The sequence below is a fragment of the Candidatus Manganitrophaceae bacterium genome (assembly GCA_012960925.1).
Taxonomy (GTDB): Bacteria; Nitrospirota; Nitrospiria; order SBBL01; family JAADHI01; genus DUAG01.
In genome coordinates this window covers 1-41,022 of record DUAG01000012.1, presented here as the reverse complement: position 1 = coordinate 41,022, position 41,022 = coordinate 1, and the positions used below count along the sequence as shown (strand labels likewise).

Here is a 41,022-nt window from a genome sequence, read left to right as displayed (position 1 = left end):
TCCATTTAAAGATGGGATTGAGATCAATAAATCAGATCAGGTCGCCGCTTAATGAAGATCTCATACACCAGATTTGACAATAACTCTTTCTTCCGTCTACACTACGCCTACGTTTATAATTTTTGAGGCGGGAATGATCCCGTTGCGGTGATGGAAAATAGGCCTATTCGCCTCAAATCACCCCAAAACTTGCCTCTATTTCCCATTCACCTCGTTACGATCCTATTTCTCCGACAGACTCCTAGCCTTATTTCCGATCGTTCTGCTGTCTTGCAATAAACTCTTTCATTTTTTTGAAATAGGGACGCCCGCCGACAAGATAAGTGTTGTTATGTCCGGCCCCGGGAATAGGATAAAAAGTTTTTGGTTCATTCCCCGCTTCGTACAGTTTCCGGCCTTGAGAAAAAGGGATGACCTCATCCCGGTCGCCATGCATGACGAGTAGAGGGGCGCGAATCTGCTTGATTTTTGATAGGGAATCATATTTTGTCGAAAGAAACCGGCCGAAGGGAAGCCAGGGAGAGATGGCGCGTGCCATCTCTCTGATCGAGGTGAACGGGGCCTCCAGAATGATTCCCTGAAGATCACGGTTTGTTGCGAGTTCAACCGCAACCGCCGCCCCGAGGGATTGACCGAAGACGATGATCTTTGCCGGATCGATGTCAGAACGGGTCAAGAGGTAATCATAGGATGACAGCGCATCCTGTCGGGTCCCTTCCTCGGAGACGAGCCCTTCACTCCGTCCATATTCTCTAAAATCAACCATGAAGATGTTTATTTTTAGTTCATGGTGGAATAAACGAAGCGGGTCTACCCGATGGCTCAGGTTTCCCGCATTTCCATGAAACCAGAGAAGAGTGATTCGGCTCTCCGTATCGGGAACAAACCAGCCATTGATCCGAACTCCATCTTTGGTTTGGAAGTAGATATCTTCAAAGACCAATGCAACATCGGCAGGGGTCTGAACAATATTTTTATCTGGGAAAAAAATAAATCCCTTTTCCATAGAGCATCCGCTCCCCAGGACGTTTAAGAAAAAGAGGAACAGGGCGACAAGGACTTGATGAAACCGTTTGAGGTCTTTTGATCTTAGGATACTGACGACAGGGATCTCGAGGATCAAGGGTTGGAATTCCCCGCGCTATTTTTTTGACAAACTCCTGGGAGCGGGAAGGGTGCAGGAAATGTCATACTCGAGGAGTTGCGTAATCTTTGGGTTCGGCCCGCAAAGCGGACAGTTCGGGTCTTTCGGGACCCTTACATTTCTGAAGGACATTTCCAGGGCGTCATAAATAAGGAGCCGTCCGGCCAGGGTCGTCCCGATCCCCAGAATTTCTTTGAGGGCCTCAGAGGCCTGCATGACGCCAATTGTTCCGGCAAGGACACCGAGAACCCCGGCCTCCTGACAGCTTGGAACGAGTCCTGCGGGAGGCGGTTCCGGATAGAGGCAGCGATAACAGGGTTTCGGGACCCCGTTTGAATCGTGCGGCTTGATGGTTGTCAGTTGTCCTTCGAAGCGGAAGATGCTTCCGGAGACGAGGGTTTTTTTCTGAAAGTAGGCCGCGTCATTTACCAAAAATCGTGTGGCGAAATTATCGGAGCCGTCAAGAATGATGTCATAATCTTTGAACAGGTTGAGGATATTTTCTGATGACAGCTTTTCAGCATAGGGGACCACTTGAATATCGGGGTTCATTTTTGTAAGGGTCGCCTGGGCGGAGGCCACCTTTTGATGTCCCAGTGTAAGCGTGCTATGGAGTATCTGGCGTTGCAGATTGGAGAGATCCACAGCATCATCGTCGATGATGCCGAGGGTTCCGACCCCTGCTGCGGCAAGATAAAGGGCCGCCGGCGAGCCGAGCCCCCCCGCGCCGATTAAAAAGATTCTGGCTGCCGAGATTTTCCGCTGCCCCTTCCCTCCCACTCCCGGGAGGAGAATCTGTCGGCTGTAACGCTCAAGCTGTTCTTCAGTAAAGTCCATTTTTCTTTCTAACTATTGTGATTACCTTGTGACGTTTCAGGTTGCCTGAATTAAGTTTCAGGGCAAGGCGCGAGGAGCGCAGAACCGGAACGTAATATTAATACGTGAGGATTCGAGCACCACAGCAACGCCACCATGGAGATTAAGGCGGGTGACCTGAATCGTCACGCTACTCGATGATGTTTTTTTCTATGGGATCTACACGTACCCCTTTTTCCTTCAGGGCTTCGATGGCATGTTCAATCTCAGCCGTTTCTCCGGTTAATTCGAGATCGACCCAACCGGTCTTTTCGGTCACATCAGCACGGCGAATATTTGTAATAATATTAAATCTCTTCCCGATCTCAAAAATAATCGGATTCCGAATCTTGTCTTCCGGAAAGGTGATGTGTACTTTAAAACTCGCCAATTTTTCCTCCTCTCCTCAGGTGCTTTACCCGCGATCCACGCACTCGTGTGCTGGTTTGCGAACACAGAGTCTAACAACCACCGCCTGCAATGGCAGGGACGATTGAGACTTCATCCCCCGTTTTCAGGGGCGTAAGTACCCCCTGCTGAAAGCGGATGTCTTCCTCATTGATGTAGATATTGACGAAACGGCGAAGCACGCCCTCTTCGTCGTAGAGCCGTTCTTTTAGTCCAGGATAAGACTGCTCTAGTGAATCGATGAGTGTGGCGATGTCTACGCCTTCGCCGCCGACCTCTCCCAAGCCTCCTGTCAGTTTACGTAAGGGTGTTGGAATGCGAACCTTAATCATCTTTTCTCTTTCTTCATGACTGAACCTTTTTCAATGTGTCCTGAAAACTCTTCAGATTCGGTTGAATGTGCCATGGTTTGCCGACTTCCTGAGAAACGGCCTCCTGCGTCTTCAGGCCGTTGCCGGTGATATAGGCCACGGTCGATTCACCTTTCTTCAGGACGCCTCGCTTTGCCAGCTTCTTTAAGACGGCAACCGTGACCCCACCGGCCGTCTCGGTAAAAATCCCCTGAGTTTCCGCCAGCAACTTCATTCCGTCAATGATTTCATCATCCGTGACATCGTCAATGATCCCCCCGCTCTCCCGAACAACACGCAAGGCGTAAAAACCATCGGCCGGGTTTCCGATCGCCAGTGATTTTGCAATGGTCTTCGGTTTGACCGGCTTGATGAAATCCCGCTTTTCCTTGAATGCCGTTGCGACCGGCCCGCAGCCTTCTGCCTGCGCCCCGTGGATGAGCGTCTTGCATCCTGAGATCAGCCCCAGGTTTACGAATTCACCAAAGCCCTTTGAAATCTTGGTCAACAAAGATCCGGATGCGATGGGAACGACGACATGGTCTGGTGTACTCCAGTCGAAATATTCCATTGTTTCATAGGCAAGGGTCTTGGAGCCTTCTGAATAATAGGGTCGGATATTAATATTAACGAAGGCCCAGGGGTACTCCCCCGCGATTTCACTGCAAAGGCGGTTCACATCATCATACGTTCCTTGTACACCCACAACATTCGGTTTGTAGATCAGATTTCCCAGTATCTTTCCGGACTCCAGATCAGAGGGAATAAAAACAAAACAGCGAAATCCCGCCTCGGCGGCATGGGCGGCGACGGAGTTGGCCAGGTTGCCAGTTGAGGCACATGCGACGGTGTCAAATCCGAGTTCCTTTGCGCGGGTCAGGGCCACTGCGACGACGCGGTCCTTGAACGAAAGGGTCAGGCAGTTGACCGTATCATTTTTAAGATAAAGATAGTCAAGTCCCAGGGCCGTTCCCAGATTCTTCGCATGGATCATCGGGGTATAACCGGCATTCAACCCTGCCGTCGGATCGCCTTCAACCGGGAGGAGGTCGATGTAACGCCAGAGGCTCTTCGGTCCCCTTGAGATCTTTTCCCGGGAGATTTCCGACTTGATCAGGTCATAATTGTAGGCCACTTCCAGGGGGCCAAAACAGAACTCACAGACATGCAGCGCCTCTGCGGGATATTCTTTTTTACACTCTTTGCAAAACAGGCCTTTTATCTTTTTCGTCATTTTTCCCGGAGGGCGGTATCCGCTGGTTTGAGATCGCAGACCGCCTGTTCCTCCATTTCTAATTTTGTAATCGTCGCCTGTGACCCGCAAAGTGGGCAACCGGGGTTTTTCCGAATCGGTATCTCGCGAAACACCGTCCGAAGGGCATCATAGGAGAGGATGCGATTGGTCAAGGGTAAGCCGATTCCGAGGATCAGCTTAAGCACTTCGGTTGCCTGAAGGGTTCCGATCAGACCGGCAAGCGCCCCGAGAACCCCTCCTTCCTGACATGTGGGGACGATTCCAGTCGGAGGCGGTTCAGGAAAGATGCAACGGTAGCAGGCACTTTCAGCTGGGAGAATTGTAAAAAGCTGTCCCTCAAACCGAAGGATTCCCCCATGGATAAATGGTTTTTTGGCGAAGAATGCGGCATCGTTAATCAGAAACTTTACCGGAAGATTATCTGTGCCGTCAATGATGTAATCGTAGTCGCCGAAGAGATCCAGTGCATTTTTCGCATTGAGATATTCTACGTGGGGGATGACCTTCACGTCCGGATTGAGGGCCGCAATCTTCTCCTGGGCGGATGTGACCTTGGGCCTGTCGAGGTCCGCAGTGTGATGGATAACCTGTCGGTGGAGATTGGAGAGGTCCACCACATCGGGATCGATGATTCCAATGGTGCCGACACCGGCCGCCGCCAGATAGAGGGCGATGGGTGAACCCAGACCCCCGGCACCGACGATCAGAACTCTGGCCGCGCCGATTTTTTTCTGACCTAAGCCACCGACCTCTGAGAGGATGATATGTCTGCTGTAGCGAACGAGTTGTTCTTCTGTAAAAGTCATGTTTCCCAAAACGGATTCAGCTCACCCGTCTTTTACTCCATTGCGGCGTTGCTGCGGTACTCAAATCCTCGCGTATAACCCATACGCTGTGGTTCTGCGTTCCTCTCGCCTTGCCTTGAAGTAAAATCCAGGCAACCTGAATCCATTTATCCTTATTATGATGTTAATTTAGATATTGAAATACTTTTCGATGCTGATGTATCGTTCTCCAGTGTCGGGGAGGACGGTCACAACCCTTTTTCCTTTTCCCAATTCTTCTGCGATCTTGCCGGCAGCGAGGACATTGGCTCCGGATGAGATTCCAACCAAGAGTCCTTCCTGCCGGGCCAGTTGCTTCGCTGTTTGGTAAGATTCATCATCTGTGACTGTAATGACCCGATCAATAATATCTCTATTCAGAATTTCAGGGATAAATCCCGCGCCGATGCCCTGTATCTTATGAGGACCGGCTTCTCCTCCCGATAAGACGGGCGAGGAGGCAGGTTCTACCGCAACAATCAATGTATTCGGATTTTTTTCCTTGAGAATCTCCCCGACGCCGGTGATCGTTCCTCCGGTTCCAACCCCAACGACAAAGGCATCGACCTTGCCCTCCATGGCCTCCAATATTTCCGGTCCCGTCGTCTTCCGATGGGTCTCCGGATTGGCCGGATTCGAGAATTGTCCCGGCATAAAATAGCCCTTGTTTTGATCCAGAATACTTTCAGCTTCTTTAATGGCACCCCGCATCCCTTCCCAGGCCGGGGTCAGGACCAGTTGCGCCCCATAGGAGGAGAGGAGGCTGGCCCGCTCCATGCTCATTGATTCGGGCATCACCAGGATTAATTTGTATCCGCGGACGGCGGCCACCATCGCGAGACCGATGCCGGTGTTTCCGCTGGTCGGTTCAACCAGTGTGGCCCCCGGTTTTAGGCTTCCCTCTTTTTCGGCTGCCAGGATCATGCTCAGGCAGATCCGGTCCTTGACGCTCCCGCCCGGATTAAAGTATTCGACCTTTGCAAAAATATAGGCCCCTTCGTCATCTGAAAAGGTCTTCAGTTGAACCATGGGCGTCTTTCCGATTAGATCGGTGATGATTGTTTTCATAATATTCCCAGGTTAGTTGTCTTAAAAACGGGTTGATCCCCCTCCCATGAAGTAGAGGAATTCGATTTCATCTCCTTCCTGAATGGGGGTTTGTTCCAGGCTGGAGCGGTCGAGCATTTTTGAATTCAACTCGACGGACACCATGCGTGGTTCAATATCTTTTGATTTAAGGAGGCCCAGAAGGGTGGTCTCCTGAGTCTCTTCCGGTTTTCCATTGATCTTGATCTGCATCCAGCACTTATCCCTTTATTAAGAACCCCAAAACCTACCAAAAAAAGGCCTTGATTGTCAAGGCCTTTGGCGGGTTCCAACCCCGAAAGGGGGGTGTATTTTAAACCATTCATCTAATCCGTGATTGCTTATATGGTCTTTTTGGTCAAAGGGATTTTCGCGGATGTTCACTGAGGAGTTTCATCAGAACCGGTCCCCTGAGGGGGGAATAGGTCTGCCTCTCCGGGGAGGCGGTCAAGTTCTCTTTTGTCCAGGAAGAGGACCGGGGCGTGTTGAGAGCTGCGGACGTAGATTTTGTCTCCTTCGATTTTTCCAAAGTCGACATGGCCCAGGGAGATTCCGCTTTGTCCTTTGAGGCGCAGGGTTACAGACGGAGGGTTCAGGCCGGTCCGAGGCGATTTATGATCGATTTCATCGAGGAATTTGTCAATGCGCAGGTTGTAAAGATCGGTGAGGAGGCGGGAGATTATTCCAGGGGCTTCCACCTTTTTTGAGGAAGGGGCCTCCAGCCACCATGCCCCGTCCTTCCTCTGAAGGTGGAGCAATTTACCTTGCCGGTCGATTGTGATTTCTTCGATCTCTTCCGGTGTGGTGAGGGCAAGGACACTTTTATCGCGGAAGATGGAAAAAGCCTGGTCGATTTCCTGAAAACGCTTCTCGGAAATTTGATAGATCGGGGCAAAGTCCTTCGTGACAACGTAAACCACACCGGGATCATTTTCCGTCCGGTAAAAGGCGCTGTCCCGTTCCACCGCGCTGACTCCCAGCTTCAGGCTCAGAATGGGGCTTCCCAGGGCCTGCTTCACGGCCTCTTTTTGTTTGTCGATAAAATTATCCCCGCGTAAATTGATAAGGCTTCCCAGGAGGTTTGAGATCTCCCCGGAGTCTCCTCGGCCCAAGATCGGTTTGCGCGGGCTCTCCCGGGGCGGCTCGATCTCCAGAGACCAGCCTTCCCCCTGTCGTGTGACCAGAAGTCGGCCGCGAGAGGATTGAATCTGGATCTTTTTGATGTCATAGGAGGCAGCGGGGAAAACCTCTTGCAGTCTCCAATCGCTCAAATCTTTGTCGAGAAAAGGCTTGATTCCGACCGGGACGAGATAGACCGCGGTCCCCAAACCCTGTTTCACATAAACATCGCTGCCGGTCAGATTTTCTACGCCGACTTCCAGTACTTCGGTATTTGTCTGGTTGTAGGTGATAATGACGGTGTAGGCTGGAGGATCGAGACCGAAGTCCTTTAAGTCGCTGGGATCTTCCGCAATGAGACGGCTGGACCCCATGCGGACCAGTTCAGAGGCCAGCCTTGACGCAATATCCTGGTTTGCAATCGTCGGGACCGGCATGAAGATTCTCCAGGGAAATACCGGGTGTTCGGGGAAGTACTCCAGTTCAAAGATGCCTTTTTGGCTCTCAATTCGTATCCTTGTGATCTCAAGGTTTGAAAAGGAAAAGAGCCGTTCTGAGGCCCGTTTGGCCGCGCTTTGTTTTTCTTCCCGGGGGAGTTCGATGGCCAGGAGGTATATTCCAAGAAGGATAAGAACAGAGGAGAGGACCACGGTTGCCTTGAACCTCACAACCGGCGCCTCCCCCGCCAGACGAAGAGACCGATCATGAGGATCCCCGACGGGATAATCAGGACGGACACATAGAGGATAATGTTGATCTGATCGGGGCGCAAGAGGAGGGTGCTCGTTACAATCTCCTGTGGACGGATCGATATCAGGTCGCCTTCTTCGGCGAGCCAACTGACAACATTCTGGAAGATATCGCCGTTCCCCATGGCCCGAACGTGGTTGTTTGTCCCGAAACCGGCATCGCCGATGATCACCAGGCGGAAATCTTTTTTCTCCGGGCGGTCCGGTTCGAGGAGGGCCTCCAGAGGACTTGTTTCCCTATCCGAGATCACCCCACCGATGATGATGGGTCCTTTCCGGTCTCGGCCCGGTTCAATAGAGAGATCCCCTTCCAGGTTTTTTGTGGCCCAGCTGTCCGGTCCGGTTTGAAGGAAGGGTTCAAAAAGAAAGTGCTCGCTTTTAGAGGGATCGAATGAGATGGAGCGCGTCAGGGGGTAGAAGGTCGCCAGGTTGAATTGATTGGTCATGGGGTGTGGTGGATATCCTCCCGGGTTGACAATCGGGATCGCAGCACCGAACCCGGAGGTGGCATCGAGGATGATATCCTCTTCAAGAATGATCCCCCATTTAGAGAGGAAGGGGCCGAGGTCAGACTTTACCATCGGATCGACCAGGACGAAGAGCCGTCCCTCTTTTTCAAGGTAATCGCTGAGGGCCTTCTTTTCTTCTTCGGCCAAGGGACGCTGCGGTCCGGGAAGGATGACCACGTCCGCGTCTTGTGGAACCGCTTGCTCAGACAGAAGCAGAAGTTTTTTCACGGCAAATCCCTGTTTCTCCAGGGTTTCCTTCAAGAAGGAGTATCCGTCTCGCTCTGTGTCATCGATAGAATGTTCTCCATGTCCTTCGACAAAGTAGAGGTTTTTTTGAGACCCTCTGCTGACCCGGATTAAGGCCGATGTGAGGGCCTCCTCGGTAATAGCCCGCGCCGTGGCGGATTGGTCCCCGGACTCGAGTACGACCGTATCATAGTCGGTGATGCCGTAGCGTTTTGCAATCGCCGGTTTTTTGTCCGGATCAATAATTTCGATCTTTATTTTGTTGGTTCCCTTCCGGTAATTATCAAAAAGATCCTTGGCCCGATCCTTTGCCTTGCTCTGTTCCGCAAAAAAGGCCGTAATTTTAACCTCTTTCTCCAGGTTCTTTAAGATGCTTTCTGTTTGAGGGGAGAGAGAAAAGACCCCCATGTCGGAGAGGTCGATACGGACTTCATGACGGGCAACGATAAAGTTAATGATCGTCAAGATGGCGATAAAAAGAGTCACCATGAGCGCAGAATTTGTCCCGAACTTTGTTGAGCGGCGGGTTGAGAAATCCTTGAGCATTTCGAAATGGGTGACCAGAAAGATGGAGAGATGGAGTACGGCCAGGATTTCGAGGGTGGTATAGAGCCAGACCGGTTTCCCCCAGATGAGGAAGACAAACAAACCGGCCAGGCCAAAAAGGACTCCTGCAAAGCCGATGACAGCGGTAATGGTTTTCCTTAGGTCCAACGTTGTGACTCCACGACACGGTGGGTTAAAAAGAGACCGAAGACGGTCATCGAGATAAAGTAGCACAGGTCTTTTGTTCCAATGAGCCCCTTTACAAAATTATCGAGGTGCCCCATCAGGGAGAGGTAGTTTGCGACCTGGCCCAAAGGGGTTTCTCCGGTATTATGCGCGGAGACGCCGACCAGCCAAAGCCCGATGAGGATGCCGAAGGAGATGACCGCTGCAATAATCTGGTTTTCTGTTAGGGCAGAGGCAAAGAGTCCCATTGCAAGGAAGACACCTCCCATCAGGAAGAGACCCAGGTAGCTTGCGAAGAGCGGTTTCCACGAAATATCCGTCACGATTGAGAGGATTAATGGCATGTGCAGGGTCAGGACCAAGAGAAGGAGATAGACGCCCCAGACCGCGAAAAACTTTCCCAGAACAATTTCCGAAATCCGGAGGGGAGAGGTCATCAGGAGCTCTGAGGTATGCCCTTTTTTCTCTTCGGCAAAGAGGCGCATCGTGAGGAGCGGCATAATCAGGAGGAGGATGACACTCATGTTGAGAAAAGTCGGGCGAAAGATTGCATCATGGATGTTCAACTGGGGAAGATTCCCCTGCATCTGCCTCGCCTGTAACGAAAAGCCGGAATAGAACCGCACCTGACTGTAGAAGATGTAATCCGAGACAGCCAGAAAGACCGTTGCCACGACATAAGCAATTGGAGAGATGAAATAAAGTCTTAGCTCTTTCCCGGCCAGGGTCAGGATATTTCTCATTTATTTTCCTTCACGATTTTCCTCAAGGGCGCGATTGGAAGTTGATAACAAACCGGCGGCTTCCACCTCTTTTTCTTGTGTCGTCAACTCGAGGAAAACCTCTTCCAGGCTCATGACAAGCGGTTTCATCTCCAGGAGGCCCCATCCGTTTGTGACGATTGTTTTGGAAAGATCTTCTCGAATGTCACGGCCAATTTCGGATTCGACGATGAATGCCCCCTCTCCTTCATCTGCGTCCTGGGGAATAAGATGATACACACCGGCAATGGCCAGGATCTTTTCGGGGTCAAGGGCTTCCTTTCTGCGGACCCGGAAGGAAACCTTCTCTGATTTCCGAACCTGCGCGGAGAGCCGTTCCTGTGAATCGACCGCCACGATTTTTCCGCGATTGATGATGACAATCTTCTGAGCCACGGCGGTCGCCTCAGGCAGAATATGGGTGGACAGGATAATGGTGTGTTCCCCGGCCAGTTCCTTGATCAATTCGCGAATCTCAATGATCTGTTTCGGATCAAGGCCGACGGTGGGCTCATCCAGAATGAGGACATCGGGATTATGGATCAAGGCCTGGGCCAGGCCGACCCGTTGGCGATAACCCCGGGAGAGATTTCCGATGAGCCGGCCCGAAACATGGCCCAGGGCGCATTTTTCCAGGGCTGAATCGAGCCCGGTCTTTATATTCCCTCCGGAAAGCCCCTTTATTTTTGCGACAAAGCAGAGATATTCAACAACTGTCATTTCCAGATAAACAGGGGGGTTCTCCGGCAGATAGCCGATGCGCCGTTTGATCTCCATCGGCGCTTCGAAGATATCAAAGCCGGCCACGGTTGCTGTCCCGCTCGTTGCAGGCATAAAACAGGTGAGAATTCGCATTGTTGTGGTTTTTCCGGCCCCGTTCGGACCCAGAAAAGCCAGAATCTCGCCGCGATCGACCGAAAAAGTGACATCATCGATGGCGACGATATCCCCATAACGTTTGCTCAGATGTGAAACTTTGATCATCTCTTTTGTTGGACTTTTCAAGTTCTTGATGCCCTATGTCTCATTGATTGCGGAGGGAAATTTATATAAATTTCATCTCTTTGTCAAGGGGGGGCAGCGCCCTGATTCCGCGATTTCGGAATGAGGAACCGCCGGTTCTTCTGACATGACCGCGTTATCGGCCAACGACCTCCTCACCGTACAGATGAGTACGCCTCGATCGCCTCGTGGTCTCTGGCCTTGTCTTTCAGGAGACTTATGCGGTTTTTCCCAAGATCCAACCGCGGATCTTAGGAGAAGGGACGAGCGCCTTCGGGGAGCGGAAAATAGTTACAACATCACAATGTCGTATTGTTCGAGATGAAGATTTGAATCGGCCTTTATGATAATCTTCTTTCTGTATTCCCGTTCCAAGACCTCGACCCCGTGACGTTCTTCGTCGTACAGGAGGTTGGCCACAGCAGGATGGACGCCGATAATGATCTTTTTGTCCCGCGGTGAAGAACCGATCCGACGAATTTCCCGAAAGAGTTCATGGCACATGGTGATTGGTGCCTTGGTGTAGCCCCGTCCCTCGCAGTAAGAACAGGGCTCGCAGAGTACCCGGATCAGGTCCTCCCGTGTCCTTTCTCTGGATATTTGAACCAGGCCGAGGTCAGAAATCTTCAGCAGATGCATTCGGGCTTTATCGTTCGAGACGGCATCCTGCAAGGCACCGAAAACTTTATCCCGATTTCTTTCCTTTTCCATGTCGATCAGGTCGATAATAATGATGCCCCCGATGTTGCGGAGACGCATTTGATACGCGATTTCTTTCACCGCTTCGAGATTGGTCTTGAAGATCGTTTCCTCAAGATCCCTTTTCCCAACGTAGCGCCCGGTGTTCACGTCGATGACCGTGAGGGCCTCGGTTCGGTCAATGACAATGTAGCCTCCGGACTTCAGCCAGACGCGCCGGTTTTTCGCCTTGGAGATCTCCATCTCCAATCCATAGGCATCAAAAATCGCCTCGTCTTTATCCCATAACTCAACACGAGAGAGATGGCTGGGGAGATAGGTCCCTACAAATTCCCGGATATGTTCGTAATCACGTTTGGAGTCGATGACCAGGCGGCTGACTTTTTTTGTGAAGAGATCTCGGACCGTTCTAAAAATAAGATCAAGGTCTGTATGCAGCAATGCCGGGGCAGATAATTTCTCTTTCTTCTTGAGAATATTTTGCCACACAACTTCCAGAAAGCCGATATCCTGTTTAAATTCTTCCTCTGTAATCCCTTCGCTCACGGTCCGCGCAATATAGCCTGAGCCGGGTTTTCGGAGGCGCAGGACCATATCCTTCAAGCGCTGCCGTTCTTCTTCTTTTGGGATACGTCTTGAAATGCCGATATGATTCACAGTCGGCATGTAGACCAGATAGCGGCCCGGGAGAGAAACGTAGGTCGTGACCCGTGGACCTTTTGTTCCGATAGGCTCTTTCGAGACCTGGACCATAATCTCTTGTCCTTCTTTAAGGAGTTCTTCTATGGATCGTGTGGTCCCTCTCTTCGAACGCTTTACAACAGGGATGGGTTCCTCCGCCCCTTCTTCGAGTTCGAGGCTGTCATCATCATCCAGTTCAGTCTGATCCGCTGGCCCTGCTGTGTTTGCCTTAACATCCATCACGTCGGAGACATAGAGGAAAGCGGCCTTTTCGGTTGAGATATCGACAAAGGCGGCCTGCATTCCGGGAAGGACTTTGACCACCTTTCCCTTATAAACATTTCCCATGATGCGCCGGTCCCGCTTCCGATCAAAATAGACCTCCGTTAGGACCTTGTTTTCGAGTAAGGCGACCCGCGTTTCTTCGCGGGCAGCGCTTATAATAATTTCAAGAGACATCGAACCCTTTCCGCACTCCAACCGCCGATAGCTGGCGCGAGACCCATCCGCCTGGAATACTGCGTTATCGGCCAAAGGTCTCCTCAGCGTACAGGGGTACGCCTCGATCGACCTTTGGCATCTGGCCTTGTCTTTCAGGGGACTTGACAGTTGGCACTATTAGTAGATGCAAATCCCAATGCTGGAAATAAAAAAATAAGGAGCCTCAGAGCGTATTTAGAGGTTCCATCTGTCAGTAAAATAACATAAACCGTCTTAATTTAACATTTAAAAGGAGCCCTAGCAAAGCCATGGTGGAAACCATGGCTGTTCCTCCGTAGCTAAAGAGAGGAAGCGGTACACCCACAACAGGCATAACGCCGAGTGTCATGCCTATGTTGACCAGGACATAAAAAGAGATCAGGCCGATGACCCCGACCACAATCAGGGAACCCAGAATATCTCTGGATCTTGTTGCGATCTCAATGGTCCAGGAAAAAAGGAAGAGGAATAAGAGGAATAAAAATAAAATCCCCAGGAAGCCCCACTGTTCCGCAAACACGGAAAAGATAAAATCGGTGTGTCTTTCCGGAAGAAACTGCAACTGGCTCTGTGTACCGCCAAAAAGGCCTTTTCCCGAAAGGCCTCCGGAACCGATTGCAATCTTAGATTGAATGATCTGGTATCCGGTCCCCGTCGGGTCATTTGCCGGGTTGATAAAGGTCAAGAGTCGCTTCTTTTGATAGTCTTTCAGGTGATTCCAGATCAGTTGCCCGATAAAGGGAGACAACATTGCCGACAACAATGAAAAATTGATCAAAAATTTTGATTTGAGTCCGACAACAAAGAGCATGCTGAAAAAGATTGAGGAAATGGAGAGCGCGGTCCCGAGATCCGGCTGCTTTAAGATAAGGACCATCGGGAGAAGGAGGAGGGCTGCCGGGACCATAAGCTCTTTGAGGTTGAGTCCCTTTTTGGGATAATAGTCGGAAAAGTATTTTGCCAGGGCAAGCAGGATGCTGATTTTAGCGACTTCTGATGGCTGAAAAGAGAGGGATCCGATCTGAATCCAGCGTTGTGCACCCATTCCGACGCGTCCAATAAACGGCACCAAGGCCAGCATGACAATGGTTCCGGCATAGATCGGGTAGGCAAAACGTATGATTTCGTGATAATCGATCCAGGCCATGATCAGAAAGGCAACCCAGCCAAGAATAATCCAATAGATTTGTTTCATGTACAGGGGCGTTCTACCTGTCGAGGTCGTTTCATGCAGGGTGGTTACGCTGTAGATGGACAAAACGCCCAATCCAAGGATAATAAAAAGAACAATCAAAAAAAGCCAGTCATAGCCCGCAATCATTCTGCGATCGCTCACGATTGTGTTCCTTGTTGATTCATCCCTTCCTTTCGAACAAGATCAAGCGCGTCTTCTTCCCCTAATTCCGCGATTGCGGAATTAGAAACTGCCGATTCGTCCGATAATACTGCGTTATCGGTCAACAGACTCCTCACCGTACGGGTGAGTACGCTTCGGTCGTCCTTATGGCCTCTGGCCTTGTCTTTCAGACGACTTGGCGGTTTATCCCAAGATCCAATCGCCGATCTTGGGTCTTCTGTCGTGATCGGCTCTTCGGGTTCCCCAAAATAGGCCTCAATGATCTTTCGGGCAAGAGGGGCGGCCGTGGAACCACCATGCCCGCCATTCTCTACCAGGACGACTACCGCGATTTCGGGATCGTCCACAGGGGCGTACGCCACGAACCAGGCATGATCATTGAGGTGGGCAGGCAGTTCGCTGTCGTCCTCCGGTCTTGCAACCACCTGGGCGGTTCCTGTTTTCCCTCCCATCGAAACCAGCTTCGACCGGGATGTCTTGGCGGTTCCTTTTGGGTCGGAGACGACCCCGGCGAGCGCACTCTGGATCGCCCGAATGGTTTCTGAAGAAATTGGCAGACGTCTTCCCTTACTTGATGGAACGGCCTCGAATGATTGCGTGGTATGTCTTCTGATTTTCTTCAATAACTGCGGGGAATGCATGACGCCATCTGCGGCGATTGCGCTGATCATAGCGGCGAGCTGAATGGGTGTTGTCAGAACGAAGCCTTGTCCGATAGAAATAGAGAGGGTTTCCCCGGGGAACCAGCGTTCTTTATAGACACGTTTCTTCCACTCAGAGGTTGGGATCAAGCCCCCCTTTTCGTAGGCAAGTTCGATGCCGGTGGGTCTCCCCAGCCCAAAGGTGTAAGAAAACTGGGAAATGGTGTCGACCCCGAGTTTTGCCCCCATCTCATAATAATAGACGTCACAAGACTCAACGAGGGAGCGATGAAGGTCGACCTGTCCGTGACCATTCCACTTCCAGTCTCTGTATGTGCGTCCTGCAAAACGAATAAAACCTTTGCAGGTGATCTTGTCCATCGTGGATGCTATCTTCGATTCCAGAATTGCCGCTCCCATCACAATTTTATAGGTGGATGCCGGGGGATATTGACCATGGATGACTCGATTGGTTAATGGGCGTTTGGTATCTTCAAGGAGGGCTTTCCATGCCTTCGATGAGATCCCTCTGGAGATCATGTTTGGATTAAAGGTTGGATGACTGACCATGGCCAGGATCTCTCCATTACGTGGGTCCATGGCCACGATAGCCCCCGGACGTTGTGCGAGTGCTTCTTCGGCCACCCTCTGAACATCGAGGTCCAGGGTTAAAAAAATGTCGTCCCCCTGGACAGGGGGGGTGACCTCGACAACACTTCTTTCGTATCCAAGGGCATCGACTTCGATTCTTTTCCGTCCCCGGGTCCCCCGAAGGATGGCATCATAAGTCTGCTCCACTCCGTATTGACCTATAATGCTTCCCCCCCTTGCATCCTCGTATTTTCCGGAGGCAAGTTGTTTCTGCGTCACTTCTCCGACATAACCAATAAGATGTGCGGCCAGAGCCCCATAAACGGCATCCCGCTTGAATTCTGACTGGATATTGACCCCGGGAAGGTCCAGGCGGTGTCCTTCGATTTGTGCGACCTCCCTCATTGTCAAATCCTCTTTGATTTTGACCGGGAGGAAGAGATCTCTTTTGTTCTTCTTCAATCGGTCCGATATCTCATCAGGAGGCATTCCAATGAGTTTGGCGAGCCGAGGGATGATCTCTTCCGGTGCGGGCATGTCGCCCAGGACCACATAGAGGTTGTTGCTGGGGGGATTGTTTACAAGGACAGATCCGTTCCGGTCATAAATTCGCCCACGGGGAGGCGGTGTTTCAATAACACGAAGGCGGTTATTCTCAGACAGCTCCAGGTAGTATTCTCCTTGAACGATCTGAAGATACCAGGCCCTCAGAAGAAGGAGGAAAAGGGCGAAGGCGATGAGGCCAAAGAATAGACTGATCCGGATCTGAAAGCCCCGGTTATCAACCTGGGGGAGATGAGGTGCTTGCATATTTCGACATCCCTCCACGGTTTTTAAATTTCAAAAAAGCGTAGAACAGCGCAGTGGCCAGAAAGCCATTGTAAAGCGCCCTCAAAAATATCTGGCTCAGGATCCCCATCGTAAACCCATCCTCCCCGACACCGCGCAGGAAGAGGGTGCCGATCAAGTCGTGGAGGTGCGAAAGGATGAAAATGATCAGGCCGTTCCCCCAGATGGGGAGATTGATGAGGGTTTTTCCGAACAAGCCCGCGAAAAGACCGATGATCCCCTTCAGGACAAGATTGACGCCGAGGAAGCCGACCGAGAAAAGGTCCATAAGCCCTCCCAGCGCCAGACCCCAGAAAAGACCATTCATTTCTCCAAAGGCCCATCCATGCATGAATGCGAGCAAGAGGGCAAGATCAGGCTTCACGCCTCCCATTTTGAGTGGTTCCAGGAGGAGGGTCTGAACCGGGATAAAAAATAAGAAGACCATGATACGGGTAAACCACTTCAACCAAATACCTGCATTGCTTAGGGGAGCTCTGAATAAGTCATGAATTTTTTTTCAGGGCACTTATGTCCCGCTTCTGCGTTTCAAATCTTAACAATCGTTGGCTATGGCTTCGCGAGAACCATCCTCTTCGATTTGTGCCTTGAATCGAAACATATAGATCTCCTGAAAAACTCAACCCAGACTTAATCAGAGGTTCCTAGACCTTCAATAGCCTTTGCTCAAGTCTTTAAAGGAGACTTGTACCCCTGCCATCATACCATTTTATCATATGGAGTGATTCCGTGAAGTAGGAGCTTTGGTCTCACTCGTGATTCGTATTCAGCGAGGTTCATCGGAGGAGAAGGGTGTTGTGTCCTGCCTGATGATGAAAACCTCTTCCAGGCGGTCCAGGTTGACTTCAGGCAGGACTTTGATCTGGAGAAAAATTTGTTGCTCTTTTTTTTTAGTGACACTTTCGATCACTCCGATCTTAAGCCCTTTTATAAAACTTCCATCGAGACCGGAAGTGAGCAGCACATCTCCGACCTTTGCTTCAGAAAACTGGGGAAGATAGCTCAACCGGACCCCTCCTTCTGCAGTCCCCTGGACAATGCCCTCATCCCGCGTACGCTGGATGAGGGCTGCAATCCCACTGTTGCGGTCGGTCATCAGGAGAACCTGGGCATAAGCGGGCCATGCCTTAATCACCTTTCCGACAACGCCTTGTGGTGTTACAACGCCCATGTCCTTATTGACACCCGCATTTGTTCCTTTATCGATGATGATTGTTTCATCCCAGTGGCTCGGCTTCCGGCCGATGACGGTTGATAAAATGAGTGCCACCTGCGATTCGTCTTTGTATTCTAGGAAAGCCTGAAGTCGTTCTGCCAAGACCGCTTGTTCTCTGAGCATGTGCATTTCGCCTTTGAGTTGTTCAATGGTTTTATGGAGTTGCCCATTCTCTTTTTCGACATCAATAAGATTAAAATACCCATTCCAGATACCGCTGACTCCAGTGGTGACGGCATGTGTTCCTTCCTGAAGAGCATAGACCGCATTGCCAATGGTCGCGCCAAGCCAGGCGACCGGTTTTCTTTGAAAATCGGGTAAAAGCAGTGCGATGACAACACTGAGGAGGAGAAAGAGATAGAGAAAGCGTTTATAAATATTGACCCGACGGACCATCTGCTGCCCTTATATTCAAATCACGTGGCACCGCGTTTTTCCCAAGAGGTTCAGATCTTAAGCCCTGGGTGGGTGAGGTCGGTGACAGGTCATAAGTGCGATTGAGACGCGAGAGAGATCTTACGAAGCAGACTGAGTTGATCCAGGGCCTTTCCCGTTCCAAGGACGACCGTGGTCAAGGGATTATCGACGGTAATAATGGGAAGGTTTGTCTCTTCACGGATTCGGATGTCCAGTCCTCTTAAAAGCGATCCGCCGCCGGCAAGTACAATGCCCCGGTCGATAATGTCTCCGGCCAATTCCGGAGGCGTATTCTCCAGGGCGACCTTAATGGCGTTAATAATCGTCGAGATTGGGTCTGCAAGTGCTTCCCGCATCTCACTGTCATCGATGACCATTGTTTTGGGTATCCCGGATATCAGGTCTCTCCCTTTGATCATAAAAGTTTTCTTTTCATCCAGCGGGTAGGCGGAGCCGATTTCAAACTTGATCATTTCCGCCATATGTTCTCCGATCAGGAGGTTGTATTTTCGTTTGATATAGCTGACAATGGACTCATCCATTTTATCGCCGGCGGTTTTGACCGATTCGGAATAGACAATTCCGGCCAGGGAGATGACGGCGATATCGGTTGTCCCTCCTCCGATATCCACAACCATGTTGCCGGAAGGTTCCGCAATGGGGAGTCCCGCCCCGATGGCGGCAGCAATGGGCTGTTCAATCAGGTAGATTTCTCTGGCACCCGCCAACTCGGCTGAGTCACGGACTGCTCTCTGTTCAACCTGTGTAATCTTGGAAGGGACACCGATAATAACGCGAGGGCGAACAAAGGTGCTGCGATTATGGGCTCTTTTTATGAAATGGCTCAACATTTTTTCGGCAATCTCAAAATCGGCGATGACCCCATCCTTCATCGGGCGAATTGCAACGATATTCCCGGGGGTTCGCCCCAGCATTCTTTTTGCTTCAGTCCCGATCGCGACCACCTTCCCGGATTTTCGTTCGATGGCCACAACGGAGGGTTCATTAATTGCGATCCCTTTCCCGCGAAGATAAACCAGGGTATTGGCTGTTCCCAGATCAATCGCCAGGTCGGTTGAGAACCATCCCAAAATGCTGTCTGTCAGACCCATTCCCTCTCCATATAGTTGTCGTAACGATTCAGCATGCCATTACCTTTCCAGTGGCTCAGGAACCATCTGGTCTAATACCTGCGTCTTTGCCAATTCATCCCCAATACGATGTCCTTTTGTGTTCCCAATGATGAGTAAGGATTCGAAGCCGACTATAAATAATACCAGAAGCCAGCCGATGAGGGGGATATGGAAAAAAAAGAAGCCGACTCCCAAAGGAAAATTACGAATAATTGATTCTTTGAATGACGCGCCTCGGAGCGGATTGGGTAGAACCACCTGAAGGCCAATCACCTGTTTCCCGATACTCCTTCCACTTGCGAACCCGTCCGCAATCAATAGATAGACCAGAGAGGCCAGAAAACTCATTTGAAGCGGGATCTGGAATATTGCTGCGACAACGAGAAAGTCAATAAATTTTGCGATGAAGCGATTTAAGATATTTGCTTTCGGGTGACCCCACGAGGACCCGGTTTCCTCATCCTGCTTTGACAACACGGAAGCCTTTCTCAACATAAAACGGACTACATTATGTCAAAAAAAACAATTGGTTTCAATCAAAATGTCAAATTCCTGGAATATTGAAATCTTGCCCAGTTTGAACAACCCCGCCCATAAGGGCGAGGATTCTCCTGGCTGAGAGGAAGTAAAGCTCTAATCTTATTCACTCGCTACGTGTGCTCAAGTCATGGCTTGACATGGAGGTCCTTGTTCGGCTATAAAGCATGAATCATATAATTCCTATCGGAATAGTAGGTTTATGTTTAGTTTCTCGGTAAAGGGTGAATACGCTGTAAGGGCCATACTGGCCCTTTCTCTCCATCCGGGGAAAGACCCCCTTCAGGTAAAATCAATTGCTCAGAAGGAAGAGATATCGTTTCGCTTTCTGGAGCAGGTCATGAGCCTTCTCAAAAAACGGGCACTGGTTGAGAGTGTACGGGGACCTCACGGAGGCTATCGCCTTACAAAATCCCCTGATCAGATCCTGCTTGGAGACGTGCTTCAGGCCGTTGAAGGCTCCCTGACTCCGATGGAGTCCTCAGAGAAACGCCAGAGTAAGCGTTCCGGATTTGAAAGAAAAAGGGTAGAAGAGATTGTCCTTCAGGAGGTCTGGGCAGAGGTCAATGCCTCGTTGAAGGACCATCTTGACTCGATCACCTTTGAAGATCTTTGTGAGAGAAAAAGAGAGCGGGAAGAGAAACAGGTCCTGATGTTTCATATTTAAGGTATAGAAAAGGGCGAAGATGGAACGAAAAATAATTCATACGGATTTTTTGATTATCGGGGGCGGAACGGCGGGATGCATGGCCGCGGTGGAGATGAAGGAACGCTACCCTCAATGCTCGGTGACGATCATGGAGAAGGCCCATATCGACCGGAGCGGATGCCTCGCGGGGGGGATGAACGCGATTAATGCCTACCTGAACAAAGGAGAAACTCCAGAAAGCTTTGTTCGTTATGTCCGGGCCGATTCCTGCGGATTGGTGCGGGAAGACCTCGTCAAATCCATGTCGGAACTTTTTGAATACGGTGTCAAGAAAGTGGAGAAATGGGGGCTTCCGATCTTATGCGATGATGACGGAAATTATATCCCGCGCGGCCGTTGGAATATAAAAATAAACGGGGAATCACTCAAGCCGATTCTCGCAAAGGCGGCGCGATCCGCCGGGGCCAAGGTCTACAACTGGGTGACCGTCACGAATCTTTTGACGAAAGAGGCTCGGGTTGTGGGCGCGGTCGGCTTTTCGCTTCGGAATGGTACCTTTTATGTTGTTCAGGCGAAGGCGACACTGATTGCCACCGGAGGCGCCGCAGGGATCTATCGTCCAAATAATACGGGGGATGCCTCCCACAAGACCTGGTATTCCCCCTACAATACGGGGGCCGGGTATGCCATGGGGATCCGGGCCGGGGCAGAAATGACCTCCTATGAAATGCGCTATGTCGCGATTCGGACAAAAGATGCAATTGCGCCGACCGGGACGATTGCGCTCGGGGCTAAGGCACCGCTGGTCAACTCCGATGGAGAGCGCTTTATGGTGACGCGCTATGCCGATCTGGGAGGAGATGGCGCCCCGACCCCGTACCGGGCACATGGTCCGGTTCAGGAGATCAAGGAAGGACGCGGTCCGATCTACCTGGATACCCGGGGCCTCAGTGCGGAGAAAGTCCGGGACCTGAAGTCGGCCTACCTGGATATGTATCCTTCACAGGTCCTTTACTGGCTGGCCAATGATATCGACCCTGCGAGAGAGCCGGTTGAGGTTCAGACAACAGAGCCCTACGTGGTCGGAGGACATTGTCAGGCCGGATACTGGGTGGACAAAGACCGGAGAACCACATTAAAAGGTCTATACGCTGCCGGGGATGTTGCGGGAGGGGCTCCCTTCAAGTTTGTCTCAGGGTGCTGGGCGGAAGGGATCATCGCCGCGCGGGCCATGGGGAGCGACATAGAGAAGATGGCTCCGGCTGAGGTTGAGGCTGAACAGGTTGATGCCGAGGAGGAGCGTGCTTTTAAGCCTCTGAAGGGTCATGCAAAGTTACGGCACGGGATCAGCGCGGTGGACTTTGAGGCAAGGCTTCAAAAGATCATGGAGGAATATGCAGGCGGGGTTTCGACCCATTACGAGATGAATGAAAAGATGTTAACCATCGCCCGAGATCGCCTGGCGAAACTTCCGGGAGAGGTAGGCCAGCTGGTGGCCAGTGACCTCCATCACCTGATGAAGGTACATGAGGTCATCGATCGTATTGATGTGGCCCAGGTTTTGGTCGAACATCTCCTTTTTCGGAAGGAGACCCGGTGGCCGACCTATCAGTCCAGGACCGATTTTCCGAACCGGGACGATGCGCACTGGCTGAAGTTTGTCAATTCGATAAGAGATCCGCTTACGGGCGAAATAGAAATGATTACTCGTCCTTATGAGCAGATTGTGCCGGGAGACCGGTATCAGGCAAAATGATGCGTAATGCTTGGGCAAGAGACCGTTAATTAATATTTTAAGTAACGGTTCAGCATGCCACTACTTTTCTTCAGGGCAAGGCGCGGAGCGCGCAGAACCCGGAGCGTATGGTTTATACGTGAGGATTCGAGCACCACAGCAACGCCGCCATGGAGGGAAAGAGGGGTGTGCTGAACCGTTACATTTAGGAGGAGCAGATGCCTGTTTGGGTTGACCCGGAAAAATGTAACGGCTGTAATGGATCGAGCCAGCCTCCCTGTTTGAGGATGTGTCCCGGTGATTTGATTGTGAAGGACCATGCGGAGAACAAGGCTTACCTGAAATATCCGGAGGATTGCTGGGATTGTCTCCCCTGCGTCAAGGTCTGCCCTGAGGAAGCGATTGAATTTCACCTTTCCTTCCAGTTTGGGTCGAAGGGGGCAAGGCTGATCCCGCATGTTCCCAAAAAAGGGAACCAGATTACCTGGGAAGCCATTGATCTGAAAGGGAATAAAGAGGTTTTCACCATCCGGACAAAAATCATGCAGGTTGCGCTGGATGAAAAGGTGGAAGGGGGAGCCGAGGCCATCGACTTCTCAATATAAATATCGGTAGATATGGCGTCGTTATCTTTATCATACGAAATCACACGAATACTTTCACAGGAGAATAGCATGAGTATTTCAATCCCCCATGGGGGAAAATTAATCAGCCGCTTTGTCGATTCCAACGAAGTGGAGCCCTTGACCCGCAAGGCTGAAGGCCTGGAAAAAATTGTCCTGACCCCGCGAGAGGTCTCTGACCTTGAACTGATTGCAACCGGCGCATTCTCCCCTCTCGAAGGGTTCATGGGGAGCGACGATTACCACCATGTTCTCCAAGAAATGCGTCTGAAAAACGGTCTGCCCTGGAGCCTTCCGATTACACTTTCAGTGACGACAGAGGAAGCGGCCTCTCTCAAAGAAGGCGCGGAGGTCGCACTTTCTCAGGAAACAGGTTCCTCGCTCGCTATTTTAAAGATCGCAGAGATCTTTCCTTTCGATAAGGAAATGGAAGCCTTGGCCGCCTACGGAACCAACGACCTGTCTCACCCGGGCGTGGCCTACACGCATTCCCTGGGTGATCTTCTCCTTGGGGGCAGGATTACCATGCTGCGGCGTCCGTCGGGTCAGCCTTTTCAGGAGCACCGGCTTGAGCCGGTTCAAACCAGGAAGCTTTTTGAAGAGAGAGGTTGGAAAAGGATTGTGGCATTTCAGACACGCAACCCGGTCCATCGCGCGCATGAATATATCCAGAAGTGTGCCCTGGAGATTACCGACGGGCTTCTTCTCCATCCAATCGTGGGTGAGACGAAAGAGGGGGATATCCCGGCTGATGTCCGGATGGATTGCTACAAGGTCCTGCTCGAAAACTACTACCCGAAAGACCGAACGGTCCTCAGCGTTTTTCCTGCCGCGATGCGCTACGCCGGCCCGAGGGAGGCGATCTTTCACGCCATCTGCCGGAAAAATTACGGGGTGACTCACTTTATTGTCGGTCGGGACCATGCCGGGGTTGGCAACTTTTACGGAACCTACGAAGCACAACAAATCTTTAAAGAATATGATGAGGGAGAACTCGGTATCCGAACCCTCTTTTTCGAGCATACTTTTTTCTGCAAGCCCTGTCTCGGGATGATCTCGGCGAAAACCTGTCCGCATGATCCGAGTGAGCGCATCACCCTTTCCGGGACAAAGGTGAGGGAAATGCTTAAGGACGGGATTCGGCCTCCGCTGGAGTTTACCCGGCCCGAGGTGGCCGACATCTTGATCAAGGCCATGTGTAGATAGGTTTTTTGTAACTGTTTGTATCTACTTGAGCTTTTTCAGGTCTGTCTCCTGGAGTTTCCTTGTCATCTCCATGCGCAATTCTGCTCCCCACTGACGACCCGCGTTCATGGTTTCACGCGTAATCTGGGGCAGTTTGTCCAATAGCCTTTCCCCTGCAGGGCTTTTGTAAAAATCAATGATCGCCTGCATCTCTTCGACACTCAGGTGTTTCACGTAAATGGGGATGATCAGAAGGACAAGGTCGTCAGGATTTGTTCCCGCCTTAAAGTTTTCCCAGAATTGATCCGGAATGTCGGGCATTCTCTTTTGCTGCAATCCGACCATCTGTTCAATCACCCGTGAACCGAATTGGTCCGCTCCAGAGCTCTCAATCAACTGACGGGCCACCGCTTCGGCCTTTCCTCCTCCTTCATCGGCCTTAGCCGGTCCGTGACTGATGAACAATAAAGCGAGTGCCATCAAAAGAAGAGACCCTGTTTTTCTCATTCGATACTCCTTGATTCAAGTGTTGCTTCCCTTACCAGTTTACTTCGACTTGTCTTGACTGGCCCGCTTTATCAGTGCAGTATATGAACTTGTTTTTACATCCGAAGAGATGTAAATCCCGTGTGATGCGTACATCTTCTTTACAATAGATCGCGATATCTGCAAAACGGCCTTCCTGATACCAGCGAACGGCCTGGAGCCCTTCGGCCATTTTTCCCGATCCCAGGGTCGCTTGTGCCAGGTTTTCAAGTTTGGGGCGAAAGCCCAATATTAAATGGAGGTCGGCCATGAGGTCCAGCGTGGGAAGTAAGGATAAATCGCGATCGGTATAGGCCGACATGACCGTATAATCAAATCCAAGAAGATTATACCCGATGACGCAATCGGCACTGGAAAGTTCAGAGAGGAGTGCCGGCATGTCTTCCTCTTCAAATCCCCTGAAGCAGGCCTCCTTTGTGGAGTAGGTCACTGCAAAAGAAACACGCATCAGATGCTTGTTCCCCCATCCGCCCACATCCGCAGCACTCTTCTGCGTTTCCAGATCAAAATAAACACTGTTCATGGTCATCTCAGCCTATTCAGGTCCTTACTCCCAGATCGACACTCTAGGAAATAAGACTTCATCCTGTCAAGTGAAATGGGGGGCAGGGTCAAGTCGAGTACGACCAGTCGAATCCGCCCTCGTTCCTTACTAAAGATTTCCAGTGCCTGATCCCCATCCTCAGCAAGTAGTGCCGTATATCTGCGTCTCCAGGATTACTTTGCTCAATTCACGAATGGGTTCATCGTCATCGACAATCATGATTGTTTCAGTCTCGGTGGCGGGCGGTTTACCGGACTCACTTGTGACCTTTGTGACAACAGGATCTTTTGTCCGAGGGAGATAGATCAAAGAAGTCGTTCCTTTGTCTTGGGCGGTCTCCAGCCCGATCCACCCTCCATGTTTTTTTATGGTCCCGTAAGCGGAGGTCAGGCCGAGACCAGTTCCACGGCCGATCTCCTTGGTCGTGGAAAAAGGCTCAATTCCCGTTTTGATTGCTAATGTCCCATTGTGTATCATGGCGATGGAGGCACGAGCGACTCCAAGAGGATCGGCAACGGGATAGGAAAACTAATCGATGTCAGCCGCAGCGGAATGAGGATAGAAACAACGAGAGAAATAGCCGTTAAAGAGGAGTTCCGGGTGTACATCCCGATGGAAAGACTCCCTAGCGCCTTTAGGCACATCTGATCCCTGTGTGGCCTTACCCGACGAGCCCCAAAATGTCATCTTCCCGCACGATCAACAGTTCCTCCCCGTCGTCCTCAACTTTGTTTCCGGCGTATTTATCGTAGTAGACACGATCACCGGGTTTCACCACGGTCGGCTCAAATTTCTTCTCAATGACTTTTCCTTTTTTGTCCTTCTCTTCTTTTATGCGTCCCGGTCCGATGGACAGCACTTCTCCGATTTGTGGTTTATCCTTGGCGGCATCGGGGATAAAGATTCCTCCGCCCGATTGTTCCTTTTCCTGATCGGGGCGGATTACCGCCCAGTTGTTCAATGCTCGAATCTTCATGGTCTCCTCCATTTTAAATTTTTGGTGCCCCCGGGGTGATTCGAACACCCGACACACGATTTAGGAAAGCACCCCACCCTCCCTACTCCAGCCTACTCCAACCAACTAAAACCAACTCCAGCAAAGAGTTACGAAAAAGGCCTAAATTGGCTGGAGTAGGCTAGAATAGGCCTGAGGGTGTTTGAGTTGAGCACAAAATGAGCACAAAATCAAATTGTAAGAGTTCTTTGTGGACGGATTCGATTGAATGCTTGGTTATGGGTTTTTTGGGGGGAATTAAAGGTCTGTCCTCCTAATTCGCGTAGTTTACTCTGGAGAACTCTATTTTTAAATGCCCCAATTATATGGGAGGGTTACAATATAATCTGCATTGACAACCGTACATGAACAGTGCACACTATTATAAATGATAAAGAGCATTAAACATCGAGGTTTGAAGCGGTGGTTTTACAAGGAGGACCCATCCGGTCTGACCCCGCACCTTGTCCCGGTTATTGATGATATTTTGGCCCGCTTAAATGTGGCCGGAGATATAAAAGCAATGAACCTTCCTGGATGGAACCTGCACCCGTTAAAGGGAGACCTCAAAGGGTTTTGGAGCGTAAAGGTAACAGGGAACTGGAGAATTGTGTTTCGTTTTGAAGGTGGTAGCGCTTTGGATGTCAATATGATTGATTACCATTAAAAAGGAGAACACTATGGGACTGCATAATCCTCCTCATCCGGGTCGTTCGATCAGACGGGATTGTCTTGAGGCTCTTGGCCTCACGGTCACCGATGGGGCAAAAGCATTAGGAATTACTCGGCATATGCTGTCGAGGATCATTAATGGCCAGGCGGGTATTTCCCCGGAAATGGCTGTGAGACTAGAGAAAGCTTTTGGCGGGACCGCCCAAAGCTGGTTAGCTCTTCAGCAGGCATATGACCTTGCGCAGGTGGAACGGGGTAAGATCAAAGTCACTCCTGCAGGGAAGTCTATGGTTGAGGTGTGAGTGTAGGTGACTAAATCTTATAAGAGGTATTATGCGCAACACTAGACCTTCGCCCAACAATTTTATTCCTTGGTTGCATAGGCAATACCGTTTCAGACACTTTTATATCGCTCGACAATATTTGCGACAGAACCGAATTGTTCATTCTTTTGAAATGTCCCGCCCTTTCCCGACTATAATCGTCACAAGCAATTGAAATAATTAGGAAATTAGCTTTGAGGGGGTGCACGCTCTGCGGTGAAGTACATCGGATAGCCATGCGGAAAAACCGCATGCACAGTTTGATGAGGGAAGCCTGAGGAAACGGATCAGGGCAGGGCCGCTCCAGCACTGGTTACGGCACCTCTGAACCGTTTGATGTCCCGCCGGACCTGGCCGATTACGGCGTGGGCCCGTCCCTTCGCCAATTGGTTCTTCGCATCCGTGATCAGGAATTGACTGGTTCTGTCGCAAAAAACAAATAACCGGTATTTTATGTCGTGCAGAGGCATCCTAAGCCATTGATATAACTGCGTATGCTTTATCAGTATTAGGTCTTAAATCGACATTTGCGACAGAACCGGATTACCAGATCACCCGGGAGACACTTGAAAAAAAGTTTTAAAGTCATCTCGACGGAAGGAGATGGCGGAAGTTGCGGTTAGAGTAGGCAAGGGATCGATTCGAGTAGTCTGCAAAGCCTTGGGGATTAGTGAAGCCTGTTCCCGCTATCAGACAAAAAATGATGGGGAGAATGGGTTTATCGCAGACTGGCTATTGCGGTTGATCACCACCCACCGGACCCGGGGACTTGGGCTGGGTTTTCTCTGCCTGCGTAATGTGAAAGGGTATGGATACAACCACAAGCGCGTATACCGTATTTACGGAGAGTTAGAGTTGATCCTCAGGATAAACCAGAAGCCCTGGCGGTTCCTCGTCAGATGAACGAAACCTGGTCAATGGATTTTATGCATGATCGACTTAATGATGGGCGAAGTTTTAGGATATTCAACGTAATTGATGACTATAATCGGGTGGCGGGAAAAACCCAGAACGGTCCGTCATGAATGGCTGAATCAGCTACGACTTTCCATGATGATTGTATTCACGATGTGACATAATTCTGAGGCTTTATAGGGTTTTGTCACCACGCCGCTGAACCCATATTTCCGATAATGAGCCACGATGGGTGTATTGGTATACCCACTAGACACAATGGCTTTGACAGCCGGATCAATTTTAAGCAGCTTCTGAAGGGTTTCTTCGGTTCTGTCGCAAAAAACAAATAATCGGTATTTTATGTCGTGCAGAGGCATCCTAAGTAATTGACATAACTTCGTATGCTTTATCGGTATTAGGTCGTAAATCGAACTTTGCGACAGAACCGAAATTAAAGATCTGTCCTCCTTCTTCGCGTAGTTTACGCTGGAGGACTCTATTTCAAGGACCCCTAGATATAAGGGAGCTTTACAATACCAGTGAGCAGGAAAAACGTTGGCCAATGAACTTCAGTCAGTGACATTCAGCCAATACTGGATTTTGTTGCGATCAGGCCAGAGACCAATCCCGATTAATATTCACCCAGGCGTGTCCGCGAGGATACGTTTCTTGTGTAGGCGATTTTTAGTAAAAGAAGGGGATATGGGTTATCTCAATGTTTTTTTTCTTTTTGGTAAATGATAGAAGGATCATCGGCTTCATCTAATTCAGAGATGCCTTTCTTAAACCCTCGAATGGCCTTTCCAAGCCCTGTCCCAATCTCTGGTAATTTGCCTGCTCCAAAGAAGACAAGAACGATCATAAAGATAATTAAAAGCTCCGGAAACCCAAGTCCAAACATACGATCCCTCCCGATCAGAACGATATTGCGTATTATTAAAGATCAAACAAAAGCACGCTGTTTAATCTCAGCCAATAAGTTATAAGGGGAATAACCAGCAATGTCAAATTATTCTCATAATCCGGAACGGCCCAAAAATATGTTGTCCATGTGGCTCTCATATTAGAAGGTATGGTGATGACGCCCGCAACCCATAGCGTGGTCTTTTTATGAGGTCATCTGATCTTGCACCATAATTGCTATCACATATTTAGAAAGGAGAAAAAAACTTGACAATTATTACAGAGCATCGTATATAAGGCTCACAAAAGGTGACTTAATGAATTTGGGGTCTTTTGAGTTCAGACGGTAACCAATCGGCGGTGATTACAATGGAGTAGTTGCCCGTGACCGGCGATGATGCCACGTCTTTTCTTTAATGAGAAATGTGGCATTTTTTTGTTCTATATAGATCATGATAGAAATTGCAGCAGGTTACGTCGGTGTAATCGAAGCTGTATGGCAAAGATGCCATGTCTCACCCTATGGGGAGGATATGGCATTTTTTTGGCGTACCTGATCTATGAACCTTACAAAAACATTCGAGGAGGAAGTAAGCAGACACAGAATCAGACTGTTGCTGGCATGTATCGTTTAAAATCACGAAAAATTTAACTCAGGCAGGAGGAAGAACATAATGGAGATCGGAAAGAAGGTTTTGATGTTGGTAAGCGTTATCATCATTGGTTTCGCAATGAGCACAACCTCTATTTATGCAGGCGACGTATCGGTTAGCGGATTTGCCGACCTAGTCTATACGATTACGGATGAGAAAATCCCAGTCGACCCAAACAATGAAAGAGCATTCACGATCGATGGAGAGGTCGATTTTATGGCAGATCGCGGTCCCGTTTCGGTACGCTTGGACCTCGATATTAATAAGGGCGCACCCACAGCCGAGACCCCTCTAACAGTAGAACAGGTCTTCTTTAGCTTGCCCGTTGGGATGGTTACGGTCACAGGTGGAAAGTTCAATACCTTGATCGGATTTGAAGGTCCCGACGCGCCCGGCCTCCTTCAGACCAGCTATGGGCAATTGGGTGGACCTTTGGGTACTGCAGGCGCCTTGGGCTTGACGGGCGTCATGGTCACAGGGAAAATGGGGATGGCTGAAGTCGATGTATTCGTAAAACAGACCAAGGGCGATTTCGGCGCACAAGTTCGCTTGGCTCCGTTTGAAGGGGTGGGTCTATCCGTCGGATATGTTCAGACAGCCGACGTTGTCGGGGTTGATGCACTCGATATCCTGGATGTCATTGCAACTTGGAAAGGCGACACGGCGGTCGGAGCCCTTCTTGTGGCTGGGGAATATGTGGATGATGACGAATTGAGCGGCTGGGGAATATGGGTCAACACGACCCAGGGGCCTTACGGGCTGACCTTGCGGTATGATTCCCTCGACTGTGATCTCGCGGGGCCAAACTGTTTAGTGGTTCCCGTGACCTCGACCACGATGACGGTTGCTGGATCCTATGCCGTGAATGACAATCTCAGTACCATACTAGAATGGTATACATTGGACCCTAATGACAGTGTGGCTGGCGATGATACGGATTTGGTCACCTTGGAGGCCATCGTCACATTCTAAAAGAGGAGCAGACTGAACAAGATGCATGGCCTTCTGGATGTCACATTTGAGCGAAAGGGAGAGAAGACCGTCGCACGGGTGATGCGTCAGCGGGCACCCCTCAAGGTGCTCAGACCCTTCTATCCTGAAGGGGCCTCTCCCGCCCATCTCTATATTCTCAATGTAGCGGGAGGAGTCCTGGCGGGAGATCAGATGGAGGTGTCCCTCCATCTTGAGAGCGGGGCGGAGGGTTTAGTGGCCGTGCCTTCAGCGACGAAGGTTTATTCTATGCCCTCCGGGGAGGGAAGACAGAAAGTCTGTTTCAGGATCGGGGCTGGGGCGGTTCTCGAGTATCTTCCGGAACCGCTTCTTCCTTTTTCGGAATCGGCATTCCTCCAGGAGACAAATATCTTTCTCGAAGAGGGGGCCACACTCTTTTGGTCCGACATTCTGGGACCCGGGAGATCAGGAAGCGGCGAATCATTCGGGTATCGTCTTTACGATAACCGAGTGAAAATAAAGGACAATGAAGGCTTGATCTCGCAAGAGTCTTTTTGTCTGATGCCTAGGGACAGACCTCTTAATGTAGGGGGGGTGATGGGGGAGTACAGCCATTTGGGATCAATCTATATTTTTTGCAAGGATGAATTGCTTGAAGGTCTTCTGAACAGAATTCGATCTCTTGAAGAAGACCTGTCTTGGGGTGTCAGTTTATTAACGCGTCGTGGACTTGTTGTGCGGGCTCTTGCCCACGATACGCCCGTTCTCCAGGATTTTTTCGTAAAGATTTGGAGCCTGTTCCGAAGAAGGGTTCTGGGACGTTCACTCCCGCCAGTCCGTAAGTATTGACGGAAGAGTGTTAATGCTCAGGTCAAACACAATGGTGACATAAAAAACAGGAGACGCAAATGTCAGAAAAAAAGGACAAAGATATAATCCAGGGGATAGGAGAAATAATCAATAAGAAGGTTGATCGGCGGAAGTTTCTAAAGCAGTCCGCAATGGCTGCAGCAGGACTCGCCGCAACGGGCTTGTTTGGAGGGCTTAGTTTTCCTCACCTTGTTCGGGCTGCGAAGGGATCCGGGCCGATCAAGATTGGTATCCTTCATTCTCTGAGTGGAACGATGGCGATCAGTGAGGTTTCATTGCGGGATGTGGTTTTGATGGCCGTGGAGGAAATCAATGCCAAAGGCGGGGTGATGGGGCGAAAACTCGAGCCCGTGGTTGTCGATCCGGCCTCCGACTGGGATCTCTTTGCTGAAAAAGCGAAGGGACTTCTTTTGCAGGATAAGGTTTCCGTCGTATTTGGTTGTTGGACCTCCGTGAGCCGGAAGTCAGTTCTTCCGGTCTTTGAAAAGAACAACGGGCTCCTCTTTTACCCGGTTCAGTATGAAGGGGAAGAGTGTTCGCGAAATGTATTCTACACGGGTGCCGCAGTGAACCAGCAGGCCATTCCGGCGGTGGAGTACCTCATGAGCCGGGATGGAGGCGGATACAAGAAGTTCTACCTCCTGGGGACCGACTATGTCTATCCCCGAACGACCAATAAGATCCTTCGTGCGATGCTGTTGGCGAAAAAGGTCCCTGCGGCCAATATCAAGGAGGAGTACACGCCTTTCCATCACCAGGACTACCAAACCATCGTTCAGAAGATCAAGGCGTTTTCAAGAGGGGGCGGTGCCTGCGTGATCAGTACCATTAACGGAGACAGCAATGTCCCCTTTTACAAGGAGTTCGCAAATAAGGGGCTCACATCGGGTGATGTTCCGATTATGGCCTTTAGCGTGGCCGAAGATGAACTTCGGGGAATGGATACAAGTTCTCTGGTGGGTCACTTGGCCGCCTGGAATTACTATCAATCGGTCAAGACACCTCAAAACAAAAAGTTCGTCGCTGCCTTTAAGTCCTATTGTAAGAGAAAAGGCCTCCCGGGTGGGAGCAGTCGGGTCACCGATGATCCGATTGAGGCTGCATATTTTGGCGTCTACCTCTGGAAGCAGGCCGTGGAAAAAGCGCAGACCACTGAAGTCAATGCCGTTCGCAAGGCCGCCTATGGTCAGAAATTCCTGGCCCCTGGCGGCATGGTGAAGTTGGATGAGCGAAACCATCACACCCACAAGCCGGTATTGATTGGAGAGATCCGAAAAGACGGTCAGTTCCGGGTGATCTGGAAAACAAAAGGGCTGGTTAAACCGGAACCCTGGAGTGAATATACCAATCCGGATAAAGGTTGTGATTGGGTTGACCATGAAGGGACCTTTAAAAAAGTATAATCATGTGACTGGAAGTTCTGAAAAAACAGGCGCTTTGGTCAAGTCCGTAATAAGATGGGTCAGCATGTCCCCCCGATTCATGCTGATCTTCCTTCTGCCAGTTTTTATTCAGGCGGGCAGAGGAGGTGTTTCCCCTTCGGCTTTTGCAAGCGAAGCCGGGGTGGGAACACCCGTTACGGTGTCTTCCTTGATATTCGATCTGGGAAACCCGGATGATATACTGCGGGAAGAAGCCCTTTTTGCCTTGGGAAGATCGGGTGACCCGAATGTGCTTCCTGTACTGGAGGCCTTGCGGGCGGGGAACCTATACACTTGGATTGATCCCGGGGGTGAACGCCGCACGGTCATCACACGAGACCTGGTGGATCAGGATGGACAACAACTTTATCTCTTGATTGACCCCTACCGCTTCAATTCCATTCTTGATGAACAAGGCCGCGCGATTCATGTGGCGGAAGAAGCCTTGGAAGAGATTTATCTGGGTCGGCGGTTGCGGATCCAAATAAATCCTTTGCTGGATCGACTTCGGCTTTTTAGCCCTGATGCGCCGATCCGGGAATCTGCTGCGATCCGCTTGGGTCTTTCTGGTGATCCGGAAATACTGGGTCTGCTGGACCAGGTCTTAGAAAAGGAGAGTGACCGCTGGGTCCAGTTTGCATTAAACGAAGCAAGAGGGCTGGTTTTACTCCAGGACGATAATGCGTCTGTCCGTAAACAGGCGGCTGTGCGCCTTGGGGAAATACACGCTGTGAATGCTGTTCCTGCAATGAAGGAGCGTATCCTAGGATATGACGAGGGGGAATCTGAAGAAAAAGAGTTCGCGGTAGTGAAGGCCATCAAAGAATCGATCCAGAAGATTACAAAGTGGGACCGTTTTGCCAGACTTATGGAGACGATTTTTAGCGGCGTAAGTTTGAGTTCCATCCTCCTGCTTGTCGCGCTTGGATTGGCGATTAATTTTGGTTTGATGGGTGTGATCAATATGGCGCATGGCGAACTGATGATGCTGGGGGCCTATACCACGTATGTGATTCAGGAATTATTTACCGCTTATCTTCCCGTAGAGACCCAGGACTTCTATTTTCTGATGGCGATTCCGCTCGCCTTTATTGTCTCGGCCCTTTTTGGCCTGGTCTTGGAGAAGTCGATTATTCGTCACCTTTATGGTCGTCCCTTGGAAACCCTCCTTGCGACGTGGGGGATCAGCCTGATCCTGCAGCAGGGGGTCCGCCAAATTTTCGGGGCGGCCAATGTCGATGTGGCGAGCCCCAGCTGGCTGAGCGGAGGCCTTCGGTTGGCGGTCGGCATTCAATTTCCCTACAATCGCCTTTTTATTATTTTTTTAAGTCTTGTCTCCGTGATCGGGATATACGGCCTGGTCTTGCGTTCGTCCGTCGGGCTTAAGATTCGGGCGGTCACACAAAATCGCCGTATGAGTGCATGCATGGGGATTTCGACAGAAAAGGTGGATGCGTGGACATTTGCCCTCGGTGCCGGGTTGGCCGGGATGGCTGGTTCTGCCTTGACGCTGATCGGGAACGTCGGACCCGATCTCGGTCAGAATTATATCGTCGATTCATTTTTGATTGTGGTTGCCGGAGGAGTGGGTAAACTGGTCGGTACCGTCGGTGCTGCATTTGGCATCGGAGGTCTTAATAAATTACTTGAACCCGGATTCGGGGCAATCTATGCCAAGGTGATTATCCTTATAATCGTCATCCTTTTCCTCCAGGTCAGACCCTCAGGTCTCTTCCCGGCAAAAGGTCGTAGTGTTGATCTTTAGCGGGAAATTGCTTTAAGATAGGCGCCATGTCGAATCGATTTTCCGGTCGAACATTTCAATGGGCTTTCATCCTCTGCATGCTTTGGGGCGGACTCTTGCTCTTGAACATCCTTCCCAACAAAGAGTCATTCTTTTATCTCTCGTTTTTTAAGCTCAACATTTTTGGAAAGTATATGGCCTACGCCATCTTGGCCTTGGGGATTGATCTCCTGTGGGGATACACAGGAATCTTGAGCCTCGGGCATGGCGTTTTTTTTGGCCTGGGTGCGTATTGCATGGGCATGCATCTGATGCTTTCTATTGGTGCAGATGGGGTCTATCAGAGTAGTCTCCCTGATTTTATGGTCTGGAACCAGGTTGAGTCCCTTCCCTTTTTTTGGCAGCCTTTCTCCAGTTTTTGGTTCTCAATGATTGCGGTCGTGATGGTTCCTGCCTTTTTTGCGCTTATATTCGGTTTTTTGACCTTTCGGAGCCGGATTCGTGGTGTCTATTTTGCCATTATCACGCAAGCCCTTGCGATGACCGTATGGCTGTTGTTCAACCAGAACTCCTTGAATCTCGGGGGAACCAATGGCTTAACCGACTTTAAAACGATTCTGGGGCACCCTCTCAGCGAGACGACAACGCAGCGGGCACTCTTTGCGGCCACGGGGATTGCCCTGGTTTTTGCCTTTCTTCTTTGCCGATGGATCACCCGATCCCGTTTGGGAAAGGTGCTCGTGGCCATTCGGGAAAACGAAGGGCGAATCCGATTTTCCGGGTATTCCCCCTCACGATACAAGTTATTTGTCTTTGTCATCTCTGCAGGGTTAGCAGGATTGGCAGGGGCTCTTTATGTTCCGCAGGTTGGGATTATTACGCCTGGACAAATTGGAGTGCTTCCCTCTATTGAGATGGTGATCTGGGTCGCGGTGGGGGGGCGCGGGACCCTCATCGGCGCAATTCTGGGTGCGGTTGGGGTCAATTGGTTTCGTAGCTTCCTGACCGGGAGTTATCCCGATTTGTGGCTCTATTTTTTGGGATCTCTGTTTGTCGGCGTCGTCTTATTCTTCCCAGGCGGAATGTGGGAAGTTGTTGGTAAAGTGAGGAAATACGCTTCAGGCCGTTTTAAAAGACGGCGTATTATTACACCACAGACAGACTAGGTAAGATCTTAATGGACGTAAACATAACAACCGGATGAATGAAACAATATTATATGTCGAGGGAGTCACAGTCAGTTTTGAGGGATTTAAAGCCCTTCGAAATCTGAGTTTTATGATGGAGGAAGGGGAGCTTCGTGTTGTGATCGGGCCGAACGGCGCAGGCAAAACGACGCTACTCGATGTGATCTGTGGGAAGGTGAGACCCACGTCTGGACGGGTCATTTTTGAGCAAGATACCGACCTCCTCCCCCTGCGGGAGGAAGACATTGCCAACCTGGGTATCGGTCGAAAGTTTCAGGCTCCCTCCGTGTATACGAGCCTCAGTGTTATTGAAAACATCGAACTTTCCTTGAATCGCAAAAAGGGGGTCTTCAACTCCCTCTTCGGCAGAATCACACCCTCCCAACGGGGAAAGATCTCTGCGACCCTGGAAACAGTTGGCCTTTTTAGAAAGAAAGATGTCATTGCAGGATCTCTTTCTCACGGGGAAAAGCAGTGGCTTGAGATCGGAATGGTTATCATTCAGGAACCCAGAGTCATGTTGGTGGATGAACCTGTGGCGGGGATGACCGACCATGAAACGGAGAAAACGGGGGTTCTGCTGGAAAACATTGCAAAGGAACGGTCTGTATTGGTCATTGAACATGACATGGCTTTTGTCAGGCAGATTGCAAGAAAAGTAACCGTCCTCCATGAAGGGAGCGTTTTGTTCGAAGGAACCGTGGACGAGGTTCAGAATCATCCCAAGGTGAGAGAGGTATACCTGGGTAGAGGATAATCAAGCCATGTTGAAAATAGACCACCTCCATGTTGTTTATGGAGAGAGCCTCATCCTTCGGGATGTGAACCTTGAGGTTGCAAAGGGCCGGGTTGTTTGCCTGATAGGCCGCAATGGTGTCGGGAAGACAACCTTGTTGAAAAGCATCATGGGGCTTCTTATTCCAAAATCAGGGGAGGTCCTTTATAACGGGGAAGATATTACCGACCGGAGGCCGGATGAGCGGTCCCTGCAGGGGATCGGCTATGTGCCTCAGGGGCGGGAGATTTTTCCGCAACTCACGGTAAGAGAGAATCTGGTTTTGGGACTGGCTGCAAGGGGAGAGAAGAGCCGATCTGTTCCGGAAGAAGTCTATGAGCTGTTCCCTGCACTGAAGGATCTTCTCGGTCGTCGCGGCGGAGACCTGAGCGGGGGGCAACAACAACAGTTGGCCATCGGGCGTGTGCTTGTTTTGCGCCCTCAATTACTCCTTTTGGATGAACCCACCGAAGGGATTCAGCCGTCTATTATCGATGAGATCGAAGACGCAATACACAGAATCAAAAAGTCCGGGGTTTCGATTCTTCTTGTTGAGCAGTATCTGCAATTTGCATGGCGTCTTGCAGATGAATACTATGTTATGGAAAAAGGGACGATCATTTCAAAGGGGTCGACGGAATCTTTAAGCGAGGAGGATGTGAAACATCATCTGACCGTTTGAGGAGTCCACGGCGTAAATCCAATTTAATAAGCAACAAGATGAGGATGGTCCCACAATTTGAGGAGAGGAATGAATGCACTTAACACCGCGTGAACAGGACAAGTTGTTGGTTTATCTGGCAGGACAACTCGCGCGTGACCGAAAGGGACGGGGTCTTAAGCTGAATCACCCGGAGGCGCTTGCATTGATTACCGCAGAGGTGTTGGAGAAAATACGGGAAGGGATGCCCGTTTCAGAACTGATGACCTATGGTGCGGGGATTTTAAGCCGCGATGATGTCATGGAGGGAATCCCGGAAATGATCCCCGAGGTGCAGGTTGAAGGGACCTTTCCTGATGGCACAAAATTAGTCACGATCCATGAACCGATTCGCTAGGAGGAGACATTGATACCAGGTGAATACATTCTCGCAGAGGGAGATATTGAGGCGAATACCGGACGGGAGACGGCTGAAATCACCGTGACGAATACCGGGGACCGCCCTATCCAGGTCGGGTCTCACTTTCATTTTTTTGAAGCCAACCGTGCCCTTGCTTTTGACCGGAAAAAATCCTTTGGGATGCGCTTGAATATCCCTTCAGGGACCGCCGTCCGCTTCGAGCCCGGGGAGAAAAAACGGGTTATTCTGGTACGGCTCGGTGGACACCGAAAGGTATTCGGTTTAAATGGCCTCACCGATGGAGATACCGATGAGGCCTCAAGGGGGGCCGCTTTAACCCGAGCACGTGAAAAAAAGTTTGAAATGGAGGGGAAATGACTTTAAAAATTACCCGCAAAGCCTATGCTGAAATGTTCGGCCCTACCCTTGGAGACCGTGTCCGGCTGGCCGACACCGATCTTTGGATTGAGGTGGAAAAGGATTACACACATTACGGGGACGAATGTAAGTTTGGTGGAGGGAAAGTCTTACGTGATGGGATGGGGCAAGCGGCGAAAGGGATACACTCGGACGGGATTCTCGACCTTGTCATTACGAATGCCCTGGTCCTTGATCATAGCGGTGTTTTTAAAGCCGATATTGGTATCCGGGAAGGGAGAATCACCGGAATTGGAAAAGCAGGCAACCCCGACATCATGGAGGGCGTGACCGAGGGGATGGTGGTTGGCGCGGGCACAGAAGCCATCGCAGGAGAAGGGATGATTCTTACGGCAGGGGGGATTGATAATCATATCCATTTTATATCGCCTCAACAAATTGAAGAAGCGATCACTTCTGGAATCACGACGATGATCGGTGGAGGCACAGGTCCGGCCACCGGGACCAAGGCAACCACCTGTACCCCCGGGCTTTGGAACATCCGACAGATGCTTCAGGCCGCCGACGGATTTCCGATTAACCTCGGATTTCTGGCAAAAGGGAACAGTTCCAGTGATGCCGCGCTTGAAGAGCAGATCGTCGCGGGAGCGCTAGGACTCAAACTCCATGAAGATTGGGGGAGTACACCTGCGACGATTGATACGGCCCTGACCGTGGCAGACCGCTTCGATGTACAGGTGGCCATTCACACGGACACCCTCAATGAAGCAGGCTTTGTCGAAACCACGACGGAGGCCTTTAAAGGGCGTACGATTCATACCTACCACACAGAAGGCGCGGGAGGAGGACATGCCCCTGATATTATTCGGCTCTGTGGCGAGCCGAATGTCTTGCCCGGTTCGACAAATCCGACACGGCCCTTTACCGTCAACACCATTGACGAACATCTGGACATGCTGATGGTATGTCACCATCTGAACCCCTCGCTTCCGGAAGATGTCGCCTTTGCAGATTCCCGTATCCGGCCAGAGACGATTGCGGCCGAAGATATCCTGCACGATCTTGGCGCATTCTCGATAATGGCATCCGATTCGCAGGCGATGGGGCGGGTGGGCGAGGTCATTCTGCGAACCTGGCAGACGGCCGACAAAATGAAGCGCCAGCGTGGACGTCTCTCAGAAGAAAAGGGAAACAATGACAACCTCAGGGCAAGGCGTTATATTGCGAAATACACCATAAATCCTGCGATAGCACAAGGGATTTCCCATGAAGTGGGTTCGGTTGAGACTGGAAAAATGGCCGACCTGATTCTCTGGCGTCCTGCTTTTTTTGGGGTCAAGCCGGAACTCATCATAAAAGGGGGAATGATTCTTCATGCGGCGATGGGAGACCCGAACGCATCGATCCCAACCCCCCAACCGGTACGGTATCGACCCATGTTTGGTGCGTTTGGCGGTGTCCCTTTTCATAATGCTGTTTCTTTTGTTTCTCTCTCCGGGATGGAAGCAAACATCAAAGAAAAGTTTCACTTAAAGAAAAAACTCGTTGCGGTCCAGAACTGCCGGGATATTGGAAAGAAAGATATGATCTTGAACAATAGTCTGCCCAAGATGGAAGTTAACCCGGAGACCTACGAGGTGAAGGCGGATGGGATTGTGCTCCGTTGTGAACCGGCTGATATGCTTTCAATGGCACAACGGTATTTTCTTTTCTAAAGATGATGACAACCTCTCATCTGAGCAGCAGGGCCCTCCTCTCCCTTTTGCAATGGAGCGACACCCTCTTCCCCAGCGGGGCATTCTCTCACTCTTTCGGTTTGGAGTCGGCGGTACAATCTGGGGAGGTTAAGGACGGTACCGACCTTTTAAGTTGGATCCGGATAAAAATGACCCACCAAATATTTCCCTGCGACCTGATCTTGCTCAGCCAAACCCATCATGCCGCGGAGAGTGGAACACCTGACAAGCCGGAGAAGGTCTTTCAACTCGATGCCATCGGATACGCAATTCGTCTGCCGAAAGAATTGCGGGAAGGAGGAAGTATGATTGCTTCGCGTTTCATTCAGACGGCCGAAGAACTCTATCCGGGGCCTTGGATTCAATCCTGGAGGACGTTCTTGTCAGAGGGAAAAATAAAAGGGGATCCCACTGTTGCTTTTGGCCTTGTGTCAGTAGGTGCAGGTATCCCCGTGCTGCCAACACTTTTGGCGTATCTTTACACCTTCACTTCGGGCCAAGTCTCAGCGGCACTTCGACTGCTCCCCATCGGTCAGATGGAGGGGCAACGCATTATCCATTCGGTACTGGATTGGGCTGAAAAGAGTGGAAAAATTAGCGAGGCAATAAACCATCCCGATAGAGAAGTATCGGCATTCATGCCAGCCGCAGAAATTGGATCGATGCAACACGAAAGATCAGGAATGCGTTTGTTTCAGTCATGAAGGAGAGAAAATTGAAATTTCCTATTCGTTTTGGAGTTGGAGGGCCGGTCGGGTCGGGCAAAACCGCCCTCATTGAAAAACTTTGTTTTGCCTTAAAAGACCGGATTAATCTTGCAGTGGTGACGAATGATATTTTCACGCAAGAAGATGCAGAATTCCTCATCAGATCAGGGGCACTTGAAAAAGAACGAATCATCGGTGTCGAAACAGGGGGTTGCCCCCACACAGCAATCCGTGAAGATGCCTCAGGCAATCTCCATGCGATTGAGCAACTCACAACCCGCTTTCATGGGTTGAAACTCCTCTTTGTGGAAAGTGGCGGTGATAACCTGGCAGCGACCTTCAGTCCTGAGTTGGCTGATCACACGATATACGTGATCGATGTGGCGGCAGGAGACAAAATTCCAAGAAAGGGGGGACCGGGGATCACCCGCTCAGACCTCCTCATTATCAATAAGATCGATTTAGCTCCTTATGTCGGAGCCGATCTTCAGGTCATGGATAGAGATTCATTAAAACAACGGGGAGATCGGCCGGTGATCCTTACAAACCTCAAGATCGGAACAGGGCTGGACAAAGTGGTGGCCTGGATCGATCAGCGCATTAGCTCTCTATGAGGTATAAAATAGGTTCTGTCGAAAAAAACAAATAATCGGTATTTTATGTCGGGAAGAGGCATCCTAAGTAATTGATATAACTGCGTATGCTTTATCGGTATTAGGTCGTAAATCGAACTTTGCGACAGAACCCCACAGAGTCCTTGGTTTGCCATTACAAAGGGGAACGATTAAGAAGAATCCCCCATCGGACATGGGATAAAATCTGTGAAC

The 41,022-nt window shown here is 50.4% G+C and carries 44 protein-coding genes; 19 read left to right on the top strand and 25 right to left on the bottom strand.

The window, feature by feature from the left end:
• Positions 1 to 247: 247 nt before the first annotated feature.
• The 19 genes from EYQ01_02325 to EYQ01_02235 all read right to left on the bottom strand — a co-directional run bounded on the left by EYQ01_02325 (position 248) and on the right by EYQ01_02235 (position 19,599).
• Positions 248 to 1,123, bottom strand: a complete 876-nt coding sequence (locus EYQ01_02325) for an alpha/beta hydrolase (GenBank protein HIE64651.1) — start codon at positions 1,121 to 1,123, stop codon at positions 248 to 250.
• Positions 1,124 to 1,141: 18 nt separating this feature from the next.
• The gene (moeB, locus tag EYQ01_02320) at positions 1,142 to 1,981 is read right to left on the bottom strand and encodes a molybdopterin-synthase adenylyltransferase MoeB (protein ID HIE64650.1); all 840 of its coding nucleotides are present in this window, start codon (positions 1,979 to 1,981) and stop codon (positions 1,142 to 1,144) included.
• Between the two features lie 169 nt (positions 1,982 to 2,150).
• On the bottom strand, positions 2,151 to 2,390 hold the full coding sequence (locus EYQ01_02315; GenBank protein ID HIE64649.1) for a FeS-binding protein: 240 nt from the start codon (positions 2,388 to 2,390) through the stop codon (positions 2,151 to 2,153).
• A gap of 70 nt (positions 2,391 to 2,460) precedes the next feature.
• Positions 2,461 to 2,739 (bottom strand): MoaD/ThiS family protein, encoded by a 279-nt coding sequence (locus EYQ01_02310; GenBank protein HIE64648.1) that lies wholly within the window; start codon positions 2,737 to 2,739, stop codon positions 2,461 to 2,463.
• Between the two features lie 13 nt (positions 2,740 to 2,752).
• Positions 2,753 to 3,991, bottom strand: a complete 1,239-nt coding sequence (locus EYQ01_02305) for a threonine synthase (protein ID HIE64647.1) — start codon at positions 3,989 to 3,991, stop codon at positions 2,753 to 2,755.
• A complete protein-coding gene (gene moeB, locus EYQ01_02300; GenBank protein HIE64646.1) occupies positions 3,988 to 4,818 on the bottom strand; it encodes a molybdopterin-synthase adenylyltransferase MoeB in 831 nt (276 codons plus the stop codon). Before moeB (EYQ01_02300) ends, EYQ01_02305 begins: the two co-directional genes overlap by 4 nt.
• Before the next feature lie 168 nt (positions 4,819 to 4,986).
• Positions 4,987 to 5,904 carry a cysteine synthase A gene (cysK, locus tag EYQ01_02295; protein HIE64645.1) on the bottom strand — a complete coding sequence of 306 codons (918 nt, stop codon included), beginning with the start codon at positions 5,902 to 5,904 and terminating at the stop codon, positions 4,987 to 4,989.
• A gap of 21 nt (positions 5,905 to 5,925) precedes the next feature.
• The gene (gene thiS, locus EYQ01_02290; GenBank protein HIE64644.1) at positions 5,926 to 6,135 is read right to left on the bottom strand and encodes a sulfur carrier protein ThiS; all 210 of its coding nucleotides are present in this window, start codon (positions 6,133 to 6,135) and stop codon (positions 5,926 to 5,928) included.
• 167 nt (positions 6,136 to 6,302) lie between these two features.
• On the bottom strand, positions 6,303 to 7,709 hold the full coding sequence (locus EYQ01_02285; protein HIE64643.1) for a DUF4340 domain-containing protein: 1,407 nt from the start codon (positions 7,707 to 7,709) through the stop codon (positions 6,303 to 6,305).
• Complete coding sequence (locus EYQ01_02280) at positions 7,706 to 9,259, bottom strand: hypothetical protein (GenBank protein ID HIE64642.1); 1,554 nt, start codon at positions 9,257 to 9,259, stop codon at positions 7,706 to 7,708. Before EYQ01_02280 ends, EYQ01_02285 begins: the two co-directional genes overlap by 4 nt.
• The gene (locus EYQ01_02275) at positions 9,250 to 10,020 is read right to left on the bottom strand and encodes a hypothetical protein (GenBank protein ID HIE64641.1); all 771 of its coding nucleotides are present in this window, start codon (positions 10,018 to 10,020) and stop codon (positions 9,250 to 9,252) included. Before EYQ01_02275 ends, EYQ01_02280 begins: the two co-directional genes overlap by 10 nt.
• On the bottom strand, positions 10,021 to 11,022 hold the full coding sequence (locus tag EYQ01_02270) for an ATP-binding cassette domain-containing protein (GenBank protein ID HIE64640.1): 1,002 nt from the start codon (positions 11,020 to 11,022) through the stop codon (positions 10,021 to 10,023). It abuts the gene before it with no gap.
• A 309-nt stretch (positions 11,023 to 11,331) separates the two neighbouring features.
• Positions 11,332 to 12,879 (bottom strand): Rne/Rng family ribonuclease, encoded by a 1,548-nt coding sequence (locus EYQ01_02265; GenBank protein HIE64639.1) that lies wholly within the window; start codon positions 12,877 to 12,879, stop codon positions 11,332 to 11,334.
• A gap of 232 nt (positions 12,880 to 13,111) precedes the next feature.
• The gene (gene rodA / locus EYQ01_02260) at positions 13,112 to 14,239 is read right to left on the bottom strand and encodes a rod shape-determining protein RodA (GenBank protein ID HIE64638.1); all 1,128 of its coding nucleotides are present in this window, start codon (positions 14,237 to 14,239) and stop codon (positions 13,112 to 13,114) included.
• A complete protein-coding gene (gene mrdA, locus EYQ01_02255) occupies positions 14,233 to 16,299 on the bottom strand; it encodes a penicillin-binding protein 2 (protein HIE64637.1) in 2,067 nt (688 codons plus the stop codon). Before mrdA ends, rodA begins: the two co-directional genes overlap by 7 nt.
• Complete coding sequence (mreD, locus tag EYQ01_02250) at positions 16,271 to 16,786, bottom strand: rod shape-determining protein MreD (GenBank protein HIE64636.1); 516 nt, start codon at positions 16,784 to 16,786, stop codon at positions 16,271 to 16,273. Before mreD ends, mrdA begins: the two co-directional genes overlap by 29 nt.
• Positions 16,787 to 17,104: 318 nt before the next feature.
• Positions 17,105 to 17,950, bottom strand: a complete 846-nt coding sequence (mreC, locus tag EYQ01_02245; GenBank protein HIE64635.1) for a rod shape-determining protein MreC — start codon at positions 17,948 to 17,950, stop codon at positions 17,105 to 17,107.
• Positions 17,951 to 18,039: 89 nt separating this feature from the next.
• Positions 18,040 to 19,083, bottom strand: a complete 1,044-nt coding sequence (locus tag EYQ01_02240; protein HIE64634.1) for a rod shape-determining protein — start codon at positions 19,081 to 19,083, stop codon at positions 18,040 to 18,042.
• 39 nt (positions 19,084 to 19,122) lie between these two features.
• Positions 19,123 to 19,599: a hypothetical protein gene (locus EYQ01_02235; GenBank protein ID HIE64633.1), complete on the bottom strand. Its 477-nt coding sequence runs from the start codon at positions 19,597 to 19,599 to the stop codon at positions 19,123 to 19,125.
• 244 nt (positions 19,600 to 19,843) lie between these two features.
• On the opposite strand from EYQ01_02235, the gene EYQ01_02230 reads away from it, so the two are divergent.
• From EYQ01_02230 to sat, 4 genes are all read left to right on the top strand, one after another.
• Positions 19,844 to 20,308, top strand: a complete 465-nt coding sequence (locus EYQ01_02230; GenBank protein ID HIE64632.1) for an Rrf2 family transcriptional regulator — start codon at positions 19,844 to 19,846, stop codon at positions 20,306 to 20,308.
• Between the two features lie 19 nt (positions 20,309 to 20,327).
• The gene (locus tag EYQ01_02225) at positions 20,328 to 22,046 is read left to right on the top strand and encodes an adenylyl-sulfate reductase subunit alpha (protein ID HIE64631.1); all 1,719 of its coding nucleotides are present in this window, start codon (positions 20,328 to 20,330) and stop codon (positions 22,044 to 22,046) included.
• 197 nt (positions 22,047 to 22,243) lie between these two features.
• Positions 22,244 to 22,630 (top strand): hypothetical protein, encoded by a 387-nt coding sequence (locus EYQ01_02220; protein ID HIE64630.1) that lies wholly within the window; start codon positions 22,244 to 22,246, stop codon positions 22,628 to 22,630.
• A gap of 69 nt (positions 22,631 to 22,699) precedes the next feature.
• The gene (gene sat, locus EYQ01_02215) at positions 22,700 to 23,854 is read left to right on the top strand and encodes a sulfate adenylyltransferase (protein ID HIE64629.1); all 1,155 of its coding nucleotides are present in this window, start codon (positions 22,700 to 22,702) and stop codon (positions 23,852 to 23,854) included.
• A gap of 21 nt (positions 23,855 to 23,875) precedes the next feature.
• Here sat and EYQ01_02210 read toward each other — a convergent pair whose 3' ends face one another.
• The 4 genes from EYQ01_02210 to EYQ01_02195 form a co-directional block, all read right to left on the bottom strand.
• Positions 23,876 to 24,340 carry a DUF2059 domain-containing protein gene (locus EYQ01_02210; GenBank protein HIE64628.1) on the bottom strand — a complete coding sequence of 155 codons (465 nt, stop codon included), beginning with the start codon at positions 24,338 to 24,340 and terminating at the stop codon, positions 23,876 to 23,878.
• A gap of 31 nt (positions 24,341 to 24,371) precedes the next feature.
• A complete protein-coding gene (locus EYQ01_02205; protein HIE64627.1) occupies positions 24,372 to 24,902 on the bottom strand; it encodes a helicase in 531 nt (176 codons plus the stop codon).
• Positions 24,903 to 25,061: 159 nt separating this feature from the next.
• Complete coding sequence (locus EYQ01_02200) at positions 25,062 to 25,400, bottom strand: hypothetical protein (protein ID HIE64626.1); 339 nt, start codon at positions 25,398 to 25,400, stop codon at positions 25,062 to 25,064.
• 184 nt (positions 25,401 to 25,584) lie between these two features.
• Complete coding sequence (locus tag EYQ01_02195) at positions 25,585 to 25,899, bottom strand: co-chaperone GroES (GenBank protein ID HIE64625.1); 315 nt, start codon at positions 25,897 to 25,899, stop codon at positions 25,585 to 25,587.
• Between the two features lie 406 nt (positions 25,900 to 26,305).
• Here EYQ01_02195 and EYQ01_02190 point away from each other — a divergent pair, with 406 nt between their 5' ends.
• Together EYQ01_02190 and higA are read left to right on the top strand one after the other, a co-directional pair.
• Positions 26,306 to 26,584 carry a peptidase gene (locus EYQ01_02190; GenBank protein ID HIE64624.1) on the top strand — a complete coding sequence of 93 codons (279 nt, stop codon included), beginning with the start codon at positions 26,306 to 26,308 and terminating at the stop codon, positions 26,582 to 26,584.
• A 13-nt stretch (positions 26,585 to 26,597) separates the two neighbouring features.
• Positions 26,598 to 26,891: an addiction module antidote protein, HigA family gene (gene higA, locus EYQ01_02185; protein ID HIE64623.1), complete on the top strand. Its 294-nt coding sequence runs from the start codon at positions 26,598 to 26,600 to the stop codon at positions 26,889 to 26,891.
• 308 nt (positions 26,892 to 27,199) lie between these two features.
• On the opposite strand, the gene EYQ01_02180 is transcribed toward higA, so the two are convergent.
• On the bottom strand, positions 27,200 to 27,382 hold the full coding sequence (locus EYQ01_02180) for a hypothetical protein (protein HIE64622.1): 183 nt from the start codon (positions 27,380 to 27,382) through the stop codon (positions 27,200 to 27,202).
• Between the two features lie 133 nt (positions 27,383 to 27,515).
• Between EYQ01_02180 and EYQ01_02175 the strand changes: the two genes are divergently transcribed.
• Positions 27,516 to 27,815: a hypothetical protein gene (locus EYQ01_02175; GenBank protein ID HIE64621.1), complete on the top strand. Its 300-nt coding sequence runs from the start codon at positions 27,516 to 27,518 to the stop codon at positions 27,813 to 27,815.
• Positions 27,816 to 28,521: 706 nt separating this feature from the next.
• Here EYQ01_02175 and EYQ01_02170 read toward each other — a convergent pair.
• A complete protein-coding gene (locus tag EYQ01_02170) occupies positions 28,522 to 28,710 on the bottom strand; it encodes a twin-arginine translocase TatA/TatE family subunit (GenBank protein ID HIE64620.1) in 189 nt (62 codons plus the stop codon).
• 676 nt (positions 28,711 to 29,386) lie between these two features.
• On the opposite strand from EYQ01_02170, the gene EYQ01_02165 reads away from it, so the two are divergent.
• From EYQ01_02165 to ureG, 12 genes are all read left to right on the top strand, one after another.
• On the top strand, positions 29,387 to 30,337 hold the full coding sequence (locus EYQ01_02165; GenBank protein ID HIE64619.1) for a hypothetical protein: 951 nt from the start codon (positions 29,387 to 29,389) through the stop codon (positions 30,335 to 30,337).
• 21 nt (positions 30,338 to 30,358) lie between these two features.
• The gene (locus EYQ01_02160; protein HIE64618.1) at positions 30,359 to 31,165 is read left to right on the top strand and encodes a hypothetical protein; all 807 of its coding nucleotides are present in this window, start codon (positions 30,359 to 30,361) and stop codon (positions 31,163 to 31,165) included.
• Between the two features lie 59 nt (positions 31,166 to 31,224).
• The gene (gene urtA, locus EYQ01_02155) at positions 31,225 to 32,589 is read left to right on the top strand and encodes an urea ABC transporter substrate-binding protein (GenBank protein HIE64617.1); all 1,365 of its coding nucleotides are present in this window, start codon (positions 31,225 to 31,227) and stop codon (positions 32,587 to 32,589) included.
• Complete coding sequence (gene urtB / locus EYQ01_02150) at positions 32,522 to 34,372, top strand: urea ABC transporter permease subunit UrtB (GenBank protein ID HIE64616.1); 1,851 nt, start codon at positions 32,522 to 32,524, stop codon at positions 34,370 to 34,372. Before urtA ends, urtB begins: the two co-directional genes overlap by 68 nt.
• Positions 34,373 to 34,398: 26 nt before the next feature.
• Positions 34,399 to 35,517, top strand: a complete 1,119-nt coding sequence (gene urtC, locus EYQ01_02145) for an urea ABC transporter permease subunit UrtC (GenBank protein ID HIE64615.1) — start codon at positions 34,399 to 34,401, stop codon at positions 35,515 to 35,517.
• Between the two features lie 34 nt (positions 35,518 to 35,551).
• A complete protein-coding gene (gene urtD / locus EYQ01_02140) occupies positions 35,552 to 36,295 on the top strand; it encodes an urea ABC transporter ATP-binding protein UrtD (GenBank protein ID HIE64614.1) in 744 nt (247 codons plus the stop codon).
• Between the two features lie 7 nt (positions 36,296 to 36,302).
• Positions 36,303 to 36,995, top strand: coding sequence for an urea ABC transporter ATP-binding subunit UrtE (gene urtE / locus EYQ01_02135; GenBank protein HIE64613.1), 693 nt, complete (start codon positions 36,303 to 36,305; stop codon positions 36,993 to 36,995).
• A gap of 73 nt (positions 36,996 to 37,068) precedes the next feature.
• Positions 37,069 to 37,371 (top strand): urease subunit gamma, encoded by a 303-nt coding sequence (locus EYQ01_02130; protein ID HIE64612.1) that lies wholly within the window; start codon positions 37,069 to 37,071, stop codon positions 37,369 to 37,371.
• 9 nt (positions 37,372 to 37,380) lie between these two features.
• On the top strand, positions 37,381 to 37,752 hold the full coding sequence (gene ureB / locus EYQ01_02125) for an urease subunit beta (protein ID HIE64611.1): 372 nt from the start codon (positions 37,381 to 37,383) through the stop codon (positions 37,750 to 37,752).
• Positions 37,749 to 39,467 carry an urease subunit alpha gene (gene ureC, locus EYQ01_02120; GenBank protein ID HIE64610.1) on the top strand — a complete coding sequence of 573 codons (1,719 nt, stop codon included), beginning with the start codon at positions 37,749 to 37,751 and terminating at the stop codon, positions 39,465 to 39,467. Before ureB ends, ureC begins: the two co-directional genes overlap by 4 nt.
• A gap of 2 nt (positions 39,468 to 39,469) precedes the next feature.
• Positions 39,470 to 40,192, top strand: a complete 723-nt coding sequence (locus tag EYQ01_02115; protein ID HIE64609.1) for a hypothetical protein — start codon at positions 39,470 to 39,472, stop codon at positions 40,190 to 40,192.
• Positions 40,189 to 40,809 (top strand): urease accessory protein UreG, encoded by a 621-nt coding sequence (gene ureG / locus EYQ01_02110; GenBank protein HIE64608.1) that lies wholly within the window; start codon positions 40,189 to 40,191, stop codon positions 40,807 to 40,809. Before EYQ01_02115 ends, ureG begins: the two co-directional genes overlap by 4 nt.
• The last annotated feature ends 213 nt before the right edge of the window (positions 40,810 to 41,022 follow it).

Bases quoted from the DNA above. Each gene is read 5' to 3' on its own strand.
- moeB (HIE64650.1), bottom strand. From the start codon at position 1,981: ATGGACTTTACTGAAGAACAGCTTGAGCGTTACAGCCGACAGATTCTC.
- EYQ01_02310 (HIE64648.1), bottom strand. From the start codon at position 2,739: ATGATTAAGGTTCGCATTCCAACACCCTTACGTAAACTGACAGGAGGC.
- EYQ01_02305 (HIE64647.1), bottom strand. From the start codon at position 3,991: ATGACGAAAAAGATAAAAGGCCTGTTTTGCAAAGAGTGTAAAAAAGAA.
- moeB (HIE64646.1), bottom strand. From the start codon at position 4,818: ATGACTTTTACAGAAGAACAACTCGTTCGCTACAGCAGACATATCATC.
- cysK (HIE64645.1), bottom strand. From the start codon at position 5,904: ATGAAAACAATCATCACCGATCTAATCGGAAAGACGCCCATGGTTCAA.
- thiS (HIE64644.1), bottom strand. From the start codon at position 6,135: ATGCAGATCAAGATCAATGGAAAACCGGAAGAGACTCAGGAGACCACC.
- EYQ01_02275 (HIE64641.1), bottom strand. From the start codon at position 10,020: ATGAGAAATATCCTGACCCTGGCCGGGAAAGAGCTAAGACTTTATTTC.
- EYQ01_02270 (HIE64640.1), bottom strand. From the start codon at position 11,022: ATGATCAAAGTTTCACATCTGAGCAAACGTTATGGGGATATCGTCGCC.
- EYQ01_02265 (HIE64639.1), bottom strand. From the start codon at position 12,879: ATGTCTCTTGAAATTATTATAAGCGCTGCCCGCGAAGAAACGCGGGTC.
- mrdA (HIE64637.1), bottom strand. From the start codon at position 16,299: ATGCAAGCACCTCATCTCCCCCAGGTTGATAACCGGGGCTTTCAGATC.
- mreC (HIE64635.1), bottom strand. From the start codon at position 17,950: ATGGTCCGTCGGGTCAATATTTATAAACGCTTTCTCTATCTCTTTCTC.
- EYQ01_02240 (HIE64634.1), bottom strand. From the start codon at position 19,083: ATGGGTCTGACAGACAGCATTTTGGGATGGTTCTCAACCGACCTGGCG.
- EYQ01_02235 (HIE64633.1), bottom strand. From the start codon at position 19,599: ATGTTGAGAAAGGCTTCCGTGTTGTCAAAGCAGGATGAGGAAACCGGG.
- EYQ01_02230 (HIE64632.1), top strand. From the start codon at position 19,844: ATGTTTAGTTTCTCGGTAAAGGGTGAATACGCTGTAAGGGCCATACTG.
- EYQ01_02225 (HIE64631.1), top strand. From the start codon at position 20,328: ATGGAACGAAAAATAATTCATACGGATTTTTTGATTATCGGGGGCGGA.
- EYQ01_02220 (HIE64630.1), top strand. From the start codon at position 22,244: ATGCCTGTTTGGGTTGACCCGGAAAAATGTAACGGCTGTAATGGATCG.
- sat (HIE64629.1), top strand. From the start codon at position 22,700: ATGAGTATTTCAATCCCCCATGGGGGAAAATTAATCAGCCGCTTTGTC.
- EYQ01_02210 (HIE64628.1), bottom strand. From the start codon at position 24,340: ATGAGAAAAACAGGGTCTCTTCTTTTGATGGCACTCGCTTTATTGTTC.
- EYQ01_02205 (HIE64627.1), bottom strand. From the start codon at position 24,902: ATGAACAGTGTTTATTTTGATCTGGAAACGCAGAAGAGTGCTGCGGAT.
- EYQ01_02200 (HIE64626.1), bottom strand. From the start codon at position 25,400: ATGATACACAATGGGACATTAGCAATCAAAACGGGAATTGAGCCTTTT.
- EYQ01_02195 (HIE64625.1), bottom strand. From the start codon at position 25,899: ATGAAGATTCGAGCATTGAACAACTGGGCGGTAATCCGCCCCGATCAG.
- EYQ01_02190 (HIE64624.1), top strand. From the start codon at position 26,306: ATGATAAAGAGCATTAAACATCGAGGTTTGAAGCGGTGGTTTTACAAG.
- higA (HIE64623.1), top strand. From the start codon at position 26,598: ATGGGACTGCATAATCCTCCTCATCCGGGTCGTTCGATCAGACGGGAT.
- EYQ01_02180 (HIE64622.1), bottom strand. From the start codon at position 27,382: ATGCCTCTGCACGACATAAAATACCGGTTATTTGTTTTTTGCGACAGA.
- EYQ01_02175 (HIE64621.1), top strand. From the start codon at position 27,516: ATGGCGGAAGTTGCGGTTAGAGTAGGCAAGGGATCGATTCGAGTAGTC.
- EYQ01_02170 (HIE64620.1), bottom strand. From the start codon at position 28,710: ATGTTTGGACTTGGGTTTCCGGAGCTTTTAATTATCTTTATGATCGTT.
- EYQ01_02165 (HIE64619.1), top strand. From the start codon at position 29,387: ATGGAGATCGGAAAGAAGGTTTTGATGTTGGTAAGCGTTATCATCATT.
- EYQ01_02160 (HIE64618.1), top strand. From the start codon at position 30,359: ATGCATGGCCTTCTGGATGTCACATTTGAGCGAAAGGGAGAGAAGACC.
- urtA (HIE64617.1), top strand. From the start codon at position 31,225: ATGTCAGAAAAAAAGGACAAAGATATAATCCAGGGGATAGGAGAAATA.
- urtC (HIE64615.1), top strand. From the start codon at position 34,399: ATGTCGAATCGATTTTCCGGTCGAACATTTCAATGGGCTTTCATCCTC.
- urtD (HIE64614.1), top strand. From the start codon at position 35,552: ATGAATGAAACAATATTATATGTCGAGGGAGTCACAGTCAGTTTTGAG.
- urtE (HIE64613.1), top strand. From the start codon at position 36,303: ATGTTGAAAATAGACCACCTCCATGTTGTTTATGGAGAGAGCCTCATC.
- EYQ01_02130 (HIE64612.1), top strand. From the start codon at position 37,069: ATGCACTTAACACCGCGTGAACAGGACAAGTTGTTGGTTTATCTGGCA.
- ureC (HIE64610.1), top strand. From the start codon at position 37,749: ATGACTTTAAAAATTACCCGCAAAGCCTATGCTGAAATGTTCGGCCCT.
- EYQ01_02115 (HIE64609.1), top strand. From the start codon at position 39,470: ATGATGACAACCTCTCATCTGAGCAGCAGGGCCCTCCTCTCCCTTTTG.
- ureG (HIE64608.1), top strand. From the start codon at position 40,189: ATGAAGGAGAGAAAATTGAAATTTCCTATTCGTTTTGGAGTTGGAGGG.